The organism is Massilia orientalis (genome assembly GCF_030411975.2).
GTDB classification, from domain to species: Bacteria; Pseudomonadota; Gammaproteobacteria; order Burkholderiales; family Burkholderiaceae_D; genus Telluria; species Telluria orientalis.
On sequence record NZ_JASNRB020000007.1, the window covers coordinates 285,735 to 342,596 of the forward strand.

At 65.9% G+C, this 56,862-nt stretch carries 50 protein-coding genes and 3 tRNA genes (2 of these 53 running past the window's edge); 18 read left to right on the top strand and 35 right to left on the bottom strand.

Annotation, left to right across the window (positions count from 1 at the left end):
• The 9 genes from QPK29_RS13460 to QPK29_RS13500 form a co-directional block, all read right to left on the bottom strand.
• Positions 1 to 48: the beginning of a pectinesterase family protein gene (locus QPK29_RS13460; RefSeq protein ID WP_371769123.1), read on the bottom strand. The gene continues 3,501 nt to the left of window position 1, outside the view; only the first 48 of its 3,549 coding nucleotides appear in the window; its start codon is at positions 46 to 48; the stop codon falls past the left edge of the window.
• Positions 49 to 73: 25 nt separating this feature from the next.
• Complete coding sequence (locus QPK29_RS13465) at positions 74 to 619, bottom strand: PEP-CTERM sorting domain-containing protein (RefSeq protein ID WP_400189770.1); 546 nt, start codon at positions 617 to 619, stop codon at positions 74 to 76.
• Between the two features lie 237 nt (positions 620 to 856).
• Entirely contained in the window at positions 857 to 3,091 is a 2,235-nt protein-coding gene (locus QPK29_RS13470) for an NADP-dependent isocitrate dehydrogenase (RefSeq protein WP_371769125.1), read from the bottom strand.
• A 249-nt stretch (positions 3,092 to 3,340) separates the two neighbouring features.
• The gene (locus QPK29_RS13475; protein ID WP_056130723.1) at positions 3,341 to 4,096 is read right to left on the bottom strand and encodes a LytR/AlgR family response regulator transcription factor; all 756 of its coding nucleotides are present in this window, start codon (positions 4,094 to 4,096) and stop codon (positions 3,341 to 3,343) included.
• Between the two features lie 62 nt (positions 4,097 to 4,158).
• A complete protein-coding gene (locus QPK29_RS13480) occupies positions 4,159 to 5,268 on the bottom strand; it encodes a sensor histidine kinase (RefSeq protein WP_160409172.1) in 1,110 nt (369 codons plus the stop codon).
• Between the two features lie 12 nt (positions 5,269 to 5,280).
• Positions 5,281 to 6,774, bottom strand: coding sequence for a carotenoid oxygenase family protein (locus tag QPK29_RS13485; RefSeq protein WP_371769126.1), 1,494 nt, complete (start codon positions 6,772 to 6,774; stop codon positions 5,281 to 5,283).
• A 9-nt stretch (positions 6,775 to 6,783) separates the two neighbouring features.
• On the bottom strand, positions 6,784 to 7,191 hold the full coding sequence (locus QPK29_RS13490) for a DUF2141 domain-containing protein (protein WP_371763987.1): 408 nt from the start codon (positions 7,189 to 7,191) through the stop codon (positions 6,784 to 6,786).
• A 175-nt stretch (positions 7,192 to 7,366) separates the two neighbouring features.
• Entirely contained in the window at positions 7,367 to 7,552 is a 186-nt protein-coding gene (locus QPK29_RS13495; RefSeq protein WP_056130735.1) for a hypothetical protein, read from the bottom strand.
• Between the two features lie 134 nt (positions 7,553 to 7,686).
• A complete protein-coding gene (locus QPK29_RS13500) occupies positions 7,687 to 8,340 on the bottom strand; it encodes a TetR/AcrR family transcriptional regulator (protein WP_371769127.1) in 654 nt (217 codons plus the stop codon).
• Between the two features lie 124 nt (positions 8,341 to 8,464).
• On the opposite strand from QPK29_RS13500, the gene QPK29_RS13505 reads away from it, so the two are divergent.
• The 5 genes from QPK29_RS13505 (at position 8,465) to QPK29_RS13525 (ending at position 16,444) form a co-directional block, all read left to right on the top strand.
• Positions 8,465 to 9,589, top strand: coding sequence for an HlyD family secretion protein (locus QPK29_RS13505; protein ID WP_056130738.1), 1,125 nt, complete (start codon positions 8,465 to 8,467; stop codon positions 9,587 to 9,589).
• A gap of 13 nt (positions 9,590 to 9,602) precedes the next feature.
• Entirely contained in the window at positions 9,603 to 11,213 is a 1,611-nt protein-coding gene (locus tag QPK29_RS13510) for a DHA2 family efflux MFS transporter permease subunit (RefSeq protein WP_371769128.1), read from the top strand.
• 22 nt (positions 11,214 to 11,235) lie between these two features.
• Positions 11,236 to 12,702 carry an efflux transporter outer membrane subunit gene (locus QPK29_RS13515; RefSeq protein WP_371769129.1) on the top strand — a complete coding sequence of 489 codons (1,467 nt, stop codon included), beginning with the start codon at positions 11,236 to 11,238 and terminating at the stop codon, positions 12,700 to 12,702.
• A 156-nt stretch (positions 12,703 to 12,858) separates the two neighbouring features.
• Complete coding sequence (locus QPK29_RS13520; RefSeq protein ID WP_371769130.1) at positions 12,859 to 14,571, top strand: dipeptidyl-peptidase 3 family protein; 1,713 nt, start codon at positions 12,859 to 12,861, stop codon at positions 14,569 to 14,571.
• Positions 14,572 to 14,803: 232 nt separating this feature from the next.
• Positions 14,804 to 16,444, top strand: coding sequence for a methyl-accepting chemotaxis protein (locus QPK29_RS13525; RefSeq protein WP_371769131.1), 1,641 nt, complete (start codon positions 14,804 to 14,806; stop codon positions 16,442 to 16,444).
• On the opposite strand, the gene QPK29_RS13530 is transcribed toward QPK29_RS13525, so the two are convergent.
• Entirely contained in the window at positions 16,445 to 17,452 is a 1,008-nt protein-coding gene (locus QPK29_RS13530; protein WP_371769132.1) for an NADP-dependent oxidoreductase, read from the bottom strand. It abuts the gene before it with no gap.
• Between the two features lie 10 nt (positions 17,453 to 17,462).
• On the bottom strand, positions 17,463 to 18,680 hold the full coding sequence (locus QPK29_RS13535; RefSeq protein WP_371769133.1) for an MFS transporter: 1,218 nt from the start codon (positions 18,678 to 18,680) through the stop codon (positions 17,463 to 17,465).
• Positions 18,681 to 18,758: 78 nt separating this feature from the next.
• Here QPK29_RS13535 and QPK29_RS13540 point away from each other — a divergent pair, with 78 nt between their 5' ends.
• From QPK29_RS13540 to QPK29_RS13555, 4 genes are all read left to right on the top strand, one after another.
• On the top strand, positions 18,759 to 19,718 hold the full coding sequence (locus tag QPK29_RS13540) for an AraC family transcriptional regulator (RefSeq protein ID WP_371769134.1): 960 nt from the start codon (positions 18,759 to 18,761) through the stop codon (positions 19,716 to 19,718).
• Between the two features lie 106 nt (positions 19,719 to 19,824).
• Positions 19,825 to 20,514: an NUDIX hydrolase gene (locus tag QPK29_RS13545; protein ID WP_056130761.1), complete on the top strand. Its 690-nt coding sequence runs from the start codon at positions 19,825 to 19,827 to the stop codon at positions 20,512 to 20,514.
• A gap of 84 nt (positions 20,515 to 20,598) precedes the next feature.
• Positions 20,599 to 21,630 carry a BON domain-containing protein gene (locus tag QPK29_RS13550; protein WP_371769135.1) on the top strand — a complete coding sequence of 344 codons (1,032 nt, stop codon included), beginning with the start codon at positions 20,599 to 20,601 and terminating at the stop codon, positions 21,628 to 21,630.
• A 129-nt stretch (positions 21,631 to 21,759) separates the two neighbouring features.
• Positions 21,760 to 22,596, top strand: coding sequence for an HDOD domain-containing protein (locus QPK29_RS13555; protein WP_371769136.1), 837 nt, complete (start codon positions 21,760 to 21,762; stop codon positions 22,594 to 22,596).
• A gap of 6 nt (positions 22,597 to 22,602) precedes the next feature.
• On the opposite strand, the gene QPK29_RS13560 is transcribed toward QPK29_RS13555, so the two are convergent.
• The 6 genes from QPK29_RS13560 to QPK29_RS13585 all read right to left on the bottom strand — a co-directional run bounded on the left by QPK29_RS13560 (position 22,603) and on the right by QPK29_RS13585 (position 28,068).
• The gene (locus QPK29_RS13560; RefSeq protein ID WP_371769137.1) at positions 22,603 to 23,409 is read right to left on the bottom strand and encodes a helix-turn-helix domain-containing protein; all 807 of its coding nucleotides are present in this window, start codon (positions 23,407 to 23,409) and stop codon (positions 22,603 to 22,605) included.
• Between the two features lie 48 nt (positions 23,410 to 23,457).
• On the bottom strand, positions 23,458 to 24,180 hold the full coding sequence (locus tag QPK29_RS13565; protein WP_371769138.1) for a DUF4198 domain-containing protein: 723 nt from the start codon (positions 24,178 to 24,180) through the stop codon (positions 23,458 to 23,460).
• A gap of 32 nt (positions 24,181 to 24,212) precedes the next feature.
• Entirely contained in the window at positions 24,213 to 25,355 is a 1,143-nt protein-coding gene (locus QPK29_RS13570; RefSeq protein ID WP_371769139.1) for a DUF4331 family protein, read from the bottom strand.
• Entirely contained in the window at positions 25,352 to 26,116 is a 765-nt protein-coding gene (locus QPK29_RS13575; protein WP_371769140.1) for an isocitrate lyase/PEP mutase family protein, read from the bottom strand. The genes QPK29_RS13570 and QPK29_RS13575 overlap by 4 nt, the downstream gene beginning before the upstream one ends.
• A gap of 111 nt (positions 26,117 to 26,227) precedes the next feature.
• Entirely contained in the window at positions 26,228 to 27,001 is a 774-nt protein-coding gene (locus QPK29_RS13580; RefSeq protein WP_056328365.1) for a LytR/AlgR family response regulator transcription factor, read from the bottom strand.
• The gene (locus QPK29_RS13585) at positions 26,998 to 28,068 is read right to left on the bottom strand and encodes a sensor histidine kinase (RefSeq protein WP_371769141.1); all 1,071 of its coding nucleotides are present in this window, start codon (positions 28,066 to 28,068) and stop codon (positions 26,998 to 27,000) included. The genes QPK29_RS13580 and QPK29_RS13585 overlap by 4 nt, the downstream gene beginning before the upstream one ends.
• A 133-nt stretch (positions 28,069 to 28,201) precedes the next feature.
• On the opposite strand from QPK29_RS13585, the gene QPK29_RS13590 reads away from it, so the two are divergent.
• On the top strand, positions 28,202 to 29,041 hold the full coding sequence (locus tag QPK29_RS13590) for a DUF2306 domain-containing protein (RefSeq protein ID WP_371769142.1): 840 nt from the start codon (positions 28,202 to 28,204) through the stop codon (positions 29,039 to 29,041).
• 21 nt (positions 29,042 to 29,062) lie between these two features.
• On the opposite strand, the gene QPK29_RS13595 is transcribed toward QPK29_RS13590, so the two are convergent.
• Positions 29,063 to 29,971: a LysR family transcriptional regulator gene (locus QPK29_RS13595; protein WP_371769143.1), complete on the bottom strand. Its 909-nt coding sequence runs from the start codon at positions 29,969 to 29,971 to the stop codon at positions 29,063 to 29,065.
• A 103-nt stretch (positions 29,972 to 30,074) separates the two neighbouring features.
• Here QPK29_RS13595 and QPK29_RS13600 point away from each other — a divergent pair, with 103 nt between their 5' ends.
• Both QPK29_RS13600 and QPK29_RS13605 read left to right on the top strand, forming a co-directional pair.
• The gene (locus QPK29_RS13600; protein WP_371769144.1) at positions 30,075 to 30,629 is read left to right on the top strand and encodes a cysteine hydrolase family protein; all 555 of its coding nucleotides are present in this window, start codon (positions 30,075 to 30,077) and stop codon (positions 30,627 to 30,629) included.
• Positions 30,630 to 30,702: 73 nt separating this feature from the next.
• Positions 30,703 to 31,650: a choice-of-anchor A family protein gene (locus tag QPK29_RS13605; protein ID WP_371769145.1), complete on the top strand. Its 948-nt coding sequence runs from the start codon at positions 30,703 to 30,705 to the stop codon at positions 31,648 to 31,650.
• A 12-nt stretch (positions 31,651 to 31,662) separates the two neighbouring features.
• Here the strand turns inward: QPK29_RS13605 and QPK29_RS13610 are convergent, their stop codons facing one another.
• Entirely contained in the window at positions 31,663 to 32,832 is a 1,170-nt protein-coding gene (locus QPK29_RS13610; protein WP_371769146.1) for an MFS transporter, read from the bottom strand.
• A 103-nt stretch (positions 32,833 to 32,935) separates the two neighbouring features.
• Complete coding sequence (locus QPK29_RS13615; RefSeq protein ID WP_371769147.1) at positions 32,936 to 33,550, bottom strand: IMPACT family protein; 615 nt, start codon at positions 33,548 to 33,550, stop codon at positions 32,936 to 32,938.
• Positions 33,551 to 33,677: 127 nt separating this feature from the next.
• On the opposite strand from QPK29_RS13615, the gene QPK29_RS13620 reads away from it, so the two are divergent.
• Positions 33,678 to 35,519 (top strand): glycoside hydrolase family 13 protein, encoded by a 1,842-nt coding sequence (locus QPK29_RS13620; RefSeq protein WP_371769148.1) that lies wholly within the window; start codon positions 33,678 to 33,680, stop codon positions 35,517 to 35,519.
• A gap of 7 nt (positions 35,520 to 35,526) precedes the next feature.
• On the opposite strand, the gene QPK29_RS13625 is transcribed toward QPK29_RS13620, so the two are convergent.
• The 4 genes from QPK29_RS13625 to QPK29_RS13640 form a co-directional block, all read right to left on the bottom strand.
• Complete coding sequence (locus tag QPK29_RS13625; RefSeq protein ID WP_371769149.1) at positions 35,527 to 37,599, bottom strand: putative bifunctional diguanylate cyclase/phosphodiesterase; 2,073 nt, start codon at positions 37,597 to 37,599, stop codon at positions 35,527 to 35,529.
• Between the two features lie 15 nt (positions 37,600 to 37,614).
• On the bottom strand, positions 37,615 to 38,130 hold the full coding sequence (locus tag QPK29_RS13630; RefSeq protein ID WP_371769150.1) for a YfiR family protein: 516 nt from the start codon (positions 38,128 to 38,130) through the stop codon (positions 37,615 to 37,617).
• Positions 38,131 to 38,132: 2 nt separating this feature from the next.
• Positions 38,133 to 40,157, bottom strand: a complete 2,025-nt coding sequence (locus tag QPK29_RS13635; RefSeq protein WP_371769151.1) for a TonB-dependent receptor plug domain-containing protein — start codon at positions 40,155 to 40,157, stop codon at positions 38,133 to 38,135.
• 194 nt (positions 40,158 to 40,351) lie between these two features.
• Positions 40,352 to 40,427: transfer RNA gene (locus QPK29_RS13640), tRNA-Lys, on the bottom strand.
• 160 nt (positions 40,428 to 40,587) lie between these two features.
• Between QPK29_RS13640 and QPK29_RS13645 the strand changes: the two genes are divergently transcribed.
• Positions 40,588 to 41,562: a diguanylate cyclase gene (locus QPK29_RS13645; protein WP_371769152.1), complete on the top strand. Its 975-nt coding sequence runs from the start codon at positions 40,588 to 40,590 to the stop codon at positions 41,560 to 41,562.
• Positions 41,563 to 41,810: 248 nt separating this feature from the next.
• The gene (locus QPK29_RS13650; protein WP_371769153.1) at positions 41,811 to 42,248 is read left to right on the top strand and encodes a hypothetical protein; all 438 of its coding nucleotides are present in this window, start codon (positions 41,811 to 41,813) and stop codon (positions 42,246 to 42,248) included.
• A gap of 12 nt (positions 42,249 to 42,260) precedes the next feature.
• Here the strand turns inward: QPK29_RS13650 and QPK29_RS13655 are convergent, their stop codons facing one another.
• A complete protein-coding gene (locus QPK29_RS13655) occupies positions 42,261 to 42,740 on the bottom strand; it encodes a MarR family winged helix-turn-helix transcriptional regulator (protein WP_307168428.1) in 480 nt (159 codons plus the stop codon).
• 70 nt (positions 42,741 to 42,810) lie between these two features.
• Between QPK29_RS13655 and QPK29_RS13660 the strand changes: the two genes are divergently transcribed.
• Positions 42,811 to 44,307, top strand: coding sequence for an FAD-dependent oxidoreductase (locus QPK29_RS13660; RefSeq protein ID WP_371769154.1), 1,497 nt, complete (start codon positions 42,811 to 42,813; stop codon positions 44,305 to 44,307).
• On the opposite strand, the gene QPK29_RS13665 is transcribed toward QPK29_RS13660, so the two are convergent.
• The 8 genes from QPK29_RS13665 to QPK29_RS13700 form a co-directional block, all read right to left on the bottom strand.
• Positions 44,280 to 45,665: a hypothetical protein gene (locus QPK29_RS13665; protein WP_371769155.1), complete on the bottom strand. Its 1,386-nt coding sequence runs from the start codon at positions 45,663 to 45,665 to the stop codon at positions 44,280 to 44,282. The genes QPK29_RS13660 and QPK29_RS13665 overlap by 28 nt on opposite strands.
• Positions 45,662 to 46,234, bottom strand: a complete 573-nt coding sequence (locus tag QPK29_RS13670) for a TetR/AcrR family transcriptional regulator (RefSeq protein ID WP_056130846.1) — start codon at positions 46,232 to 46,234, stop codon at positions 45,662 to 45,664. The genes QPK29_RS13665 and QPK29_RS13670 overlap by 4 nt, the downstream gene beginning before the upstream one ends.
• Before the next feature lie 46 nt (positions 46,235 to 46,280).
• The gene (locus tag QPK29_RS13675) at positions 46,281 to 46,973 is read right to left on the bottom strand and encodes an energy transducer TonB (protein ID WP_371769156.1); all 693 of its coding nucleotides are present in this window, start codon (positions 46,971 to 46,973) and stop codon (positions 46,281 to 46,283) included.
• 138 nt (positions 46,974 to 47,111) lie between these two features.
• Positions 47,112 to 47,187: transfer RNA gene (locus tag QPK29_RS13680), tRNA-Lys, on the bottom strand.
• 674 nt (positions 47,188 to 47,861) lie between these two features.
• The gene (locus QPK29_RS13685; RefSeq protein WP_371769157.1) at positions 47,862 to 48,140 is read right to left on the bottom strand and encodes a PAAR domain-containing protein; all 279 of its coding nucleotides are present in this window, start codon (positions 48,138 to 48,140) and stop codon (positions 47,862 to 47,864) included.
• Positions 48,141 to 48,146: 6 nt separating this feature from the next.
• Complete coding sequence (locus QPK29_RS13690) at positions 48,147 to 48,797, bottom strand: hypothetical protein (RefSeq protein ID WP_371769158.1); 651 nt, start codon at positions 48,795 to 48,797, stop codon at positions 48,147 to 48,149.
• 23 nt (positions 48,798 to 48,820) lie between these two features.
• Positions 48,821 to 50,983 carry a glycoside hydrolase family 19 protein gene (locus QPK29_RS13695; protein WP_371769159.1) on the bottom strand — a complete coding sequence of 721 codons (2,163 nt, stop codon included), beginning with the start codon at positions 50,981 to 50,983 and terminating at the stop codon, positions 48,821 to 48,823.
• 18 nt (positions 50,984 to 51,001) lie between these two features.
• Complete coding sequence (locus QPK29_RS13700) at positions 51,002 to 53,491, bottom strand: type VI secretion system Vgr family protein (protein WP_371769160.1); 2,490 nt, start codon at positions 53,489 to 53,491, stop codon at positions 51,002 to 51,004.
• Positions 53,492 to 54,029: 538 nt separating this feature from the next.
• On the opposite strand from QPK29_RS13700, the gene QPK29_RS13705 reads away from it, so the two are divergent.
• Together QPK29_RS13705 and QPK29_RS13710 are read left to right on the top strand one after the other, a co-directional pair.
• Positions 54,030 to 54,548, top strand: a complete 519-nt coding sequence (locus tag QPK29_RS13705) for a hypothetical protein (protein WP_371769161.1) — start codon at positions 54,030 to 54,032, stop codon at positions 54,546 to 54,548.
• Complete coding sequence (locus QPK29_RS13710) at positions 54,533 to 54,928, top strand: hypothetical protein (RefSeq protein ID WP_371769162.1); 396 nt, start codon at positions 54,533 to 54,535, stop codon at positions 54,926 to 54,928. The genes QPK29_RS13705 and QPK29_RS13710 overlap by 16 nt, the downstream gene beginning before the upstream one ends.
• Positions 54,929 to 55,245: 317 nt before the next feature.
• Here the strand turns inward: QPK29_RS13710 and QPK29_RS13715 are convergent.
• Together QPK29_RS13715 and QPK29_RS13720 are read right to left on the bottom strand one after the other, a co-directional pair.
• A tRNA-Lys gene (locus tag QPK29_RS13715) sits at positions 55,246 to 55,321 on the bottom strand.
• Positions 55,322 to 55,376: 55 nt separating this feature from the next.
• On the bottom strand, positions 55,377 to 56,862 hold the 3' portion of the coding sequence (locus tag QPK29_RS13720) for a GspE/PulE family protein (protein WP_371769163.1). 287 nt of this gene lie beyond the right edge of the window; only the last 1,486 of its 1,773 coding nucleotides appear in the window; its start codon lies off the right edge, out of view; the stop codon is at positions 55,377 to 55,379.

A 56,862-nucleotide genomic window follows, 5' to 3' on the forward strand; every position in this document is an offset into this window, starting at 1 on the left:
GCAGAGCGCGGCGAGCGCGAGCGCCGCCCCGATACGTGCGTATCTCATGGATGTCTCCTTGGCAGAGGGCGGCTCAGGCGCGGCGGCGGCTGAATGCGAGACCGGCGGCGCCGGCCAGCAGCAGGGCGGGAACCGCGGGTTCGGGGACGTCCGCGGCGCCGATCCGCGCCGTGATCGAACCGTAGTCGCCATGCCACGCGAGCCCGCCCAGGTCGACGGCGATGGTGTGCCCGTCGAGGATGCTTAAACCGGGCACGCCGTCGACCGCGCTGCCGTCCAGCAGCGTGAAGCGCGTGATGGCGGCGGGGAGCGTCGCGCCGAAGTCGAAGGTCAGCTTGTAGTCGCCGGTGGGGACGGGCATGTTCTCGTAGATCGTGAGCATGCCGTCCTTGGCGAAATCGAAGCCGAACAGGAAGTCGGCCGTGAGGAATTCGACGCCGCCGTCGGTCGGGTCGAGCGTGCTGGTGTTGCTGCCGGGTTCCTGGGCGAACAGGTGGTCGAGTCCGAGGACGTCGGCCGCGCTGCCGTTGTAGGTGGCGGTAATGTGGGCGTCTTGCAGGGAAAGCGGTGCTGCCTGTGCCTGGCCGCTGGCAAGGGCTGCCAGGACCAGGGTCTCCAAGATTGTAGTCGTTTTCATTGTTATTCCCGATGAGCCATGGCGGTGCCTGGCCGGATGCCGGGCCGCCAGGTCGGGAAATGTTAGCACGAGGTTATCTAAATTGGTCGGACCAGTTGAAATATTTTTAGACCAGAATTGAAAGTGGCTTGACCAATTAAAAAGCCGGAAAAAACAAAACCCCGGCCCGCAGGATGCGGAACCGGGGTTTTTCAGAGGACTACCGGGTGCAGGACGCTATCAGGCGCCGACGCTTTCCAGTGCCTTGTTGAAGGTCGCGCTCGGACGCATCACGGCCTTGACCTTGGCATTGTCCGGCTTGTAGTAGCCGCCGATGTCGACCGGCTTGCCCTGGATCTCGATCAGTTCGGACACGATCTTCTGCTCGTTCTCGGCCAGTTGCTTGGCCAGCGGCGCGAAGTACGCGGCCAGTTCGGCGTCTTCCGTCTGCTGTGCCAGTTCCTGGGCCCAGAACATCGACAGGTAGAACTGGCTGCCGCGGTTGTCGAGTTCACCGGTCTTCGGCGACGGCGACTTGCGGTTGTCCAGCAGCTTGCCGGTGGCGGCGTCCAGGGTCTTGGCCAGCAGCTTGGCTTTCGCGTTGCCGGTCTTGAGGCCCAGGTCTTCGAAGCTCACGGCCAGCGCGAGGAATTCGCCCAGCGAGTCCCAGCGCAGGTGGTTTTCTTCGGTCAGCTGCTGCACGTGCTTCGGTGCCGAACCGCCGGCGCCCGTTTCGTACATGCCGCCGCCGGCCATCAGCGGGACGATCGACAGCATCTTGGCGCTGGTGCCCAGTTCCAGGATCGGGAACAGGTCGGTCAGGTAGTCGCGCAGGATGTTGCCGGTCACCGAGATGGTGTCCAGGCCGCGGAACGCGCGCTCCAGCGTGAAGCGCATCGCGCGCACCTGCGACATGATCTGGATGTCCAGGCCTTCCGTGTCGTGATCCTTCAGGTACGTCTTGACCTTCTTGATCAGTTCATTCTCGTGCGGACGGTACGGGTCCAGCCAGAACACGGCCGGCATGCCGGAGTTGCGGGCGCGGGTGACGGCCAGCTTGACCCAGTCGCGGATCGGTGCGTCCTTCACCTGGCACATGCGCCAGATGTCGCCCTTCTCGACGTTCTGCGACAGCAGCACTTCGCCCGTTGCCAGGTCGGTGATGTTGGCGACGCCGTCTTCCTGCACTTCGAAGGTCTTGTCGTGCGAGCCGTATTCCTCGGCCTGCTGGGCCATCAGGCCGACGTTCGGGACGGTGCCCATCGTGCGCGGGTCGAAGGCGCCATGCCATTTGCAGAAGTTGATGATCTCCTGGTAGATGCGGGCGAACGTCGATTCCGGGATCACGGCCTTGACTTCCTTCAGGCGGCCGTCGGCGCCGTACATCTTGCCGCCGGCGCGGATCATCGCCGGCATCGATGCATCGACGATCACGTCGTTCGGCGAGTGGAAGTTGGTGATGCCCTTGGCCGAGTCGACCATCGCCAGCGCCGGGCGGTGTTCCTGGCAGGCGTGGATGTCGCGGATGATTTCTTCGCGCTGCGAATCCGGCAGCTTGGCGATCTTGTTGTACAGGTCGGCCATGCCGTTGTTGACGTTCACGCCCAGGCTGTTCAGCAGTTCGCCGTGCTTCTCGAAGGCTTCCTTGTAGAAGGTGCGGACCGCGTGGCCGAACACGATCGGGTGCGACACCTTCATCATGGTCGCCTTCACGTGCAGCGAGAACATCACGCCGGTCTTGTGCGCGTCTTCGATCTGCTGTTCGTAGAACTCGAGCAGGGCCTTGCGGCTCATGAACATCGAGTCGATGATCTCGCCGTCCAGCAGGGAGACCTTCGGCTTCAGCACGATGGTCTCGCCGCTCCTGGTGATCAGTTCCATCTTGACGTCGCGCGCGCGGTCGAGCGTCATCGACTTTTCGCCGTGGTAGAAGTCACCGTGGGTCATGTGCGACACGTGCGTGCGCGATGCCTGCGACCATTCGCCCATCGAGTGGGGGTTCTTGCGGGCGTATTCCTTGACGGCCTTCGGCGCGCGGCGGTCCGAGTTACCTTCGCGCAGGACCGGGTTCACGGACGAGCCGATGCACTTGCCGTAGCGGGCCTTGATCTCTTTTTCTTCGTCCGTCTTCGGATCGGCCGGGTAGTCCGGGAGGTTGTAGCCCTTGCCCTGGAGTTCCTTGATGGCTGCCTGCAGCTGGCCCACCGATGCCGAGATGTTCGGCAGCTTGATGATGTTGGCGTCCGGCTGCAGCGTCTTCTTGCCGAGTTCCGACAGCGTGTCCGGCACGCGCTGGTCCGGCGACAGGCGGTCGGCGAAGACCGCCAGGATACGCGCCGCGACGGAGATGTCGCTCTCTTCGATGCGGATGCCGGCGGGTTTGGCAAACGTCTCGACGACGGGCAGGAAGGCGTGGGTGGCCAGCAGGGGCGCCTCGTCGGTTAGGGTATAGATGATGGTCTGATCACTGCTCATACGCTGGTTCCTCGATGTGCGGGAGGGTTTGGAGTTCTAATACTAAAAAAACATCGGCTGTCCGGGCCACGCGCCAATGGTGGTGAACAGATCGAGGATCATACTCCGTCAAACATCGATCCGGCGGCCACAAACGTCGTATGTTGCCTTACGACTAAGTCTTATATAAGACATAGGACAGCCGCTATTATGCACGACCTTTTCGCAAAGGCGAAGCAGATCGTGAAAGGCCTTTTCGCAATGTGGGATTTACATCTGGCGGAACAGGTCGGCGTAGTTGCGGCTGACGACCAGTTGTTCGTCGCGGCCCTTCAGTTTGACCAGTAGCCGGCCGCGGAAGTCCGTGCGCGTGCCGGCCACGTGGCGCGCGGCGACGATCACGCCGCGGTGGATCTGCCAGAACTGCTGCGGGTCGAGCTGGTCGCGCAGCTGGCGCATTGGCGTGCGGATCAGGTGCTCGCCGTCGGCCACGAACACGCTCGTGTACTTGTCGTTGCTCTGGAAGTAGATGACTTCGTCGATGGCGATCAGCCGCGTCTCCTGGCCTTGCGCGGCGCGGATCCACTGCAGCGGCGCGGCCTGCGCCGGCGCGGCTGCGGGCGCGGCGGGCGCCATGCCGAGCTGGCGCAGCAGGCCGGCCAGCATGTCGGCGGACGGCGCCGCGGGCGCGGGGGCGGACAGCGTTTCCTTCAACCGTACGACCGTCCGCTGCAGCCGCTCCAGGCGAATGGGTTTCAGCAGGTAGTCGAACGCGGCGTGCTCGAACGCCTGCAGCGCGTACGCCTCGTGCGCGGTCGTGAACACGACGCGCGGCGCATTCTTCTCATCGACGAGGCGGGCAGCGAGATCGAGGCCGTTCAGGCCGGGCATCTGGATGTCGAGGAACAGGATGTCGGGCGTCAGCTCGTCGACGAGGCGCAGCGCTTCGATGCCGTTGCCGGCGCGGCCGACGATGCGCAGTTCCGGCCAGGCGGTGGCCAGTTGTTCTTCGAGGTAGGCCAGCAGGTGCGGTTCGTCGTCGGCAAGCAGGGCGCGGATGGGGTCGATGATGGCACCTCGGTAAAACGTTATGCGGGCAGGATCAGACGCGAGGTGACGCCTCCGTCTTGATTTTCGAGCAATTGTATCTTAGCAAGATTTCCATGCAAGGTGCGCAGGCGCTCGCGCAGGTTCGACAGGCCGACGCCGCCGCCCGGGCGCGGCGCAGTGGTCGTCAAGCCCGCCCCGTCGTCGGCCACTTCCACGCACAAACCCGCCTCCGTCCGGCGCGCCCGCACGACGATCGTGCCGCCATCCACTTTCGGCTCGATGCCGTGCATGACGGCGTTTTCGACCAGCGGCTGGATCAGCATGGGCGCGATGGCGGCGGCGCGGCAGGCGTCGTCCACGTCGATGCGGTAGCGCAGCCGGGCGCCCATGCGGACCGTCAGCAGGTCGAGATAGGCGCGCGCGAGGTCGATCTCGGCGCCGAGCGTGGCGTGTTCCGCACGGCTGGCCGACAGGCTCGCGCGCAGGAAATCGATCAGGCGCTCGAGCATGTGGCGGGCCCGGACCGGGTCGGAACCGATCAGGCTCACGACGTTGGCCAGCGTGTTGTACAGGAAGTGCGGTTCGATCTGCGCCTGCAGGGTGCGCAGCTGCGCTTCCGCGAGCAGGCGCGCGGCCTCGGCGATCTGCTCCTGCTGGCGCGCCGCCTCGATCTCGCGCGCGACGCGGCGCTCGCCGGCCGTGAGCACGCCGGCCATCAGCAGCGCGACCACGATGGCGCCCGGCAGGTAGCGCGCCATCAGGCCCGTGTGCAGCAGCGCGTCGAAGGTGCTGCGGCCACCGAGGACGGCGTCCGTGACGGCCAGACCGAGCAGGGCGCAACACGCGGTCAGCAGCACCCTGGCGGCCCGCATCGCCGCGCTGTCGCGTCCGGGCGCGATGCGGCGCAGCAGGTGCACCACGCCGTGGATGAGGAAGCCGATCACGTTCGACGCGAACAGCATTTCCGTCAGCAGCGTGGCGACCGGCGCGCGGCTGCCGAACAGGAGCGCCACGCACGCCAGCGCGACGCCGATGATGCCGTTCCATACGAACGTGTAGACGAGGTTGCGCAGCGGCGAAGGGCGCCAGCGTCGGAAGGGCGCGAACGATTCCAGCGGGTGCATCGAGGGCGTGGCGGGTGTGGTCATGGTGTTCCTGTCTCAAACAGCCAGAAAGTTACCATGGAAGCAATGCGGTGTGCGATAGGGCAGCCGGGCCAGCGCCACCGGCCCCTCGGCCACGCGCGCCGCGTCGAACACGCTCAAGGCGCTCGTGGCCGTGTTCGTGTCCTGCGCGACGCCCACGAGCCAGCCATCCGTTTCGGACCGATCGCCCTGGCGCGGCACGAGCACGTGCTCCTCGGCACGCCAGCCGGCAGCGAAGCGCCAGCTGTCCGTGCGGCCACGCTCCACGTCGACGACGTTCACCGTGTCCAGCATCAGCGACGTGTTCCGCGCATCGCTGGACAGCATGGCGAGACGGCCGTGGCGCCGCGCGACGACCTGCGGCATCACGCGCGGGAATTCGGCGCCGTCGAGCAGGCGGGTCGCCGCCACCTTGCCGCCGGCGTGATCGAGGCGGATGCGCATGGCGGCGTGCAGGGCGGGCCGGTTCGGTTCGCGTTCGCCTTCCATCACGCGGCTTGTCGCTTTCAGAAAGTCGCCGTCGTGCAGGACGAGGTCGACCTGCGTGACGTTGCCGCCGGCCTCGTCCCACGCATTCCCGAAGTGGAACGCCATGCGCGGCGGCAGGTCGTAGACGCGGCGGATCGTGAGCGTGTCCTTGGCGACCACGACGATGCGGGCGCCGCGTTTTTCCCCCGCCCACACGTGGCGGTCGGCCAGGCTCAGGGTGGCATCATCCGAGATGTCGTACGGCGGCACGACGAACACGAGGTGGCGCGCGCTGACGGCGAAATCGTGCTGCAGCGCGAGCTTCGGCACCTCGACCGCGCCCGCCTGCAGCACCTTGCCGTCGGCACCGATGCGGTACAGGGCGAGCCTGTCGCCGCCTGGCAGGGCGCCGAAGTTCCACAGGGTGCCGTCCGGCTCGATCTTCGGATGCGCGGAGAACGGCATCGCGGCGAGGTCGTCGCGCCACGTGTGGATGCCGATGGTGGCGAGGGTCGCGGGATCGAGCTCCGTCGCGGAACCGCCTTCCCACAGTGCGTACAGGCGATCGTTGAACGGCAGCAGGTTCGTATTGGCCGTGTTCAGGCTGTCGTTGTCGCGAAAGCCGCGCCGCGCGATGTCCGTGCCGAAGGCGGGATACAGGAACTGGCCGGCGGCGGATTCGTCGAGGAATTTACGGGTCTCGACGAAGCGGCCCTGGTGCGTCACCGTGCCGCCTTCGATGCGCCAGGCCTGGGCGTAGCCGTCGCCGTCGAACCAGTGGTGGTAACGCTCGCCGCCCAGTTCGAAGCGGCCTGGACCGTTGCGGAAGAACGTGCCTTGCAACTCGTCCGGGATCCGGCCTTCGACGTGGGCGTGGCCCTGCTGGCTGCCTTCCAGGTTCGCGTACACCGTCAACTCGGCATCGCGGGCGAGGGCGGCGTGGAAGCGCTGGTACGTCGTGCGGGCGTCGGCGCGGGCGAAGCCGGTGATGCCGAGGGCGGCGACACCGAGGCCGGCTTTGAGGAAGTGGCGGCGTTGCATGGCGGCCTCTCAGCGCAGGGTCACGGCGGTGTCCAGGCCGGCGGCCGGCACGGCCAGCTTGACGGCGGCGAAGTCCGGCGGGCCCATGCGGCCCTGGGCGTTGTTGCTGAACGCGATCGGCTCGGTCGGGATGCCCATCAGGTTGCGGTCCATGCGGCCGTTGTCATTGATATCCTGAAACACCGCGAAACCATAGTCGCCCGGTGCGACGTCGTGGAACACGAGCGTCGTGCCGGCCTTGTCGGCCTTCGCCTTTTCCGCGCGGACCGGGTGCTTGAGGAAGGCGTCGGCGTTGTCGTACAGGGCGACCATGACCTGGCCCGACGTCGATTTGACGTTGTCGACGTGGACGACGAGATCGGCGGCGGTTGCGAGCGGGGTCGTGAAAGCCAGGGCGAGGAGGGCGGTGCGGATCATCGGAAGCTCCATCTGTGTCGTTGTGATGGAGGCAATGTATCCGGGTGCGTTAGCGCGATGGGCGCGATGCGACGAGATGCAGTAGAGCGGTGTGAAATGCGGTGGCGTGTCGTGAAATGGAGGGTGGGGCATTTCAAGCCAGGGGCTTGAAATGCGAGCCCACCAGGCGTTCAACTCAACTGTAAGCAGTCCAGGCCTGCGGAATCTCGATACTGCCGCTCTGTGCGGCATCCGCATACGCCCGCATCTCGGCGACGACGGCCTCGAGCTGTTCATTGCTCGGGTTGGCGAGGAAGCCCTTCATGCGTTCGTGCAGCGCGGCCTGCTGGTCGCGCCATTCATAACGGGACGACTTGCTCATGCACCCTCCTTGCGGCGAACTGCCGTCCTGGTATTTGTATTGTTGTTCATGACATCCTCCTTCAAAGACCTCAGGCTAAGGCGTTCCCACCGATCAGGTCGGTGCGATGACGCACATTGTGTTTGCCAAAAGAATTAAGTGCTTGGCGGCAGGATGCTGTAATAGAACAATTCGAGCCGGCCTTCGAGGTCGCGCTTTGCCTTTTCCGGGTCGATGGCGCGATGCGGACGCATGAGGTTCATGGCCAGTTCCCCCGTGATTGTGCTCATCAGGTGGCAGGGCAGCAGGTCGAGCGGCAGGCCGGGGCGCAGTTGGCCGCGGATGTCCGGGCGGGCGAAGAAGCGGGCCAGCATCTCGCGCGTCATGCGCGGACCGCTGTTCCAGAATGCCTCGGCCAGTTCCGGATTCGTCGGCGCCTCGGCCAGCACGATGCGCTGCAGGTCGATCGCTTCCTGCGACGTGATCAGTGCGTACATCTGGTGCGCGAAGTCGTCGATGATGTCGCGCAGCGGACGGGTGTCCGTCTCCATCGGCTGGCTGCGGAAGAAGCGGTGGCGCTTGGCGGCCAGCACCGCGGCCAGCAGGCCTTCCTTGCCGCCGAATTTCACATAGATCGTGCGCACCGCGACGTGCGCCGCGCGGGCGATCGATTCGAGGCTCGTCTTCGTATAGCCGTTCTTGAGAAACAGGGTGCCCGCGATATGCAGCAACTCCTGCGTGCGTGCCTCGACGTCGGCGGCCTTGGGCCGGCCCGCGCCCTTGCCGGGGCATTCGGATGCGTCATGCATATGTTTGTCCATGGGCTCCATGCTAGTGGAATCTCTAATGAAATGCAACCGTTTCATTTCTTGACTTTGGCAAAAACTTGTCGAATAATGCGATGGACTAATTTCATTTCTTTCGGAGTTACACATGCCTGATACGCAAACCACGGTCGACCACAAGCCGGCCGCAGCCGTCCCGCCGGCCGCACCAGCCACTGCCGCCAAGGGGCCTCCGAAGCGCGTGCTGATCGTGGTGGGCCTGATCGCCGCCGCCGCGCTGGCCGCCGGTGGCCGCATGTGGTACCGCAGCCATAACTTCGTCGAGACCGAAAATGCCTACGTCACGGGCCACGTGCACCCCGTGTCGTCGCGCATCCCGGGCGTCGTGACCAAGGTGCTGTTCGAGGATAACCAGGTCATCAAGGCCGGCGACGTGCTGGCCGAGCTGGACCCGGCCGACCAGGGCGTGAAGGTCGAGCAGATCCAGGCCCAGATCGCCAGCGTGCAGCAACAGGTCGTGCAGGCCGACGCCGCGATCCAGCAGGCCAGGGCGCAGGCCTCGGCCGCGCAGGCGCAGGTGGTGCAGGCCCAGGCCAACCTCGTGCGCGCCAGGCAGGACGCCGAGCGCTACGGCCAGCTGTACAACACGCAGATGAAGGCCGTCTCGAAAGCCGAAGTCGATGCCGCCACGGCCGCCCGTGCGGGCGCCACGGCCGACGTCACGGCCCGCCGCGACAACGCCAGCGCCGCCCAGGCCCAGATCGCCGCCGCAACGTCGGCGCGCGAGGTGCTCAAGGCGCAGGTGAAAGTGCTGGAGGCGCAGTTGAAGGACGCCCAGCAGCAGCTCGGCTACAACCGCATCGTGTCGCCGGTATCCGGCCGCATCGGCAAGCGCAGCGTGGAAGTCGGCGCGCGCGTGCAGCCGGGCCAGCAGCTGGCCGCCATCGTGCAGGACGACGTGTGGGTCGTGGCCAACTTCAAGGAAACGCAGCTGCCGGGCATCGTGCCGGGCCAGCAGGTCAGCATCGAAGTGGACGCGCTGCCGAAGCACGAACTGGTCGGCCGCGTGGACAGCTTCGCACCGGCGTCGGGCAACCAGTTCGCGCTGCTGCCGGCCGATAACGCGACCGGCAACTTCACCAAGATCGTCCAGCGCGTGCCCGTGAAGATCACGTTCGCGCCGGAAGACCTCAAGAAGTACGCGGGCCGCCTCGTGCCGGGCATGTCGACCGTGGTCGAGATCGACCTGCGCCAGAAGTCCGCCGCCAAATAACCGAGGAACCGTGATGTCCACGACGATCACCAAACCGATGGCGCACAACGCGCCCGCGGGGGCCCCGGCGAACGGTGCGCACATCGACGCGCGCACCTGGATCGCGGTGCTGGCCGGCATGCTCGGCGCCTTCATGGCGGTGCTCGACATCCAGATCACCAACTCTTCGCTGCGCGACATCCTCGGCTCCCTGTCGGCCACGCAGGAAGAGGGTTCGTGGATCTCGACCGCCTACCTGTGCGCCGAGATCGTGGTGATCCCGATGACGGCGCTGTTCGTGCGCGCCCTCGGCCAGCGCCGCTACCTGATGCTCACGACGGCGCTGTTCCTCGGGTTCTCCACGCTGTGCGGCGCGGCCTGGAGCCTGTCCAGCATGATCGTGTTCCGCATGATGCAGGGCTTTACGGGCGGCGCGCTGATCCCGATGGCGATGACCCTCGTGATGACGCGCCTGCCCCCGGCCAAGCGCGCCGTCGGCATGGCCATGTTCGGCCTGACCGCCACGCTGGCGCCCGCGATGGGCCCGACCCTGGGCGGCTACCTGACCGAGTTGTACGGCTGGCCGTCGATCTTCTACATCAACTGGGTGCCGGGCGTGCTCCTGATCGCCGGCATGTACTGGGGCATCGATCGCGAGCCCATGGACCTGAAGGCGCTGGTCAAGGCCGACTGGCTCGGCATCGCGTTCATGGCGGTGGGCCTCGCGAGCCTGACGATCTTCCTGGAAGAGGGCAATTCGAAGGACTGGTTCGAGTCCGGCTTCATCATCACGTTCGCCTCGCTGGCGCTGGTCGGCATCCTCGGCTGGATCGTGATCGGCTTTTCGCGGCCGGAGCCGTTCGTCAACCTGCGCCTGTACGGCCAGCGCAACTTCCTCGTCGCGACGGTGCTGTCGGCCGTCATCGGCATGGGCCTGTATGGCTCGTCGTTCCTGCTGCCGCTGTTCCTGGGACAGATCGCCGGCTACTCGCCGATGCAGATCGGTGAAGTGATCGCGTGGGTCGGCCTGCCGCAGCTGTTCGTGATGCCGTTCGTCGCGCGCCTGTCGCAGAAGATCGACAACCGCATCCTGTGCTCCTTCGGCCTCGGGCTGTTCGGCGTGTCGTGCCTGATGAACGCGTACATGGATGCGACCACCGGCTACGACCAGCTGATGCTGTCGCAGATCATCCGCGCGCTGGGCCAGCCGTTCGTGATGCTGACGCTGTCGAACTTCGCCATGGCCGGGATCCCGCCGAAGGACATGACGTCGGCATCGAGCCTGTTCAACATGACCCGCAACCTGGGCGGCTCGGTCGGCATCGCCCTGCTGGCGACGGCCCTCACGAACCGCGAGCACTTCCACTCGGAGCGCCTGGGCGAGTCGGTGTCGCTCGTCTCCGCCGCCACGCAGGCCCGCCTCGACGCGCTGACGCAATCGTTCCTCGCCAAGGGTTTCGACCCGGCGACGGCGGCCCAGCAGGCCATCGGCGCGATCGACCGCATCGTGCGGCGCGAGTCGTTCGTGATGGCCTACAACGACGGCTTCTTCATCGTCGGCATGATCCTGCTCGTGGCGATCATTCCGCTGTGGTTCTCGGACAAGCTCAAGTCGCCCAGCGGCGGCGGTGGCGGTGGCCACTGAACCAAGGATAATTGGATAAAGTATGAAAACTGTTTATATCAAATCTGCGGTCGCGCTGGCCGCCGCATTGACCGTCCCTGCGCTGCTGTCCGCCTGCGGCACCGTGGGCAGCGATTTCGTCGCGCCGAAAGGCATCGATACGCCGGCCTTCCGTCACGCCGCGGCCGAGCCGCAAGACCAGGCGGCACGCCTGCCGGCTGCATGGTGGACCGTGTTCGGCGATGCGACCCTGAGCCAGCTGGAAGAGCGCGCCCTGCGCGACAACCCGAACGTGCGCGCCGCCGCGCAGCGCCTCGTGCAGGCGCAGGCGCAGCTGGGCGTGACGCGCGCCAGCCAGTTGCCCACCGTCGGCGTCTCCGCCGGCGTATCGAACTCGCGCACGTCGGCCGAAACGCCGATGGGCGTGACGTTCGGCGGCCGTTCGATCAAGGGTAACGAGTTTTCGGTCGGTGCCAATTTCTCGTACGAGCTCGATCTGTGGGGCCGCGTGCGCCGCGCCGTGGAAGCGGCCGACGCCCAGGCGCTGGCCGCGCAGGACGACCGCGACGGCGTCATGCTGATGCTGTCCGGCCAGGTCGCGACGACGTACTGGCAGCTGCGCGGCCTCGATGCCGATATCGCCATCCTGAACGATGCGCTGGCCACGCGCCGCGAATCGCAGCAGCTGATCGAGGCGCGCTTCAACGCGGGCCTGTCGAACGAGCTCGATGTCTCGCGCACCCGCATCGAGCGCGCGAACGCCGAGGCGGACATCCAGGAAGCCCAGCGCCAGCGCAACACGCTGGAACACGCGCTGGCCGTGCTGGTGGGCGCATCGCCGAGCGAGGCTATCGTGGCCCCGGCCGCGGGCACCGCGCTGCCGCAGCCGCCCGCGATCCCCGTCGGCCTGCCGGCGAGCCTGCTGGGCCAGCGGCCGGACCTCGCCGCGAGCGTCGCCACCCTGAAGGCGTTCAATGCGCAGGTGGGCGTGGCCGAAGTCGCGTACTACCCGAGCCTGTCGCTGACGGGGAATTTCGGCTATGCGTCCGAGACGCTGAGCAACCTGGCCAAGGGCAGCGCGCGCCAGTTCTCGTTCGGACCGCTCGCGCTGTCGCTGCCGGTGTTCGAGGGCGGCCGCATCGAGGCCAACGTGAAGCTGGCCAGGGCGCGCTACGACGAGGCCGTCGCGAACCACGAAGGCCGCCTGCTGACGGCGCTGCGCGACGTGGAAGATGCGCTGTCGGACGTGCAGCAGCGCCAGAAGCAGGGCGACGTGCAGGTGCAGGCGCAGCAGGCCGCCGCGCGCGCCGTGCTGGTGGCGCAGGCGCGCTTCGACCGCGGCGTGTCGACGTACCTGGACGTTACCGATGCCCAGCGTTCCGCGCTGGCTGCGGACCGTGCGGCCGCGCAGATCCGTACGCAGCGCTTGCTGGCGGCGGTGTCGGTGGCGCGGGCGCTGGGTGGCGGGTGGACGCAGGGTAAGGCTGAAGCTACGGTAGCGGCTCGCTAACAACTTGGGCCCCCGCCTGCGCGGGGGCGACGATTCATACGCAACGTATAAATTCGTCGTCCCTGCGAAGGCGGGCTAGGGCCCCCGGCACTAGCCCCCCAATTTCCCTTGAACAGGATTACAATCCCCCGATTGCCAACCTCACAAGGGACCCCGATGAAGCACCTCCTCGCCCCCCTGGCCCTGGCCGCAGCGACCCTGTGCGCCACTGTCCATGCCGCCCCCGCCACCGCCCCGCAACTGCAGACGATGGCCAGGCGCTTCGCCCCCGTCGACCTGACGGCCGACACGGCCAGACTGTCGGCCGGCGACCGCGTCGCCATCGCCAAGCTGATCGAAGCGGCGAAAATCGTCGACACGCTGCAGCTGCGCCAGCGCTGGTCCGGCAACGAGGCGCTGTGGGCCGCGCTGCACAAGGACGCCACGCCGCTGGGCAAGGCCCGCCGCGACTACTTCTGGCTGAACAAGGGCCCGTGGTCTATCATCGACGGCAACGAATCCTTCATGCCCGCCGAATACGCCGGCATCAAGATCCCCGCCGAGAAGCCGGCCGGCGCGAACTTTTATCCGGAAGGCGCGAGCAAGCAGGAACTCGAGACGTGGATGAACGGCCTGCCGGCCGCCGACAAGGAACAGGCGCAGTGGTTCTTCACCGTGATCCGCAAGGACAAGGCCGGCAAATTCACGATCGTAAAATACTCGGACGAGTACCGCACCGAGCTGCAGAAGCTGTCCAGGCTGCTGAAGGAGGCCGCGAACGCCACCGATAACGCGTCGCTGAAAAAATTCCTTGACCTGCGCGCCGACGCCTTCCTGTCGAACGACTACCTCGCCTCCGACTTCGCGTGGATGGACCTGGATTCCCCGGTCGACGTCACCATCGGCCCGTACGAGACGTACAACGACGAACTGTTCGGCTACAAGGCCGCGTTCGAAGCGTATGTGAACGTGCGCGACCAGAAGGAGACGGAGAAGCTGAACTTCTTCGGCAAGCACATGCAGGAGCTGGAAAACAACCTGCCGCTCGATGCCAGATACCGCAATCCGAAGGTCGGGGCGATCGCGCCGATGGTCGTCGTGAACCAGGTCTACGGCGCCGGCGATGGCAACATGGGCGTGCAGACGGCCGCCTACAACCTGCCGAACGACGAGCGCATCATCCGCCAGCGCGGCTCCAAGCGCGTGATGCTGAAAAACGTCCAGGAAGCCAAGTTCGAGGCGACCCTGACGCCGATCTCGAAGCTCGTGCTGCGTCCGGCCGACCAGAAAGATCTCGATTTCGACTCGTTCTTCACGCACATCCTCGCGCACGAGATCATGCACGGCCTGGGCCCGCACGCGACGACGCAGAACGGCCAGCCGTCCACGCCGCGCCAGGACCTGAAGGATGCCTACTCGACCATCGAGGAAGCGAAGGCCGACGTCACCGGCCTGTGGGCGCTCACCTATATGATGGACAAGGGCCAGCTGAAGGCGTCGCTGGGGCAGGGCACGGTGGCCGAGCGCAAGCTGTACAACACCTACCTCGCATCGGCATTCCGCACCCTGCACTTCGGCCTGACGGATTCGCACGCGCGCGGCATGGCCATCCAGATGAACTACCTGCTCGACAAGGGCGGCTTCGTGTCGCACGGCGACGGCACGTTCTCCGTCGACTTCGCGAAGATCAAGGGCGCGGTGGCGGATCTCGACCGCGAGTTCCTGACGATCGAAGCCACCGGCGATTATGCCCGCGCGCAGGATCTGATGAAGCGCTACGTCGTCATTCGTCCGGACGTGCAGAAGGCGCTGGACAAGATGAAGGCCGTCCCGAACGATATCCGGCCGGCGTTCGCGACGGCGGCGAAGCTGGTGCCCGCGCACCGCTGATTACACCGTCATACCGTCATCCTCGCGCAAGCGGGGATCCATGTTGAGCCGAACAGGATACTCAGTATGGGTTCCCGCCTTCGCGGGAACGACGTCGCTATTTTCGGCAATAAAACCCTGCCAAAGGGCAGGTATTGGACCTGCCCCAACATCAAATTTGGCATTTGTGTGCTATATTTGGAATCGTTTCCTATTGGAAATATTTATTCCGATCCCATCACGCGAGCACACAATGACAACTACTGGACTCACGATCGGCAAACGACTGGCTTATGGTTTCGGCAGCGTCCTCGCCCTCATGGCGGTGCTGGCCGGCCTCGCCATCCACCGTGTCGGCCAGATCGACGACATCCTCATCCGCATCAACGACGTCAACAGCGTCAAGCAACGTTATGCGATCAATTTCCGCGGCAGCGTGCACGACCGCTCGATCGCCATCCGCGACGTCGTGCTGGCTTCCACGGCCCCGACGGCCCAGCGCCACGCCGACCTGATCAAGAAACTGGACGACGACTACCAGCGCTCGGCCGCGCCGCTCGACCGGCTGTTCGCCGCGCGCAGCGACATCCTGCCGGAAGAAAAACAGGCGCTGGCCGCGATCAAGGACGTCGAAGCCCGCACGCAGCCGCTGATCGCGCAACTCATCGCCCTGCGCCAGGCCGACAACACGGCGGAGGCGACGGCATTGCTGGACAAGCAGGCCGGCCCCGCCTTCGTCGACTGGCTCGCCAGCGTCAACCGCCTCATCGACCTGGAAGAAAAGCTGAACAACGACGCGGCCGCGCAGGCGCGCGCGCTGTCGCACAGCTTCTTTGCCTGGATGCTCGCGATCCTCGCCGTCGCCGCCGCCGCCGGCGCGGCCGCGGCCTGGTTCATCAGCCACGGCCTGCTGCGCCAGCTGGGCGGCCAGCCGGACTACGCCGTCGGGATCGCGGGCGCCATCGCGGCCGGCGACCTGTCTGTCCCGATCGAGACGCGGGCCGAGGATCGTTCCAGCCTGCTGTACGCGATGAAGGGCATGCGCGACAGCCTCGTGAACATCGTCAGCCAGGTGCGCGCGGGTACGCTCACGATCGCGAATGCGTCGACGGAAATCGCGGCCGGCAACCAGGACCTGTCCGAGCGCAGCGAGCGCCAGGCCGGCACCCTGGAAGAGACGGCGTCGTCGATGGAAGAATTGACGGGCACCGTGCGCCAGAACGCGGACAACGCGCGCCAGGCGAACGCCCTCGCCGAGTCGGCATCGAGCGTGGCCCGGCGCGGCGGCGCCGTCGTGGCGCAGGTCGTGCAGACGATGGCGTCGATCAACGACTCGTCGAAGCAGATCGCCGAGATCATCAGCGTCATCGACGGCATCGCGTTCCAGACCAATATCCTCGCGCTGAACGCTGCCGTCGAGGCGGCCCGTGCGGGCGAGCAGGGACGGGGCTTCGCCGTCGTCGCGGGCGAGGTGCGCAGCCTGGCGCAACGTTCGGCCGCGGCCGCGAAGGAAATCAAGACGCTGATCAGCGATTCGGTCGCCAAGGTCGACGACGGCGCCAAGCTCGTCGACGAGGCGGGCAGCACGATGGAAGAGATCGTCACGAGCGTCAAGCGCGTGACGGACATCATGGCCGAGATCAGCCATGCGAGCCAGGAGCAGAGCGCCGGCATCGAACAGGTCAACCGCGCCATCGGCCAGATGGACGAAGCGACGCAGCAGAACGCGGCGCTCGTCGAGCAGGCCGGCGCGGCGGCGTCCGCGCTGCAGGACGAAGCCGCGAACCTCGCGCGCCTCGTCAGCATTTTCAAACTGGATACGCAGGCGGCGCGGCCGTCCGCAAGCCTCGCCGTCGTGCCGGTCGCGCGCCAGGAGCGTATCGCCGCCGCGTGATCAAAGCCGTACCACGAGCTTGCCGAAGTTCCGCCCCTGCAGCAGGCCGATGAACGCGGCGGGGGCGTTTTCCAGGCCGTCGACGACGTCTTCCTTCACCTTGATCCTGCCGGCCGCGAGCCAGCCGGCCATGTCGTCGCGGAAGGCGTCGAAGCGCGTCCCGTAGTGGTCCAGGATGATGAAACCCTGCATGCGGATGCGTTTCGACAGCAGGGTCGCCATCCACGTCGCAAGACGGTCCGGGCCTTCGGCAACGCCGCCGTTGTAGTGCGAGATGAAGCCGCACACGGGCACGCGCGCGTTCACGTTCAACAGCGGCTGCACGGCATCGAACACGGCGCCGCCCACGTTCTCGAAATACACGTCGATGCCGTCCGGGCACGCGGCCGCCAGCAGCCCGGCGAAGCGCGGATCGCGATGGTCCACGCACGCATCGAATCCCAGTTCTTCCACCGCGTACCGGCATTTGTCCGGACTACCGGCGATGCCGACGACGCGCGCGCCCTTGATCTGCGCGATCTGGCCCACCACCGAGCCGACGGCGCCGGTGGCCGCCGCGACGACCACCGTCTCGCCGGGCTTCGGCATGCCGATGTCGAGCAGCCCGACGTACGCCGTGAAGCCCGGCATGCCGAGCGTGCCCAGCGCCAGCGACGGCCGCGCCAGATCGCCCACGGGCATCAGGCCGCTGGCGTCCGACAGCGCGTACTCCTGCCAACCGGCGGCGCCGACGACGAGGTCGCCCGCCCGGAAACCTGGATGGCGCGACTCGACCACGCGGCTGATCGTGCCCCCAACCATCGTCGCGCCCAGCGGCACGGGATCGGCGTAGCCGGGGCCGACCTGTTCCATCAGGTTGCGCATGTACGGGTCGAGCGACAGCCATTCGGTGCGCAGCAGCACCTGGCCGTCCTGCGGCACCGGGACCGGCGTGTCCTCGAGACGGAAATCCGTCGGGGTCGGAACGCCTTGCGGATGGGCGGCAAGGACGATACGGCGATTCGTCATGGTGGTCTCCTTAACGGGATGCGGGACGCGGGCCGTAGCGCACGACGAGCAGTGCGCCGAGCGTGAGCGCGACGGTGGCGAAGATGGGGCCGCCCGGCGCGCCGATCCGGTCGACGAGGATGCCGCCGCCGACGGCGCCGCTGGCGATGGCGATCTGGAATGCCGCGACGAGCAGCCCGCCCGCGCCCTCGGCCTGGTCCGGCGCGGCGCGCACGATCCAGGTCTGGAAGCCGATCGGGAAGGCGCCGAACGCGAAGCCCCACGCCGCGATCGCCGCGATGGTCACGGGGACCGACGTGCCGGCGACCCACAGCGTGGCGGCCAGCAGCGCGATCAGGGCGGCGCCCGCGACGATGGCGAGGCGCTCGCTGCGTTCGGCCAGGAAGCCGCCGGCGATATTGCCGAAGAAGCCTGCGATGCCGTAGGCCAGCAGGGCGGCGGAGATCGTGCTGACCGACAGGTGCGTGACCTGTTCCATGAACGGGCGGATGTAGGTGAAGCCGGCGAAGTGCCCGGAAATCACGAGCAGCACGGCGAGCAGGGCGACGCGCACGTTGGTCCGGCCCAGCAGTTCGAACAGGACTTTGACGTTCGGGTTGTCCTTCGGCGGCAGCGCGGGAACGGTGAGGCATTGCGCGCCCAGGGTGACGACGCTGACGACGCCGGCGGCCACGAACGCGCTGCGCCAGCCCCACAAGTCGCCCATGTACGCGCCGATCGGCGCCGCGCACACGGTGGCGACGGACACGCCGGTGAGGATGAGCGACATGGCCCGTGCAAACAAATGCTCCGGGACGAGGCGCATCGCGAGCGCGGCGGCCATCGACCAGAAGCCGCCGAGGCCAATGCCCAGCAGCGCCCGCGCCGCGATCAGTACCGGCAGGCTGTGCGCCGTCGCGGCGAGCACGTTGGACAGCACCAGCAGCGACGTCAGCGCGAGGATCACCCGCTTGCGGTCGAGATTCCGCGTGAGGACGGGGATGGTCAGCGCGGCCGCGGCGCCCACCGCCGCGGTGGCGGTGACGGCCTGGCCGGCGGCGCCGTCCGAGACGCCGAGGTCGGCGGCCATCGCCGTCAGCAGGCTGGCCGGCAGGAACTCGGCCGTCACGAGGCCGAACACGCCCAGCGCCAGGCTGGCGATACCGCCCCAGTTCGCGTCTTGCGCCTGGGCCGTGATGCGCGGCGGTGTGACATGTGCGTCTGCGTCGATGCAGGTGGATTCGTTCATCGGATACCTCGGGATGTTGTGGAGATGGCAGTGTAGGGTTAAGATTCTGGACTTTCCATGCCATTCAATCCGAATCTCATGACCATTCGTCCAAACAGGGATCCGAAGACCGGCCAGGACGCCCTGACCGAAATCCTCCTCGGGCTACGCCTCGACGGCGTCGAATACGGCCGCTGCGTGATGCGCGAACCGTGGGCCGTCGCGTTCCCCGCCAAGCGGGAGGCAAGCTTCCACTTCGTCGCGCAGGGCAGCTGCTGGATGCACACGGCCACGAAGGGATGGCTGCAGCTGAATCCCGGCGACGCCGTGCTGCTGCCGCATGGCACGGCGCACGTGATGGCCAGCAGTCCGGACCTGCCGGCGGTGGAGATCGACTCGCTGGCGCGCAAGGCCGTGTCGGAGAACTTGTACCTCGTGAGCGGCGCCGGTCCGCAGGACGCGGCGGCGGAGCAGGTCCTGTTCTGCGGGGCGATGCGCTTCAATCTCGACCCGCTGCACCCGCTGCTGGCGATGATGCCGGAGGCGATGCGCGCCGCCGACCTGGGCCAGCGCGACCCGGCCGTGCATGCGATGCTGGAAGCGATGGAGCGCGAAGTCGCCCTCGACCGCATCGGCGCCTGCGGCATCCTGGCGCGGCTGGCGGACGTGCTGGCCGCCAGCATCATCCGCGCGTGGGTCGAATGCGCGTGCAGCGATGCGAGCGGATGGATCGCGGCCGTGCGTTGTCCGCAGATCGGGCGCGTGCTGGCGGCGATCCACCGCCAGCCGGAGCGCGACTGGTCGGTGAGCGAACTGGCCGGCGTGATGGGCGCGTCGCGGTCGAGCTTCATCGACAAGTTTTCCAGCGCCGTCGGCGAGACGCCCGCGAAGTACGTGGCCAAGGTCAAGATGTTCCAGGCGCGCCACTGGATCGCGCGCGACGGCATGCGCGTGGCGACCGTCGCGAACCGGCTCGGCTACGACTCCGAGGCGTCGTTCAGCCGTGCTTTCAAACGCGTCATCGGGCATCCGCCCAGCGAGGCGCGCGTGGCCGGATAGGCAAGATTACGCTTTTAAACAGGCGCAAAAATATTGCTGAAAAAGGGGCTTCAACCGGATTTAAAATTGCCGTTAGGCATTTTAAATATCCAACGGGAAGTCCTCCATGTCCAAAGCCGTCCTCGCCGCAGCGCTGCTGTGCGCAACCCTTCCCGCCGCCGCCGCCGACCTCACGCCGCTGGAGCAGCGCTGGCTCGGCGCCGCGCTCCCCGTCCTCGCGTACTCGCGCAGCCTGAGCCTGCCCATCGATGTCGTCGTCCAGCCGCAGGCCGGTCCGAACGACGTGCCGATGGCGATGGGATTCGCGGGCGGCCGCTGCAAGCTCGTGCTGTCGCTGCGCGGCAATCCGGATGCCGAGCGCCAGCTGGAAGGCGTGCCGGCGGCCGAGCAGGGCGAATTGATCGAGGCGATGGCGGCCCACGAGATCGGCCATTGCTGGCGCTATGCGCAGGGCGCGTGGCATGCGCTGCCGGCCGGCTTCGTCGAGGTGAACGAGGAGACGGCGGACGATCCGTCGCTGCTGGCGGCGTCGAAGGCGATGCGCGAAACCCGCCGCGAGGAAGGCTATGCCGACCTGGTGGCGCTGGCCTGGACGCACGATCGCCACCCCGGCGACTACGGCCGCATCTACGCGTGGCTGGAAAAGCTCAGGCACGACCAGCCGGTCGCGCGCAACGGCCACGACACCCGCGCGTGGGTGCGCCTCGCGCGCGACGGCGCCCGCTTCGGCAGTGCCGGCAAGCCGTTCGAGGACGCGGCGCCGTTGTGGCGCGAGGGGCTGCTGAGCGACGATTGAGACTAGCGTTCGTTGCCGCACAGAGGTCCCTGGCGTGCGGGCGTTAAATCTGGCTGTCACAACAAACAACACAGGGACAAGACCATGAAAACGCTGATTGCGACCTTGCTCGCGACGGCTGCAGGCGCGAGCTTCGCCGCGGCACCGACTGCGGCACTCAACCACGACCCGGCGACCTACCGCAATCTCACCCAGAAAGCGGAGTCGGAATACCGGGCGGCGGCAGCGAAATGCGACGCCAGGAGCGGCAACGACAAGGACATCTGCATGGCCGACGCCCGGCTGGCGCGCACCCGCACCGAGGCCGATGCACTGTCCAAGTACAACAACACGGCAGCCGGCCGCGCCCGCACGCGCACCAACGTCGCCGACGCCGAGTACGACCTGGCCAAGGCCAAGTGCGACGCGAAGAGCGGCGCCGACAAGGACAGCTGCATGGATAACGCGAAATCCGTGCACACGGCCGCGCTGGCCGACGCCAAGGCCGACCGCGCAGGCACGATGAGCAGCGGCGCCAGCGGCGGCGGCAGCCAGGCTTCCGGCGGTGGCCTCGTGACCAGCACCGACACGCGCGACCCGGCCAAGGCGGCCGCCGTCGACAAGTGCGCGCAGATGGGCGCCGATGCGAAGACGGGTTGCCTCGTTGAAACGAAACCGTCGGCCGTGCGCGAGAATGCCGCCGATGCGGCATCAAAGACGCGCGACACTGCCGCGACCGCGGGCGACAAAGTGAAGGCCGCGGCCGTGACCGTTGCTGAAAAGACGAAGGAAGTGGCGCACTCGGCCGTCGAGAAGACGAAGGAGGCCGGTTCGGCCGTCGCCCGGAAGACCGACAACGCGATGGACCGTGCGGGCGACACCACCGCCGACAAGACCCGCGACACCGCCGGCAAGACCCGCGTGGCCGCCTCCGATACCGCCATCACCACCAAGGTGAAGGCCGGCCTCGTCAAGGAACCGAACCTCGATTCGCTCGGCATCCATGTCGAGACGGAAAAGGGCGTCGTGATGCTCAGCGGCTTCGTGAATTCGAAGGACGAGGCCGACAAAGCCGTGAAAGTCGCGAAGGGCGTCGACGGCGTATCCAGCGTCAAGAGCGCCATCAAGGTCAAATAAGCCATCCGCTGTCCGCCCCCTGCGGCCCGCCGAAGTTGGCGGGCTGTTTTTTTTGCTGATCTACCACAAGTTGTCACGAAGCCGCCGGAAACGCATTTACGTTGGATACGGCACGGTATAATCGCGGCCGTGAACAGACTCGAAGCTTTTGGAACCATCGCCGCCCAGGCGGCGCGCGGTGAGATTTCCTTCCCGACCAGCGTGAACGCGGTGCTGCGCCTGCAGCACGCGCTCAACGACCCCGATTGCCACCTGGAGGACGCGATCCGCCTCGTGCTGGGCGAGCCGCAGCTGGCGGCGCGCACGGTGGCGCTGGCCAATTCCTCGACGTTCAACACGAGCGGGCGTCCCGTCACCAACGTGCGCTCGGCCGTGACGCGGGTCGGCTACCGCAACCTGCAGATGCTCGTCGCGAGCCTCGTCGTGCGCCAGTTCGGCGCCCGCATCGAGGATCCGGACCTGCGCGCCAAGGCCGAGCAGCTGTGGGAACACACGGTGCAGGTGGCCGCGCTGGCCCATGTGTTCGCGCGTCACGTCACCTTCGTCAATCCGGACACGGCGATGTTCGCCGGCATCGTCCACGAGGTCGGCGGCTTTTACCTGCTGTCGCGCGCCGACGGCTTCCCGGGCCTGCTGGACGACGATCCGGAAAAATGGGCCGAGCTGTGCGAGGACGTCGTCACGCGCGAAGTGGCGCGCAAGCTGGCGCTGCCCGATCCGGTCGCCGAGGCGATCTTCGAGCTGCGCGGCGCCTGGCTGCACATGCCGCCCGCTTCGCTGCTCGACACGCTGCTGCTGGCGAACATGTACGCCAGCGTGCCGTCGCCGCTCGGCACCGCGCGCGCGCCCTTGCCCGAACACAGCGAGAGCGCGCTCGACTACCTGCTGGACGAGGAGACCCTCCAGCGCATGATCGAGGAAGCGTCGGAGATCGCCGCGTCGATGGGCGGCGCGCTGCTCGTCTGACGGACTTCAGCCGCCGAGCTGGCGGCAGAACTGCGCCGTCGCCTCGTCCATCGGAAAGCACGATTCGATGTGCAGCCCGTCGATGGTGACGTCGCGCGGCGTGCCGAACGTCGTGATCGTCGAAAAGAAGCTCAGCGTCACCCCGCGGTGACGGAATTCCGTCGTCAGCAGCGGCGCCGGCGGCGTATCGAGGTCGCGCAGCCGCCAGCGCGACGGCACGTTCGGATACGCGAGGATCTCGTCCAGCAGCGCCCGCGCCTTCGTATCCGTCGGCGACCCCGCGACCAGTGCGTGCAGGTGGCCGATCAGCGTGCCGCCCACGTCGTCCCAGTTCGCCAGCGCGCCCCGCAGGTCGTCCGGATCGAACACGGCGCGCAGCATGTTCGCGTGCCTGCTCGCCCGCCCGTCGAGCACGAAACCGTTCACGCGCTGCGCCGCCTGGTTCGTCGCGAGGATGTCCCAGTGCCGGTTCATGAGGAACGCGGGATACGGTTCCTGCTGGCGCAGGATGAAATCGATCGCCTGGTTGATGCGGCCCATGGCCGGCGTGTCGAGCCCCGTCTCCGGATAGCTCGGCGCATAACCGCCCGCGCGCAGCAGCGCGTTACGTTCGCGCAGCGGCATGTCCAGCACGTCGGCCAGGCGCATCAGCAGCGTCCTGCTGGGCTGCGCCTTGCCCGTTTCGATGCAGCTGAGGTGGCGGGCGGAGATGTTCGCGTCCAGCGACAGGTCGAGCTGGCTCAGGCGCCGCGCCGCGCGCCATTCGCGCAGGAGCAGGCCGACGGGGACGGGGGCGAGGTCGAGAGGCGTCATCCGCCGATGATAACCCGGCCGCGCGGCGCCGGGCCATGACGTCCGAGGTCATGGGTCGATCCCGAAGGACAGGCTCGAAAAGATCGTGTCGTAGTCGATGCCTTCGTCACCGCCCAGCGGCGTGGTCCACACGACGTTCAGCAGCCAGTGGCCCGGCGGCGGACGATGCAGCCGCACGAGGCCTTCGCCATCCGTGACCTGCGCGGCGACGGGCTGCGCGTCGTGGTCGAGGTCCGTCAGTTTTACTAGTGCGCGCCGCAACGGACAGCCTTTGAACATGACTTGCGCCGCCAGCATGCCGCCGTCCGACGGCGATGTCATCAACACGATTTCCAGCGGCAGGCCGAGGCGCTTCATGGCCAGGTCCTGGCTGCCTTCGCCGGGCGCGCCGGCCTGCACGAGCGCCTTCGCCACGCGCCGGTAACGTTCGAAGACATCGCGTCCGCGCGCGGCCGCCGCGGGCCACAAGCCTTCTTCCCGCACGTAGGCGTCGAACCGGTCGGCCGGCAGATGGCTCAGCGCGTCCGCGTCCGTTTCCAGTACCAGCAGATGCAGGCCCGGCTCCGCGGGCGCGAGCCTGCCGTCGTTGCGCAGGTCGATGATCTCGCCGGCCGGCGTCCATGCGGCGAAGCGCTGGATGCGGCGCGACGGGATCATCGACGTGCGGCGCGCGTCGCCGTGGCCGACCTGCATGCTGAGGGCGGTGCTGGCGCCCACCGACACGACGAAGCTGTCCGGATTGACCCAGAAGTCGTGTGCGCGGGCATGCATGCACAGGCACAGGATGAGGAACAGGCACACCCTCACAGGAACGGGAACACCGTGTCCGAGTGCGGCTGGTCGTCCGCGCGCACGCCGTCCGTGACCGCATCGTTCGTCCCGCCGGCGAGCAGCGAGCGGTACACGTTCACCGCGTCGTAATGGAGTGTCCGGCCGCCGCAGTCGTGCAGCCCGAGCTCCACGCCGAACAACTGCGTGCACGTGGCGACCGCGCTGTCGACCCACAGCCGGTCGTCGGCCAGCAACCGGGCCAGCGGCAGGTAGCGCTGCCCGGGCGGCGCGGCGGCGTCGATCATGAGCTGGTTGCCGCAGCGGCCGTCGTAGCCGTCGTACAGCGCGAGCGACTTTGCGATGACGGGCACGAATTCGGCCGCCGTCTCCGGTGTCGCCGCGTTGTAGCGGAGCTTGTAGGCGTCGGCGTCCTCGTCGCTGCCCAGGTGCGCGAGCAGGCCGTTGCCCGTCAGCGGCCGGCCCATGCGGTCGATGCGGACGTCGTCGACGCGCGTATCGGCCCACACCGCCAGCACGGGGCCGCCACGGTTGACGAGGCCCAGGTCGACCTCGAGCACGATCGCCATCGGCGTCCAGCCCGCAAGAAAATTGCGGGCGGGGCCGCCGTCCGTGTGGCGCCACTGGTCGAGGATCGCGGCCGTCTGCGCCGGCGTGTACGCGGGACAGCCCGCCGCATCGCGCGCCACGCGAGGGAGCGCCGCCGCGGCCAGGTCGAACGCGGCGCGCGAACCCTTCACGTTGTTGAAGAACGGGTCGTCGCGCAGGCCCGCGAACAGCCGGCTGCGGCCGCTCGCGCTCGCGAGTCCCGCAAGCCGGCCCGGGTCGCCCTGGATGGTTTCGTCGCGGCCGATCAGGCAGTCCGCCTGCGTCTTCGACGCGAAGCGGCACACGATGTCGGTGCGGGCCGTCGTGTCGGGAAAGCGCGGGCCGCTGTCGATGTGGAACGCGTATTCCGCATTCCTGTCGAGCGCGTGGCCGACGACGGTCATCACGAGATTCAGCCGGCGGCCGTCGGCCGAGGTCCACGCGTAGATGTCGCCGATATCCACGCGCGGGTCCGCGATGACCTTCGGCGAATCCAGGTGGTCGGATGCCGACGTGAATGCGGAGGGCAGCATGAGCGCCGCCGCGAGCGCGAGCCGGGCCGGCATCATGCGGCGCCGCCGCGCGCGGCGTCTTCCAGTGCGCGCATCGCCTGCAGGTACGGGCCGGGGCCGTGGCTCAGGCGCGCGACGCCGAGGGCGCGCAACGTGGCCAGGGGTGGCGTGCCGGCGGCGGCCATCAGGTTGACGGGCAGGGGCGATGCCTGCACGAGCCGTTCGATCAGCGCCGCATCGACGAGGCCCGGCACGAACAGGCCATCGGCCCCGTGCGCGGCGTACACGCGGGCGCGCGCCAGGGTGGCGTCGAGCAGGACGTCGTCGTGATCGCCCGGTGCCGCGAGCAGGAAGCCGTCCGTGCGGGCGTTGATGAAGAGCGGGACGTCGAACCCGTCGGCGGCGTCGCGTGCCGCTTGCAGGCGCGCGGCCTGTTCGCCGGGATCGCGCAAGCCGCCGGCCGCGCTGCCGTCTTCGAGGTTGCAGCCGACGGCGCCGGCGCGGATCGCTTGCGCGACGGTGTCGGCGACCCCGGTCGGCGTGGCGCCGTAGCCGCGCTCCAGGTCGACGGTCACGGGCAAGGTGACGGCGCGGGCGATGCGTGCGATGTTGGCGATGGCCAGGTCAAGGGGCAGCTGTTCGCCGTCGTCATACCCGTTGGCGGCGGCGACGGCCCAGCTGGCCGTGGCGATCGCCCGCGCGCCGGCGGCGGCGACGGCTTGCGCGCTGCCGGCATCCCAGCAGTTGAAGAGAACGAGCGGCGCGCCCGGCGTGTGCAGTGCGCGCAGCGCGCGGGCTTTGAGGATCTGGTCGGACATGGTGGTCTCCCTGGTAATCGGAGACCACAGTGTGGCGGGTGGGCGCATCGCGCTCAATCACGTGCGAGGTCATGCCGGCATGACCTCGGAGGTCATGGCAGCCGTTCGCGCCTACATTTGCCGGAAGTGGTACAGGTAATGACGGCTGACGGGCAAGACCTCGCTGCTGCCGCGGATGTGCAGGTCGGCCGTCTCGTTCACGCCCCTGACGACCTCGCTCACGCATCCGAGGTTGACGATCACGGACCGGTGCGTCTGCACGAAACGCGCGGGGTCCAGCTGCTCCGCCAGTTCGCGGATGCTCTTGCGGATCAGCGCCTCGCCTTCTTCCCATACGACGCGCGTGTACTTGTCGTCGGCTCGCAGGAAGCGTACCTGGTCCACCGGGATCAGCCGCAAGCTGTTGCCGACCGACGCCTTGATCCATTGTAGCCAGGGCAAGGATGGTGTCATGCGCTGTCCCAGCCTGCCGGCGAGCTGGTCGAGCATGGCCTCCAGTGCGGCATCCGGCTGGAGCGGCAGGGCCAGTTGACGTTGCAGGCGTTCGACGGTATCGGCCAGGCGCGCCCGGTCGATCGGCTTGACGACGTAGTCGATGGCGCCCTGCTGGAACGCCTGCACGGCGTACTGCTCGTACGCCGTAACGAATACGAGATGGGCGCGGCGTGCAAGCTGGCGCGCGACGTCGATGCCGTTCTGGCCGGGCATGTGGATGTCGAGGAAGACGACGTCGGGCCGGTGCAGGTCGAACAGGTCGAGCGCCTCGGGGCCGTTGCGCGCGTCGTCGAGCAGCTCCAGCGCGGGCCACAACACGGCGAGATGGGTGCGCAGGCGTTCCCGCAGCAGCGGCTCGTCGTCGGCGATGAGCCCGGTGTACCGCTTCATGCTTTCCCTCCAGCGTAAAAGTGCAGTTCGACGCGCAGGCCATGCGGCTCCACCTCATGCAGGTCGACGCGTGTGCCGTCGCCGTAGAACGCGTGCAGGCGGGTGCGCAGGTTCGACAGCCCGGTGCCGGGCTGCGCGGTTTCGGACATTCCCTTGCCGGTATCGTGGACCCACAAAACCAGCTTTCCGGCCGTGTCGTCGAGGCGGCCGCCCACGTCGATGCGTCCGCCATCGATGTTCGGGTCGATACCGTGACGGATCGCGTTCTCGACCAGCGTGAGGAGCGCCATGGCGGGAAAGCGCAGCGTTCCCGCGCCGGCGGGAGCCGACACCGTGAATCGAAGACGGTCCGGCATGCGGAGCTGCATCAGCTCCAGGTAGGAACGGACCAGTTGCAGTTCCGTCTCCAGGGTGGCATCCGCATCGTTCAGGCGCGGCATGGCCGCCCGCAGGTAGGCGATGAGGTGCCGCAGGACCGGGCCCGCGTTGGGGGAGCCGGCCGCGACCAGGGCCTCGACATTGGAAAGTGTATTGAACAGGAAATGCGGTTCGATTTGCGCATGCAGCATGCGCAAACGGGCATCCAGCAGTTCGCGCTCGAGCCGGTTCTTTTCCAGTTCGATCCCGAGCTGGTCGGCGCGCTCGCGGGCCTTGCGCTCGTTGCGCATCGCGACCAGGGAAAACAGCACGCCGAAAAAGATCGACAGGACCACCATGAGAACGTGTCCGACCAGCGTCTGGGTATCCCCGAGGTAGGCGAGAAAACGGCCCCGTTGCGTTGCCAGCGCCGTGACCAGGGCCGCCACGGGCGCCGTCAGGACGACCGCCGCGAGGCGGGCGGGGCCCGCCCCCATCCAGCGCGGATGGACGCCTCCGGCAATCGAGTATGCCATCAGCAGGGCCGCGCCGATGAAGCCGATCCGGCCGAAGACGCCGAGATACGGAGTGCCGCTCAGCACGTGCAGCAGCCAGGACAGCGATAGCGTGAAGATGGCGACGACGGCGCACTGGCGTGCCGTCGGCAGGAGGTTCGTGGCCGGGCGTGGAAGAGGTGTCGTCGCAGACATCGAACCACGATACCTGCAACGCGACCGCCATTCAAGCCCCCGAAACCGTCATTGGTCGCATGGTTGCGCCGGCCGCCTTGGCCGGGAGCGTGGGCGCGGCTACCTTGCGGCATCGATCACTCCATGGAGAAGCATGATGGTACCCAGTAGTGCATTCCTCGCGGTACGGGGCGCAGGCACCTCGCACGCATCGGCTGCCCGCGCGTTGCGGTGGGCGACGACGCTGTGGTTCCTGGTCACGGTGGCCGGACAGCTCGTGTTCGCGGCGTATATCGTGGCGCTGTATGGCGGCGCGCTGCTGCGCGGGCACAGCGGGCAATGGAACACGGTGATGACGCACGGGCACGTGGACGGCGACCCCGCCGGCAACGCCGCCACCATTGCCCACGTGCTGGTGGCCGCCCTCGTCATGTGCAGCGGCGCGCTGCAACTGGTTCCCCGGCTGCGTGCCCGCATGCCCGCGTTCCACCGCTGGAACGGCAGGTTCTATCTCGGCGCCGCCGTCGTCGCGGGCGTCACGGGCATCTACATGGTCTGGTGGCGTGGCGCCGTGGGCGACGTCGTCCAGCACCTGGGTACGAGCCTCAACGGTGTCGTCGTCGTGGCCTGCGCGGCGCTGGCGCTGCAGCGGATCGTCGCGGGCGACGTCGCGGCGCACCGCCGCTGGGCGGTGCGCCTGTTTCTTGCGGTCGGCGGTGTCTGGTTCTTCCGGGTCGGACTGATGTTCTGGCTGGCGCTGAACCGCGGACCCGCCGGGTTCGACGCCGACACGTTTCGTGGTCCGTTCCTCAGCTTCCTCGCGTTCGCGCAGTTCCTGCTGCCGCTGGCCGTCCTTGAACTGTACCTGTATTGCCGTGCGCGCGGCGGCGCGCTCCGGCAATGGGGCATGGCGTTCGTCATGTCCGGGCTGGCGCTGGCGACGGGTGCGGGCGTCGTCGTGGCGACGGCCGGCATGTGGCTGCCGCACATGTAATCGGGCACGCTGCGCAGCGTGTCATGTCCAGCGCAGGATGCCTGCCTGGCCGGCGCGCGTGGCCGCCAGCACCCGGCGGTCGCGCAGCACGTCCAGCACGGCTTTTACATGCCTGCTACGCATCGTGTCGCGCGCTCCCGCCAGCGCGAACTGGCGCCGGGCGGGGATCGGCAGGGGCAGCACGCGCACCTCGTCCGGCTCGGGATACGTCGCGAGGCGCGGCAGGATCGACCAGCCCATGCCCCGCGCCACCATCGCCGCGATGCTCGTGTCGTTGCCCAGCGTGCGCTCGGCCGTGGCGGCGAGGCCGGCCGCGCGGCAGCGGGCGAGGATCGCGTCCGCGCCCGAGCAGCCGAGGCGGATGAACGGCAGGCCGTCCAGCTGGTCCCACGTCACGGGCAGCGTGAACGCGCGCGCGGCCGGGACGACCAGCACGTAGTCGTCGGCCACGTACGGATGGACGACGAAGCCGTCTTCCACGGGCAACTGGGCGATGCCGACGTCCGCGCGGCCGGCGCGCAGCGCGGCGACGACTTCCAGGCGGTCGTTGCAGCCGTCGTCGATGTCGAGCACGAGCTGCGGATGGCGGGCCGCCAGCGCTTCGGCGACATACGGCAGCAGGTGCGTGCCGATGCTGCGGAAGCACGCGATGCGCACCCGGCCTTCGATGGCGTCGTCGTCACGCACGCTGGCGCGGAGGGCGTCTTCGAGCCGCAGCATCGCGCGCGCCTTGTCCAGCACGCGCAGGCCGGCCTCGGTGGGCAGCGAGCCGTCACGTGCGCGCGCAAGCAGGCGCGTGTCCAGTTCGCGTTCGAGTTCCGCGATCGCATGGCTGATGCGCGACTGCGTGCACCCGAGTTCCGCCGCGGCGGCGCTGAAGCTGCCGTGGTCCGCCACCGCGACGAGCATGTGAAGTTGGCTGAGCTTCATGAGCCATCGAAATCTGTCATGGATGAACCGGCAATTATCCGGCATTTCGGTAGCGTCATGGCGGTGCGGCGGCGACCATGTGGTTTTTCATGAAAGGATACCCATGCACACCTTCGCCAATGCCGCCCTGGTCATCATCGACGTCCAGCAGGGCTTCCTCGACCCGCGCTGGGGCCGACGCAATCACCCCCAGGCCGAGCAAAACATCGCCGCGTTGCTGGCCGCCTGGAGAAAAGCGGGACGGCCGCTGTTCCACGTCCAGCATGGCTCGCGCAGCGACAAGGGCGCGTTCCATCCGGGCACGCCGGGCCACGCGTTCAAGCCGGAAGCGCAGCCGCTGCCGGGCGAGATCGTCATTCCGAAGGATGTGAACAGTGCCTTCATCGGCACGGACCTGGAGGCGCGGTTGCGCGCGGGCGGCATCGAGACGGTCGTGCTGTGCGGCCTGACGACGGACCACTGCGTGTCGACGACGGCGCGCATGGCCGGCAATCTAGGCTTTCAAACGTTCCTCGTCGAGGATGCCTGCGCCACGCATGAGCGCACGGGGCCGGATGGCACGTGGTTCAGCGCGGAGCAGATGCATGCGACGGCGGTCGCGAGCCTGCATGGCGAATTTGCCACGGTGACGAGCACGGCGGCCATGCAGGGGGAATAAGAGGAAAAATTCTAGCGAAATTGCCGGAAACGATGATACTGTAGAGAATCATACATTTCTATTGAGAAATATCATGCGTATTGCCCCGCTTGCCCTCGCCATCGCCGTCCTCGGTTCCGGTTCCGCCCACGCGACCGTACTGGATTTGATGGCGCCGGTCGGCGGCGCGAACCTGTACGCGATCCACGACTTCACGGCGCCGTCCAGCGACGTTGAAGGCGCGGTCGTGGCGGGCGGCAATGTGACGGTGTCCAGCTATTCGATCAACCATAACGGCAAGAACGCATTCGGCAAGGACGGCTATGCGCTGGTCGCGGGCGGCAACCTGTCGTTGACGGGCGGTTCGATCGAGAACGGCAAAGCGTATGTCGGCGGCACCACCGGGCTGACGTGGGCCGCGACGCCGCAGATGGCCGCCACCAATCCGGTCGACTTCAACGGGGCGACGAGCTACTACAAGGGCGTCGCCGACGCACTGTCCGCCCTCGATCCGACGGGCGCCGTCACGCGTTTGTGGAGCGGCGTGCAGGTGACGGGCAGCGGCCGCGGCGGCGTCGACATCTTCAACGTGTCGTCCGACCTGTTCGCCACTTCCAGCAGCTGGACGCTGGACAAGCTGGTGCCGGGCGAGACGCTCGTCTTCAATGTGAGCGGCAACGCGGGCACCTTCAACAATGGCGGCATCAGCTTCGAGCCGCTCGCCGGCTACAACGTGCTGTTTAATTTTTACGAAGCGAAGACCATCGACGTGCGCGGCGTGATCGGCAGCGTGCTGGCGCCGTATGCGACGCAGTCGGCGAACTGGGGCGTCATCAACGGGAACGTGGTCGTCGATACCTGGTCGTCCACGGTGCAGGTGAATTCGAACCACTACTTCAATCCGGTCGATATCGCCGGATTGAAGCTCGAGAAGGGCACCGACGCGGCGTCGGCGCAAGTGCCGGAACCGGGCAGCATCGCGCTGGTGCTGGCCGGGCTCGCGGCGGCGGGTGTGGCGAGACGGAAGCGCCGCCGCGCCTGATCCGTCGGTGTTTCAAGCAGGCAGCGCCACCGCGACGCGGCGGCCATGCGCCCGCATCGCGAGCGCCAGCACCACGCCGGACAGCGCGAGGCTCGCCGCCACCCATTGCGGCGACGCATACGAATAGCCCAGCGTCAGCGGAATCCCGCCGAGGAACGCACCCAGCGCATTGCCGATATTGAAGCCGGACTGGCCCAGCGACGAGCCCAGCATCTCCGCTTCGCGCGAGTGCTCGATCAGCAGCATCTGGATCGGCGGGCCCAGCGCCAGCGCGTTCGCGCCGACGGCGAACGCCAGCACCATCATCGCCGGCTGCGACGACGCCAGCAGCGCGTTCATGCACAGCAGCGCGACCATCGTGATCAGGAGGATGATGATCGCGGTCAGCGGCGGCACGCGGTCCGCCAGCTTGCCGCCCACGTTCACGCCGACCGTCATGCCGACGCCGACCGCCGTCATGATCAGCGGGATCGTATTCGCGTGGAAGTGCGTCACGTCCGTCAGCAGCGGGGCGATGTAGCTGAGCCAGGCGAAGAAGCCGCCCGTGCCGATCGACGTGATGCCCAGCGCGAGCCACAGGTTCGGCTTGCGGAAGATCTTCAGGTCCTGGCGCAGGCCCGCACCCGGCGTCGCCTCGAAATACGGGATCAGCTTGTGCAGCATGATCATCGTCGCGAGGCCGATCACGGCCACGATCAGGAACACGAAGCGCCAGCTCATGTTGTGGCCGAGCCAGGTGCCGGCCGGTACGCCCAGCACGTTCGCGATGGTCAGGCCGGAGAACATGCTGGCGAGCGCGGCCGCCTCCTTGCCCTTGTCCGCGAGACGCGTGGCGACGACGGCGCCCACGCCGAAGAAGGCGCCGTGCGGCAGGCCGGCCAGGAAGCGGAACAGCAGCATCGTGTGGAAGTTCGGTGCGAAGGCCGAGAGCGCGTTGAATGCCGTGAACATCAGCATGAACCAGATCAGCACGCTGCGCGCCGGGCGGTGCGACAGCATGCTGACGAGCGTCGGCGCGCCGACGACCACGCCGACCGCATACGCCGAAATCAGATAGCCCGCTTGGGGAATGGAAATGTCGAGGCCGGTCGCGATATCGGGCAGGATGCCCATCATGACGAATTCCGTCATGCCGATACCGAAACCGCCCAGGGCCAGGGGCGCCAGGCTTTTCTTGATCATGTGTGTAGTCTTTGCTGGAGGAAGCCGGACATTATGGCGGCTCGCGTCAGGCGAGTCCGCTTTTGAGTCGTGATGTCCGGTATAGCCTCACATGATAGCGGTATCAGGCCGAGTCTGCTTGCGGGTCGTCGTTTTCCGCGCGCCAATGGATGCGGCCATTGCCGGCCTCGCTCAGCCGGGCGATCAGCGCCGCGGCCTTGTCGTCCGGCAGGTGGAAGGCGAACGAGACGGCGTCCGCATGCTGGACGGCATCGAGCGTGGCGCCGGCGGTGTCCAGTTCGCGGCGAATGAGACCTTCGAGCGGGTAGGGCGCGTCGCAGCGCAGGTGGCGCTGGCGGATGATGGCGATTTTCTGCGCACCCAGCAGCGCCTGGGCGACGCTGTCCGTGTAGGCGCGCACGAGGCCCCCCGCACCCAGCTTGACGCCGCCGAAATAGCGCACGACGGTCGCCAGTACACCTTCCAGGTCCTGGTGGCGCAGCACGTCCAGCATGGGCCGGCCGGCCGTGCCGCTGGGCTCCCCATCGTCGACGGCGGCCGATTGCCCGCCCGCCAGCAGCGCCCAGCACACGTGCGCGGCGCCGGGATGCGCAGCCTTGAGCCCGGCGACGATCTTCTGCGCGCCGGCCCGGTCGGGCATCGGCTGGATGCAGGCGATGAAGCGGCTTTTCTTGATGATCAGTTCGTGGTGGACGGGGGTGAGGATGGTCTGCGGCATGGGGGGTACAGCTTACTGTATTTCCGCCTGGATCGCTTAACGAAGTAAAACTACAAAAAATACCCGATATGGTTTGAATTACTATCTATGATCATGTTACTTTACTACAAATTACTATGGAGATAACATGAAGAAGCTCGTCCTGGCCATCTCGGCCATGCTGCCCGCGCTGTGGGCCGGCGCCGCGCCGTACGCCATCCAGCACGTGGAACCGATGAACTGGTGGGTCGGCATGAAGTCGTCCGACCTGCAGGTGATGGTGCATGGCGAAAAGATCGCCGAACTGGAGCCGGCGCTGGCTTACCCAGGCGTGCGCATCGCCAGCGTGGAGCGTACGGACAATCCGAACTTCCTGTTCGTGAACCTGAAGATCGGCGCGACGACGAAGCCCGGTGAACTGAAACTGCAGTTCAAGCGCGGCAAGGACGTGGTGACGACCGTCCCGTATCGCCTCGACGCGCGCCGCAAGGATTCGGCGGCACGGCGCGGCTTCGATTCCGGCGACGCCGTCTACCTGATCGTGCCCGACCGCTTTGCGAACGGGAACCCGGCCAACGACGATGCGGGCATGCGCGAAAAGAGCGACCGCGGCAATCCGGACGGGCGCCACGGCGGCGACCTGGCGGGCATGCAGGCGCAGCTCGATTACATCCGCAACCTCGGGTTCACGATGGTCTGGCCCACGCCGCTGCTGGAAAACAACCAGCAGGCGTACTCGTACCACGGCTATGCGCTGACCGATTACTACAAGATCGATCCGCGCTTCGGCAGCAACGAGGACTACCGCAACTACGTGGCGGCGGCGAATGCGCGCGGCATCGGCGTCATCCACGACGTCGTGGTGAACCATATCGGCACGGGCCACTGGTGGATGCACGACATGCCGTCGTCCGACTGGATCAACCATGGCACGCGGTTCGTCAAGACCAACAACCAGCACACGGTGGCCCAGGACATCCACGCGGCGCCGGAAGACAAGGCCGGCTTCGTCGACGGCTGGTTCGATACGACGATGCCGGACGTGAACCAGAAGAACAAGCTGGTGGCCCGCTACCTGATCCAGAATACGCTGTGGTGGATCGAGTACGCGAACCTGTCCGGCATCCGCGAAGACACGTATTCGTACGCCGACCCGGCCTTCCTGAACGACTGGAACCGCGCCGTGCGCGCGGAGTATCCGCACCTGAACGTCGTCGGCGAGGAGATGGACGACCGCCCGTACATGGTCGCGTACTGGCAGAAGGGCGTGGTCAACCGCGACGGCTTCCGTTCCGAGCTGCCGTCCGTGATGGACTTCCCGCTCGTCGACGCGGCCCCGAAAGCGCTGACGGCGCCGGAAGACAGCGGCCAGGGACTCATCAGGATCTACGAAACCATCGCGGCCGACTACCTGTACGCGGATCCGCTGAAGCTGATGGTCTTCCCGGACAACCACGACCGCCCGCGGGCGCTGGCGCAGGTGGACGGCAACGTCGACCTGTTGAAGACGGACCTGATCCTGATGGCGACGACGCGCGGCATCCCGCAGGTGTTCTACGGGACCGAGATGCTGATCCAGGGACCGAAGCAGCGTACCGACGGCGTGCTGCGCGCGGACATGCCGGGCGGCTGGGCGGGCGACACCGTGAACGCGTTCACGGGCACGGGCCTGACGGACGCCCAGCGCGACATGCAGCACCTCGTGCGCACGCTGTTCAACTGGCGCAAGACCAGTTCCGCCGTCAAGACCGGCAAGCTGACGCACTACATGCCCAGCGACGGCCACTACGTCTATTTCCGCCACGACGGCAGGCAGACGGTGATGGTCGTGTTGAACAAGAATCCGCAGGCCACGCAGCTGGACCTGGCGCGCTTCGCCGGCATGGTCAAGCAGGCGCGCCAGGGCCGCAACGTGCTGACCGGCGCCGCCGTCGACCTGCGCGCGCCGCTGGCGCTGCCGGCCATGACGTCCGTCGTGGTCGAGTGGTGATCGGGTCTCAGTCGACGGCGCAGATGCCCGCGCCCGAGCGCGCGAGCAACTGCCCGATCTGCGCGGCCGGGCACGGCCGGCCGTACAGGTAGCCCTGCGATTTGTCGCAGCCGTGCGCGCGCAGGAAGTCGTGCTGTTCCTGCGTCTCGATGCCCTCGGCCACGATCTCCATCCTGAGACTCCTGGCCATCGCGATGATGGCGCGCGTGATGGCCGCGTCTTCCGGATCCTGCGGCAGGCCGCGCACGAAGCTGCGGTCTACCTTCAGTGCGCGCACGGGGAAGGTCTTCAGGTAGCTCATCGACGAATAGCCCGTGCCGAAGTCGTCGATCGCGAGCTGGATGCCGGCGTCCGTCAGGGCGTGCAGGCGGTCGACGATGTCGGTGGACGCGTCCATCAGCATGCTCTCCGTCAGTTCCAGTTCGAGCCAGCACGGGTCGACGTCGGCCTCGCGCAAGGTCGCCAGCACGGCCGCGACGAGGTTGTTTTCCTTGAGCTGGCGGCCGGACAGGTTGACGGCCATGCGGAGCAGGTGGTTTTCCGCGTGCCAGCGCTTCAGGTCGCGGCACGCTTCGCGCAGTACCCATTCGCCGATCGGCACGATGAGGCCCGTGTCCTCCGCGACGGGGATGAAGTCGTTGGGGCTGACCATGCCCAGCTGCGGATGGATCCAGCGGATCAGCGCTTCGACGCCGACGATGTCGCCCGTCTTGAGGTCGACCTGCGGCTGGTAGTGCAGCACGAACTCGTCGCGTTCCAGCGCGCGCCGCAGGTTGTTGTCCAGCTTGAAGCGTTTATGGGCGTCGTCGCGCATGCTGGGCGTGAACATGCGCCACGCGTTCTTGCCGCCGTTCTTCGCGTAGTACATCGCGGTGTCCGCGTATTTCAGCAGCGCGTGCATGTCGGTCGCGTCGTCCGGGTACACGCTGATGCCGATCGACGCGCCGATGTGGATGTCGTGGCCGTGGATGTGGATCGGGTCGGCCAGCTTGAGCAGGCATTTTTCCGCGATCAGCGACGCGACGCCGACCTGGCTCACGTTCTCGAGGATGATCCCGAATTCGTCGCCGCCGATGCGCGACAGCACGTCGCCGAAGCGCAGCGTCTCCGACAGCCGGCGCGACACGAGGCGCAGCAGCTCGTCGCCGATGTCGTGGCCGAGCGTGTCGTTGACGGTCTTGAAGTTGTCCAGGTCGATGAACATCAGGATCGTGCGCTCGTCGAACTTGCGGGCGCGCGCGAGGACCGATTCCAGCCGCTCGTTGAAGAAGTGCCGGTTGTTGAGCTGCGTGACGGGATCGTAGTGCGCCAGCCGGTCCAGCTTGACCTCGATGCGCTTGCGTTCGTTGATCTCCGCTTCCAGTTCCAGTTCGCGCTTCTGGATGCGGTCCAGCATGCCGTTGAACGTGCGCGCCAGCAGGCCGATGTCCGCCGCCTGCGACACCTCGGCGCGCAGCGAATAATCGCCCTGGCGCGAGATCTGCTCGCTCACCGCCGACAGCGCCCGGATCGGGGCCGTGAAATAGCGCTGCAGGCGCGACAGCGCGTAGTACGAGAGGCTGAGCAGGGCCAGCGTCATCGGCAGCGCCAGCGCGAGGTACAGCGCGAGCTGGCGGTACACGCTCGTCACGCTGCTGCGCACGACCACGGTGCCGAGCAGGCGGCTGCCGACCTGGATGCGGCGCGTGACGCTGACGCCGCGGACATCCACCTCCGTCTCGCGCGCACGCGGGTCGTGCGCGGCGGGCGGCGACTGCGGATCGCGCACGAAGGTGACGAACGCCTTGCCTTTCGCGTCATAGGCGACGGCCGATTGCACGTCCGGCGCCACGCGCAGCGCGGACAGGATGTCGCCGGCCGCCTCGGCATCGGCGAAGGCCATGGCGGCCGTCAGGTTCTCGCCCGCCATCGTCGCCTGCGATTGCGTCTGGCGCACCAGCGCGGCCGTGAAGAAGTACAGCTGGATGCCGATCAGGAACAGCGTCGACAGCAGCATCACGCCGCCGCTCGTGACGAGGTAGGTCCATTTGAGCTTGGTGCTCAGTGCCTGCCGGTTGATCCATTCGATGAGTTGTTCCATGCGGGCCTTCCGGGTCTAATAGATGGCGCGCGCCAGCCGCAGCACCTTGGAGCTGAGCACGACGCCGGCACCGCGCGCCGCGGCGCCGTTGAATTCGAAGGCGATGCGCCGGTCGTCCAGCACCAGTTCGAGCATCACGCCCTTGCGCGCGGCGCCCCGCGTATCGGCGATCGTCAGCACGCCGGCCGCGCGGGCGCTGTCGGCGAGCGCCGTCATGTCGTCGGACTCCGACGCGCTGATGTACAGGATGTGGCATTGCATCAGCGCCTCCGGACCCGAGTGCGGATACACGATGGACAGGCGCGCATTCCCGAGCGGCTTGCCTTCGAGCGTGGCGAGCGCGCTGCCGAACGGATCGCGCCCCAGCACGCACAGGCGCACGACGCCGTTCATGTTCGGCAGGGTGCTGAACTGCGCGATGTTGTAGATGAACGCCGCCTTGGCCGCGTATTCGTCGGCCGCCTGGGCATGGGCAACCGCCGGCAGCAGGCAGCACAGGAGCAGGAGGCGTGCGAGGCTGGGCCGCATCATCGTCAGAACCTGACAGTCGCCATGAAACGCAGCGTGCGCCCGTCCTGTCCGATCGCGCCGAGGTGGCGCGGCGGCGTGCCGTTGTCGTAGTGTTCCTCGCTGGCGGAATCGGCATGGCGTTTGGCGAAGACGTTGAGCACGCCCGCGGACAGCTCCACGTGCGAGCCCAGGGTGCCGACGAGATTCAGGTCGACGAGACCGAAGCCGCCCACCTCGCCGCCGCGCACCGTGCGGCGCCGGCTCGTGTAGCGGTACTCGGCATGCGCGCGCAGGTGGTCGCCAAGCGGCGGCAGCGCGACATTCAGCTTGAACAGCCGGCGCGGCGAATTGGGCAGCCATGCGCCACCGGCGTCGTTGCGCGCCGACTGCACGTTCGCGCTGCCCTTGACGGCGCTGCCGTCCTCGCGCAGCCATTCCGCTTCCACTTCGATGCCCGTGGCGCGGGCGGCCTCGATGTTCGAGAAGACCAGCATGCCGTTGACCGGATCGGTGGCCAGCGCCAGCATGTCGCGCATGCGGTACTGGAAGACGGAGGCGGTGGCGCGGAAGCGGTCGGTCGGAAAATATTCCGCGATCAGTTCATAGGTCTTGATGTGCTCCGAGCGCAGCGCCGGATTCGCCCGGAAGTCGAACGTGTAATAGCGTTCGTAGGCGTTGGCGGAGCGGAAGGCCGTGCCGTACAAGGCCTTGAGCGTCACCTGGCTCGCCGTCTTGTAGAGCAGGGCCACGCGCGGATTCGTCGTGGCGCCGCCTTCGGAATCGTAGTCGTGGCGCACGCCCGTGTTCAGGATGAGCTTCTCGCCGAGCCGCATCTCGTCCTGCAGGTAGACGGCGGCCTGCCGCTTGGGATGGGCGACGTCGAGGTTGAGCAGGTACGGATCGACGTCGTAGTTCGCCATCTGCCGCTTGCTGTCGCGCGTGTATTCCGCGCCGGCGATGAGCTTGTGGCCGCGCAGCGCGCTGCTGGTCACGCGCACCTCCGCACCGCTGCTGAGGCTCTCGGCCGTATCGATGCTGGGCGTCGGCCCCTCGCTTGCGGACCCGGTCACGTTGAGGGTCTTGTAGCGGTAGCGCGCGACGCTCACGCCGGCGAACAGGTCGAGCGTCTCCGAGACGGCGCGGTGCCAGGACAGGGCGGCGCCCGCGTATTCGTCCAGCGACCAGCTGCGCGGATCGTTGAACTGCTGGCCGTACGACGCCGTCGGAATGCCTTTCGTGCGGCTGCCGAAATAGGCCTCGGCCACGACGCCGCCCGCGCTCAGTTTCGCGAACAGCCGGCGATAGCGGTCGTAGTCGATCCCGGTGGCGACGCCGTGGTTGCTGGCCGCGTCGTCGTATTCGGGAAAGTACACGTCGCGCCCCGGACTGTCGTACACCGACGCGCCCAGCAGCAGCTCGGTGCCGCCCGGCGTCCCGCTGCCGTACGTGTTGCGCACTTCGCGGCCGCGGCCCGTGAACCGGCCCACGCTGACGGTCTGCCCGTTGAGGGCCCCACCGCTTTTCGTGAGCACGTTCACCACGCCGAAGAACGCGCTGCTGCCGTAGATGGCGGAACCGGGACCCGGCACGAACTCGACGCGGTCGATGAGGGCCAGGTCGATCGGGAACTCGGTGCCGATGGCGCCCTGGTCGTAGACGACGTCGTTCAGGCGCCGGCCGTCGATCAGGACCAGCAGCCGCGTGTTCAGGTCGCCCGGATTGCCCAGGCCGCGGATGTTCGCGTAGTTGTAGTTGCGGTCGTAGGACACCGTCATGCCGGGCACGCTCTGCAGCACCTCCGTGAGCGTGCGATAGCCGCGCTGGCGGATGTCCTCGGCCGTGATCACGGTGACGGACGACGGTGCCTCGCTGATCTTCTGCGGAATCTTCGACGCCGTGACGACCTCGAGGTTGAGCAATTGTTCGAGGGGCAGGGCGTTCAAATCGGGACCTTGCTGCGCCAGTGCGCCGGCCTGGACGCCAGCCGCCAGGAGGCCGATCGCACGCGACAGGTGACGGGATGGAGACGTTTCCTTGTTCGGCAACATGGCAGGTCCTTGAGGGAATGCTTGGCAGAGCGCCCGAGCGGCCCAGTGTAAAGACGTGCAATACTGAATTTGTTGACTAGAACCAATTAATTGGCCGGTGCAACTAATTCCGAGAGGAGGGATAGGAAGAATCTGACAGAGAGCGGAAAAGCAAAAAGCCCACGAACCGAAGTTCATGGGCTTTCTGGTGTTCGTGGTAGGCCGTGCTGGGCTCGAACCAGCGACCAACGGATTAAAAGTCCGCTGCTCTACCAACTGAGCTAACGACCCGACGGGCAGCATTATAGCGGCTCATCGGGACACGGCCAAGTGCTTTCGTGAAAATTGGCAACAATTGCTGAGGTGCCCAAGCAAATGTCGGCCTTCCAAAGTGCCGCATAGACATTGATTTCCGGTATGATCAGTTGATTTTCAGATATTAATTTGTGCCGTGATCCCGACCGACTCCGATACCGCCACCGACTTCTCCCTGCGCGCCCTGAATCTCGTCAACAGCGGGATCATCGTGCTGGACGCCCACCACAAGATCGTGCTCTGGAACGGCTGGATGGTGCCGCGTTCCGCGCGCGCCGCCGCGCGCGTGCGCGAGCGCTCGCTGTTCGAGGTGTTCCCCGAACTGCGCGGGTCGCGCGTCGAAGCGGCCGTGCTGGCCGCATTGTCGCCATCGGCCGATGGCGCGAGCACGACCATCCCGCAATCGGAAAGCCGGGCCCCATTTCCCCTGCGCGAGACTGGCAGCTTCGACGGGCCGCGCATCGACCAGGCCGTGACGGTGACGCCGTTCCGCGATGGCGAGCAGCGCTATTGCATGATCGAGATCCGCGACGTCAGCGGTGCCGTGGAACGCGAAAAGCGTCTCCTCGACCACGCGGAATCGCTGCGCGCCCGGTCCTACGTCGACGGCCTGACCGGCATCGCCAACCGCCGCTACTTCGACGTCGCGCTGGACCGCGAACTGCGTCGCGCGCAACGCGCGAAGGGCGAGCTGTCGCTGCTGCTGATCGACATCGATTCCTTCAAGGCCTACAACGACCACTTCGGCCACCAGCAGGGCGACGCCTGCCTGTCCACCGTGGCGCAAGCCCTCGCTGCCAAACTCAAGCGCCCGGCCGACGTGGCGGCACGCTATGGTGGCGAGGAATTCGCGGCGATCCTGCCGGACACGTCGCTCGAGCAGGCCAGGCTGCACGCCAACGCGATCCGCGACCACGTGGCCGGACTGGCGCTGCCGCACGCGCCCGCGGCCCACTGGCCGATGGTCACGCTGAGCATCGGTGTCGCAAGCTTTGATCGTGAACGCCTGCATGAGGTTCCCGCATTGATCGAGGCCGCGGACAAGGCCTTGTATGCGGCAAAGCGTGGTGGCCGCAACCGTGTCGTGGTAGACGGCGACGCATCCGCTTGACGGGTCATTCAGCACGCCGCGATGACGTGCATATCCGATCGCGCAGCCGCGCATAGCGATACGGGATTCCGCCCGTCGCCGGCGCATGCGTGTCATTTCTCATCGATCTGATTTAGCGTAAATACAGACTGTTTCGTGATGCGGCCCTCGCCGTCCTTGTGGCTGCCAACCGGCGCCCTAGACTGAATTGCCGCCGCCGGCAAAGACCCGGACCGCGGCATTGTCCACCACGATCCGAAGGAGACATCATGCGTCCGCTTCCCTTGGCACTTTCCGCATCCCTGCTGTTGTTCGCGCCCGGTGCCGGCGCGCAGTCCGGGAATTATCCGATCAATGACGACACGCCGATCTCGCGCGTCGAGGTGACCGCGCAGCCGCGTCCGGCATTCCGCATCTGGGACTACCAGGCCGAGGACGTCAGCGGCGCGTACGCGTTGTCGAACGGCTGGCGCCTGAAGGTGAAGCCGGCGCGCGACGGCATCGTCGCCCAGATCGACAAGCAGCGTCCGATGCGCCTCATCGCGCAATCGCCCGACCGCTTCGTTTCGCGCGACGGCAACGTGATCATGGAATTCAACAAGGGCGACACCCGCGACGACATGATGATGAGCTATGTGCCGAGCGACGTTACCGATCCGCGCCTCGCGCAGATCATCGTGGTGACGGCGAAGATGGCGCAGCGCTGAGGCGCCGGCCGGTCAGCCCGCATCGCCGGGCGGGGCCGGCGGCTGGTCGATCGCGTCGGCCAGCCGGCGCATCAGCCGCACCAGGTTGTCGAAATCCTCCTTGTCCCACGACGCGAAGACGGCGCGGGCCATCTTGTCGCGCGCGGCGTCGAGCGCGTCCGTCATGGCCTTGCCCTTGGGGGTGATCGAGGCCAGGCGGACCCGCGCATCCGCGTCGGAAGCGCGCCGTTCCACGAGGCCCAGGCTGTTCAGCTTGGCCACCTGGCGGCTGACGGTGGTGTAGTCGCGTCCCGACCGTTCGGCCAGCTCGACGACGCCGATCGGCCCCAGCCGCTCGATCCCGACCAGCAGCGGAAACAGTGCCCGGTCCAGGCGGACGCCGGCCTGGCGGATAAGCTCCTCGTCGCGTTGCGGCCGGTTCATCGCGCTGACGATGCCGATCAGCGACGTGTGCAATTCACGCAGCCGCGCCGATATATGTGTATCTTGCACATTATTTTTCGTTGCCATATACTCCTCTCCAGTTATGTGCATTTTACACATAAGACACTGGGAGAGCGACATGGACTTCGATACCGATGTACTGATTTGCGGCGCGGGTGCCGCCGGCCTGACCCTGGCCCTTGACCTGGCGCGGCGGAACGTCCAGTTCCGCCTGGTCGAGCGGCAGGACACGCCATTCCACGGCTCGCGCGGCAAGGGCATCCAGCCCCGCACGCTCGAAGTCTTCGAGGACCTCGGCATCGTCGACCGGGCGGTGGCGCTGGGTGGGCCGTATCCGCCCCAGCGCATCCACGCCGCGGACGGCAGCCATGCCGATGCCCCGACCGCCGCGGCGCAGGCGGCGACGCCGGCGGAGCCCTACGCCACGCCGCTGATGCTGTCGCAATCCCTGACCGAGCAAGTGATGCGCGAACGCCTGCTGGAGCTGGGACAGCGGGTCGAATTCGGCCTTGCGCTCACGGGCCTGGAGCAGGACGCGGATGGCGTCACGGTCACGCTCGCGGGCCGCGGCGGCGAGTCGCGCCTGCGCGCGCGCTACGTCATCGGCACGGACGGCGGGCGCAGCACGGTACGCCATCTGCTCGGCGTCGGCTTCCCCGGCAAGACGCTGGGCGTGCGGGCACTGGTGGCGGACGCCGCCCTGACGGGCCTTGATCGCGACGCCTGGCATCGCTTCAACGGGGACGACATGGCGCGCCGGCTCGAGGTGTGTCCGCTCGCGGGCACGGACCTGTTCCAGATCCAGGCGCCGGTTCCGCCCGAGGGCGACGTCGACCTGTCGGCGCAGGCTCTCGACGCGTTGGTCACGGACCGGACCGGCCGCGACGACGTGCACGTGGACAGCGTGTCCTGGGCCTCGGCGTACACGATGAACGCACGCCTGGCCGACCGCTATCGCGTGGGACGCGTCTTCCTTGCCGGCGACGCCGCCCACACGCATCCGCCCACGGGCGGGCAGGGATTGAACACCAGCGTGCAGGACGCGTACAACCTCGGCTGGAAGCTGGCGGCCGTGCTCGCGGGCGCGCCGGACGATCTGCTGGACACGTACGAGGCGGAGCGCCGCCCCGTCGCCGCCGCGATGCTGCAGCTGTCCACGGCGCTGCTGGACGCCGCGCGCCGCGGCGGAGAAATGCGCCGCGGGCGCGAGACGCGGCAGCTCGACCTGGCGTACCCCGATTCGCCCCTGGCGTTCGCGCAGCCGGCGCGTGCACACGGTGTGCAGGCCGGCGAGCGGGCGCCGGATGCCGTCGTGCTGGGTGCGGGCGGGCAATCCACCCGGCTCTTCACGCTGTTCGCGGGGCCGCATTGGACCCTGCTGGGGCGGGACGTGCCGCCCGGCGTCGCGGAGGCGTTGCGGCGCGCGGGCCTGCGCGTGCACCTGTTCGGCGCGCGCGGCGACGTGGTGGACGTGCATGGCCAGGCCGAGGCGGCCTATGGATTGCAGCCCGGGGAACTCGTGCTGGTGCGTCCGGACGGCTACGTCGGCGCCATCGCCGGCTCCGCCCACGTCGACGCGCTCGATATCTACATGCGGCGTGCCGGCCTGTCCTGAACACGCCGCCAGCGCCAGGCCAGCAGGGCCAGCAACACCAGCCAGGCCGCCACGGCAACCTGGGCGAACACGTCGCCGATGCGGCTGTAGACCGTGCCGCCGCGCCCCGTCGGCAGGTCGCCGACGAGCATGCGGGGGGCGTGCGCCGTGCGGCGTTCGGCGACGATGCGGCCGTGCGCATCGCTCAGCGTCATCAGGCCCTGCGAGGCCGAGCGCGCGACGGCGAATCCGTTTTCGACGCCGCGCACGACGGCCATGCGGCCGTGCAGGTAGGCGTCGCGGTCGAAGTCCCACGCGGGCACCAGCATCAGGCCGACGTCGCGCCGGCCGTACAGGCGCAGGTCCTGGGCGAAATCCATGTCCTTGCAGATCGCGATGCCGGCATGCACGTCGCCGAGCCGCGTCACCAGTTCGCCGGTGCCCCGCACGTAGTCCGCTTCGTAGCCCGGCACCATGCGCTTCTTCAGGTAGGTGTCGACAGGCGCGCCGGGCCGGTACAGCGCGGCGATGTTCAGCCGGCCGCCCTGGGGCGCGGGCCCGTCGAGACCGGCGACGACGACGCTGCCCGCCGGCGGCGCGAGGACCGTGCCGGCCGCCAGGATTTTTTCCGGCACGACGATGGCCGCCGGCGCGTGCGCGGCCGCCGCGGCGACCTGGCGCGCGAACGCGGCCGCGACTTCCGGTGCCGCCTCGGGGTGATTGAACACGCGCCCGGCGTAACGGTCGTCGCTCAGCAGCGCGATGCGCACGGTTGGCCCGGCCGGCTGCGCCAGCTGCCACACGCCGTAGGCCAGCGCCGCAAGCACGGGCACCGACCATGCGAGGGTCCCGGACAGGTCGCGCGGCCTCACGTACAGGACGGCGAGCCCGGCGGGAATGACGGCCGCAAGGAAGGAGAGGCCGGCCACGCCGGCCAGCGCTGCCGTCTGCAGCAGCGGCACGACGTCGACCAGCGTGTAGCCGAGGGCGAAGAAGCTGCCGTTCGGCGACACGAGGCTGTGCAGGTAATCGATGGCGGCGAGCATCGCGGCGAATCCGAGCGGGGCCACGCCGGCCGGAAAGCGCCGATACAGGGCGCGCATGAACAGGGCCGCGAGCATGAACACGAGCGCCTGGGCGACCGCGAGGCCATAGACCATCGGCAGGAGCCGGCCATAGAACCACATGGGGCCCGCCTCGCCCATCCATGCGGGCACGAACAGCAGGAGGGCGACGTCCCGTGGGCGCGGCGCGCGCAGGGCCATCACCAGCAGCGGCACGAACGCCGCGAGCGCCAGCCAGCCGAACTGTCCCGTGTCGCGGCTGATTGCCAGCACGGCGCCGCACAGCAGCGCGGTAAGGATGTGCCATCGCGTCATTCTTGCTCTCCCTTCAGGTAGATGCGCGCCGCCGAGCGCAGGCACAGCGCCGTGAATTCGGTCCGCGACAGGTTGAACCGTCCGGAGCGGTGCAGGTCCACGAGTCCCTGCAGCACGCCCCACACGCCCATCGCCAGTTCCAGCGGCGGCCCGGCGCGCACGAGTCCCGCCGCCTGGCCCTCCGCGAGGCGCTGCGCGAAGCCGCCGATGACCGGAGAACGTCCCGCTTCGAAGTCTTCCGGGTAGATGCGTTCGGCGCGTGTCTTGAGCACGAAGGCGGCGTCGAACAGCGCCGGTTCGTCCAGCGCGAAATCGACGAAGGCCGTCGCGAGGGCGTCGAATCCGGCCAGCAGCGGCAGGCCGGCGAACATCTGGACACGGCGTTGCCACATCTCGAGCGCATGGGCGCCCACGGCCTGCAACAGGGCGGCCTTGTCCGCGAAGTGGCGGTACACGGCCATCGGCGTGATGCCGGCTTTCTGGCCGACGGCGCGCAGGCTTAGGCCGTCCAGTCCCTTTGCTTCGAGTTCGCTGATGGCGATTGCGAGAATGCGTTCTTTCGTGGTCATGTGTACACTGTATACATGTCTTTGCCGCAATGCAAGGGATAGGACGTCACCGGTTTACCCACGAAAAACGGAAAGGTTCCCACGACGGGACCGGGACCTTGTCGATCGTGGCCGCCACGAAATGGCATTTGCGCGCAGCGGCCAGCGCGGTCCGGTCGAGGATGGGTTCGCCGCTCGAGCGGGCGACGCGCGCATCCGTCACCCAGCCATCGACGTTGATCAGCACCGCCAGGATGACGTTGCCGGCGACCCGGCGCTCTTCGGCGAACCGCGGCAGCCGCGGGCGTTCGCAGTTATCGGGATTGACGACGGCCCGCACCTTGACGGGAACGCGGCCGCCAGCGCCGCCGCCCACTCCCTCGCCTTGGTCGCCCGCCCCGGCGGTGCCGGTGCCGTCAGGCTTGCCGCCGGCCAGTTCCACCTGCGTGGGAATAGCGACGATGGTGGCTGCCACTTCCGTGCGCGGCACGACCTCGATGTCGCGCGGCGGCGGCGCTGCGGTTTCACGCGCCGGCGGCCGGGGCTTGTTCTTGCGCCGCGGCGGCAGCGGGGGAGATGGAGGTGGCTCGGCGACCTGCGGCGCGACGTTGGACAGCAGCATGACGGTGTACGGCGTCTGCGGAAGCACGATGCGATCGGCGGTCACGAAAGCGAACAGGACCAGCGCGTGGAGGGCGGCGACGAAGGCAATCCGGGACAGCGTGCGCCTCGCGCGGTCGAATGCGGTGGACGTTGGCACGAAATCCCTCCCTGCGACGGCGGCTATCTATGTTATGGCAACAATGTCATATTGCCAATGCGCTGGGCATGGAGTGGATCTGAAAATCCTGGAAAACAAAAAGCCCACGGACCAGGCCGTGGGCTTTCTGAGTATTCGTGGTAGGCCGTGCTGGGCTCGAACCAGCGACCAACGGATTAAAAGTCCGCTGCTCTACCAACTGAGCTAACGACCCGAAGAGGCAGCATTATAGCGGCTCGGCCGCCGTCCGGCTAGCGTCCGCGTCGGTCCGCGCGTACCGGCGGCGTCGCGGCGGTGATCGCGAAGCTGCCCAGGACGAAGGCGGCGGCAAACGTGGCGGCAAGCAGGGTCGACAAGGTACGCATGATGGCTCCCGGCGGATGGCGGATACGATGTTCGGTTGTCGTATTGACGCTACCAAGTATAAGTAGCCGGGGATGCTAATTGGTTGCTGAAGGGCAACAAGATATTCTGAAGGGCAAAAACAAAAACGCCAGCTCATGAAAGCTGGCGTTTTCGTTGAATCTTGGTAGGCCGTGCTGGGCTCGAACCAGCGACCAACGGATTAAAAGTCGCTGGGTCGGTACGAATAACCTTTATTAATCAATGACTTGCAACGCTTGCCAGATGCGATAAGCAGTCACACTCAAGGGGAGGGATGGTACTTATCGGGAGTCACGTCACAAGTACGGCACATTGAAAAGCAGGGCCATCGGTTATTTTTGGTGCCGTAGGGAACGTGCTTGGAACCCCGCGCCGCAACTTATCAGAGCGCGGACGTTGAACCCATGATCAGGTCGCATGGTTGTTTACCTTGACGGATACGACGAACTTCCTGGTCTGCGCAATGACCGCCTTGCGTAAAACATCCTCGACCGCTGGAATCATTCAGCCCACACTGGCCCGGTGCGTGCCGATCAACTTGCATCCGCATTCAGTAATACAGTTTTCCACAGCTACGGCAACGCCCCCCACGGTCAAGGTGGGGTTGGCAGTGATGATTTTGTTGACCCCGTGCGGTTTACCGCCCGGGTAGAGCTGCGGGCACTCCACTTGGTCGCCAAGCCGCGCAATGGGCTTCCCGTCCACATCGTGCAGTGGCGAGCCGCTGATCACCTTACCGCCGTGATCAGTCGAGTCCCCAACTACAATAATCTTGAGCGACATGAAAATTCAATCCTCGGGTTGAATCAAATATTCTTTCTGGCAGAAAGATTGAGGTTGTATAAATTCAGGGAATAGGATTAAGTTTTTTCCGTCCATCCAAATTCGATACGAGCTATTTTTTAGGTAAAATTCGCACCGGCTGTCATAGCTTTTTAATGCCACTTTACTGTCGTTAATCAAGGACTCAACCATTTCCTCATCTAAATCTATTAACTCTTTGTTCTTCGAGACGCCGGTGGCGAGTTTCGCTGTTGGGAAGACTCGCTTGAATAAGGCTTTGGCTGGGACGAGATTGCCATTTGGGAGCGAAAATACACGAGCTTCTTTTTCTATGTCGGGAGATCCGGCGCAAACAGTTGACTTGGTGAAAACAACGCTCATATACCGTTCGGATAGCAAGACCTTTTCAAGAGCTGATTTGTATTCCCACGGGTGCCCCTGAGCAGCGACACCGCATTTCTTGGCCTCTCTGCCGAATGCGGCAGAAGCTGCTATCAAGGCAGCATTAACTCTTTTGACAGCGCCCTGGTCCATGCCGGCGATCTTGTCAAACGACACTGTTTGAACTGACGCTTCTTTGACTGGCTTGTTATCTTCGACCTTGTAGCTGAATGGCGCCGCCGACTGTGCTTGGGATGCCGACAATGAGATTGTCAAGCATACTGCTAAGACTGATATTCTCATAATAGGACCTTCCTCATCCGGTTGGTGAATTTCGTCCGTGCCTTAAGACCGTTTTCGCCCCCATTGATCGCCGTAGTAACTTTTGTGACATCGTCCAAATCCATAGCAGCCACTGTGCCATTTCGAAATACGGTAGCGTACCAACAGCCGGCGTCTATGCTATTGAAACTGTTTTCAATCAATCGCTCCGGCTTTTCTATCGGCGGGTAACGTTTCGTAGAATCATGCTCCCAACCAACATCGAAATCTTTGCCTTTTTTTAGCCAACCTCTAAAGCACCAGTATCCTGCATAGTTAAAGCGACCAGTCAGTTGCTTGAAGCCGCGCCCTTTGAAACGGGGGCCATCGCCTGGCTGGCAATTTCCAAGCACCTTACTGTTCTCGTATTTTGTGCCTGAATCGTTTTCTAGCATCTGGTTGAGGCTGAAACTTTCGACGGCACCTTGGCCGAAGAAGTGAGCTTGGCGCAGCCGTGAGTTGATGCCATAACGGTAGCAGCACTTGTTGATATCCAAACGGTATTTTTCTCGTACCTCGGATGGAGTACCGTGGCTAATCTCTTCGTCTGAGCCGACTTTTTCTGGATAAATTTGCTCCAGTTCATCTTTTGAAAGCCACATGCACTTCGCCAAGTGCTCAATAAACTTGACTGGATGTGCATGCCACAACATCGTGGCGGAGGGCAAGCCCGGCACTTGTTCCCAGAACGAGAGGCGTTCTATATGCGCAGTCAGCTTGGTGAACTGCTCAGGTGTCAATTTAGAGGCGCCGAAATCTTCCTGCGTGACTCGCCCGAAGCGTTTCGCAATGTCCTGTTTGCTCCACTCGGTCGGGTGGCGGGTGATCAGGTGCCGCAGTTTATCTTGGTCCCCGGACAGCGCACTGAGATTCTTGTCAGTGCGATTTTTTTCGTAAGCATCGAATAGCTTCCGGATACCATCGTCGTCAATAAAACCATCGCTGCTGAACAAGCCATGCTCTTCGACCTTGCAAAAACTTCGCCAGTCGGCGTCGCTGGTGTAATGGAGTGCGGATTTGTCGGCCCAGTACAAGTCGTTGGTGCCAGGTACGTACACCTGCACCCAGCTTTTGCCGTCCACTATTTCTTCGCGAAATTCACCGGCTCTCATCCATGGATCAGTCCAAGGCACGATCGAGATGCCCTTACCCAATGTCTTGCGGTTTTTGACCGGATTTTTCCTATAGCATCGCAATTCTGAAGTATTCGCATGGTGCTGCGTCTGTTTGACTGTCTGCTTCTTGTTCTTTGGGTCTGGCACATCAACGTCCACGCCGGTAATCTGGTCGTCGCTTACCCAATATGACTGCTTGCCAATAGTAATTTTTCTGAAACCACTTCCAGAATCCTCATGGGCTAGGGCCAGAGGCTTGGTGAGATCAACGGTGATCGCCTCCTTGGCCTGCAATTCCTCTAATACCTCCAGTTCGCTGGTAAGGATGCAGCGGCCCCACACCGTTTTCATCGCGTTGTCCACGAATGCAACATCGTCGAAGAAGATTTCGAAATGGATGCCACGCGACGGCGTGGTCACATTGTCGGGAATGCTGCCGCAGTAACCCAGGATATCGCCACGCTGTACGCGCCCGTAACCGTTGCCACCATGGCAGGTGCCATCGGCGGTTAGCGCAACGGATTCGACATAAGCTTTTACGACGGCCGGACGTTTGTGTTTGCCAAACACCGGACGGCCGTTCTTGTCAAGTTGCGCATGTTCCGCTACGGTTTTTCGAAGGAAGTTAACTGCTTGCACACCTTTCTGGTCCTTGACCTCGCCCCATGCACGCAAGTGCATGTAGAGCGAGTAAAAGGTCAGCTTAGCGGTGCCGAGAGTGGTCTGGCCGAGTTCAGCTTCATGCTTGAGCAGCACGAAGCTACGCGAGTACGGCACCTTGTCGAAATAGGCATCGGTGGAGTCGGCTTCGTCGTAGCGGTAGGCCACCAATTCGCCGTCGGCGATTGCTCGGATTGGCGTGGAGCGGTCACTCGGATGAATGTGCACCCCACCGTGCCAAAAGCGGTTCTTTCCCACCGGATAGGATCCGCTCAGGATTTCGCTGTTATTGAAAATAGAATCGGGCATTACCCGCTGCTGGCTTCCCTTGGTATAAGGAATATGGATGGGATAGGTAATGATCATCTTGATTGCGTCGTCCGTTTATGCCGAGAAGATAAAAGTGCCTTTCGGATCGTGACCGCCCTGACCAGGGATCACTACTTTGGCTTCCATGTTCTTGGCGTCAACGAAGCTGTGCGTTGCCGCATGCGCGACGAAGGTTCCATAGGTGCCGTGTTCAATTCCGCCGGCGGTGAACTTCGCATAGCTCCCCCCGCCATTGATCACTATTTCTTCCTTCGCAGTAATAGTGATCGTATTGGCGCCTTGCGTAATGTTTATCTTGGCTAGAAGGTTGATGCTGTCCGACAGCGCCTCCATGTCGATGTTTCCTGCCGAGGCAACCAGCTTCATGCCGGCCTTGTGAACGAACAGGCGGAAGGTCTGACGGATGCTGGCGAACAGGCTGTCACCGCTCGCAATCGACAGGCTACGGCCGGTGGTTAGTGCGGTATGCTCACCGCTGGCGATGTGTGTCGACTGGGCTGCGGAAGATGTGAGGCCGACTGGGCTGGACAACACCAAGTGCGGTTGGGCCAGTTCCGGGAACTTGGCGGCGCCGGCAGTGTTACCTCTGATGCCGTCATTTTGCTTTTTGATGATGTCGGCCACGGCACCCTGCTGCGCCGGTGAATCTTGCGTATTGTTCAGTCTGGCCGTTTCTGCCAAGTTCTCGTGAATATCGCTGGCTGCAGACAGGCGCTCGACGGTTTCGCCCATATCCTTGCTGTGTAGAGCGGCATTGTTGCGCGCTTCCGTGGTCAGCAGCATCCCTTTGCCGGCACGCGCCACGCCCCAAGCATTGGTGGCGATTTCCCAGCCTTCCCCGCGCTCATCCTTGCGTCCGCTAGTATCCTCGACACGGGTAATGTGCCCAAGCGACAGCTGGCTACATTGATGGTCGCTCTTCAACTGCGCCTGGATCTTGCCCGGGGTATCGTCCAGTACCAGGTGATTGCCACGTCCGCTCGCTGCGCCCGACTGCAGCTCGCGGCTGCGCAGGCCGCTCAAGGCCTGCTGCTCAGGCAACCGCCACGGCGGCATGTGGGTGTAGTTGTACAGCGCCCCAAGAATCAGCGGATGGTCGATGTTCCCGTTGACGAAGACCACGCCCACTTCCTCGCCCACCCGCGGGAGGCGGATATGCCCGAACTCGACGCCGGCGCCCGGCGACATCACGCGTACCCAGGCCGAGCTGTTCTCGTCGCGCTTGCCCAGCCGGTCCCAGTGGAACTGGACCTTGACCCGCCCGTAGCCATCGGTATGGATCTCGGCGCCGGCCGGGCCGGCCACGATGGCGCTCTGGATGCCGTGATAGACGCAGGGCTGGCTGTTGTAGTGGCGACCCGGGCGCCACTGGATGTCCTTGCGTACGCAGCGGAACGTGTTTTCGTAATGCGATGGCGCGCCCGGCCCGGCCTGGTAGTTGTTGCTGGCTTCGTGGTCGACGGACAGGATCAGGTAGTCGCGGTCGCGGATGCTGGGCTTGGCCGGCTCGCCGCGCTTGGGAACGCGCAGTTCGGCGCTGAAGTGACCGCCGAGCTTGAAGCACCGGCCCGGCTGGGCAGTGCGATCGTTGCCGCGCGCTTCGAAGGTTTGCGTGTTCGCATCAACCTCGCCCATGCGCTGATAGGCGAGCCGTTCGCCGTCGTTGTGGGTGCGAAAACCGTACGCGCCCGTGTTCTCGTAGATTTCATAGGGATAGACGTCGCCTTGATTGTTCAGGGACTCGGCAGTCGAGCGCTGCTCGACCGGGTTCTTGTAGTCGAAGCTGGCCAGGGTCATCTGGCCGGAGCCGAGGCGGCGCACCGGACTCCATTCGCGGATACCGTCATCCTCGAGAGAGCCGGCCTGGTCGCGGAATGGGATCTCGCCGGAGTCGTCGATCCCGGTCGGATCGATGGGCTGGGCGAGCGTGCTCCGGTCGCTGAGAAAGAGCGTGTGCCCGTCGGCCCGGTGCTCGTAGTAATAGTGCAGTCCGATCTCCTCCCAGCGCCGGTGCAGGTGGTTGTAATCGGTCTCGTTGTACTGGTTGGCGCAGGTCAGCCGCGGATACTCGCCAACGATGACCGGATTCCAGTCGTTCTGACGGTAATGGGCACAGGTGAGTTCGGTAATTTCGATGACGCTCTTGCCGAGGAACGAACGGTTGTCCTTGCGCAGCTTCGCGAATGCCAGCCAGGGCTCGAGCACCATGTGGTAGAACGCGAAGCCACCATCGGTGCGAAGGAAACGGAATTCGGTGACATAGCCGTTGAAGTAGCGCAGCGATCCGTCCTCGCGCACGAGCGAGATCGTGACCATCCTGGCCATCATCGCCTTCAGGGGAATCCGCGTGTCGTCCGACAGGAGTTCGACCTCGAAGCGGAAGCACCGCGAGACTTCCTCGTGCGCCTTGAGGCGGTTTGGCAGGAGGATGCGATCCGGACCGTCGTTGCGCGGGAAGTCCAGGCGCATCAGGCGGTCGTGCTGCGCATCGTGACCGAACGGCGATAGTGCAGCTCCCGCCGCGATCGCTTGGCTTCCGTCCATGTGTTGCCTCCGATGGTGTAAAGCTGTCAAATTTCCATCGGCTAAGGTAACCAAGCGCTTTCAGACGGCCTTGATAATAAGCAAGAACCGGGCTCTGCTGTTGTCCTGATGGGCAGCGGCAGTGCAGCGAACTTTCGCCATACGTGCTGATTTTGCTCAGCTTGATTGATCGCAATGTGAACTGACGGGCGGGTTCTACATTTTTCGTTTGATTGCCAGCAAGCAGCGCAAAACAAAGGGAGAGCATGCGCAAGCACGTATCCAACGGAAAAACTACGCGAATGGACATTGTTCTCAGGCCGGCAAAGAGCAGTTACCCGAATGCCGCGCTGTGGAGCGCTTCGAGGTCGGCCCGGCCTTGAAGAAGATCCGCGTCGGCAGACTACATGGCCGCCCGCATCCGGTCCAGTTCCGGAACTAAGGCGCATTCGACGCCTGGAAGCAGGCACTCGGCAGCGGTCCGGAAGGGACGCGGTGGGCGGGCCCGGAGGCGACGTGCTGGAGCATCCGCCAGGAGATCGAGCACCAGCTTAACGCCATGCGTGCAGGTAAACATGACAGCCTGGAAGCGGAAGCACGTGCCCAAGTCGACGCGCGCGTACCGGCCATATCGATCAGCGCAAACCTGAAGTACGGACTGCAGAAAGGGGCGATCATCGAGGCGACGCCGGCGCTCGAGACGCTGCTGCTCAATTCCGACATGGACCTGGACCTGCCCATGAAGATGGTTGCGCCTCCCTTTCCTGCGCAATATCTCAGGTTCGGTCCGGAGGCTGCCCGCCACCTGAAGGCACCGGACTCGGACTTGCCGGACCGTCTGTTCGACGGCGTGTTCTGCTTTTTCACGCCGCCATCGAACCGCTACGGCGATGGAATCAGTGGACGCTCGAGCTCATTTTCATCAGCCAGCGTCATGACTGCTTTAGCGGCCAGGTCACCCTGCTTGGCGATACTGAGCGTGACGACAAGCCTCTGGGCGAATGGCTCAACCGGGTTCTCGACACGGCGAAGAGGCGGTCGGTCGAGACCTTCTACAAGCCCATGTACGCAGCGGTGAGCTATGTGGTCAAGGTCTCCCTCTACATGGCGCTCAGGCAGGCTCGTAGCGTCGAGCATCGCGAATGCGATGAAGCGATGCGGCGCATCGCCGGACTCGGGGTCAAGAAGCGCGCCCGATTGCTTCAACGCGCTGAATCCCTGTACAACGGCATTCGGGTTGGCCCGGACGACCTGCCCCACGAGGGTACTGTCCATGTGGGGAGCAGTACCGTGGCGCCGCATTGGCGCCGCGGGCACTTCCGGATGCAGCCTTGCGGGCATGGGAAGCTCGAACGCAAGCTGATATTCGTAGCGCCCATGCTGATCCACGCGTCACAGCTGAAGGAAGACATTCCAGCCTCTAAGCCGTATCGTGCGGGCGGCAAACGGGGGATTTGAGCGTCCGATTGATTGTAGGTGAACCGATCACGGTCGAATCGCAGACGCTCGCGCAGCCCAATGCTGCTGTTTCTTCGGCTTTCTCCGCGTTGTCAGACGGCGAACAGAACGTATATCAGACTGGTAGGAAAGCCTTTGCCGCCTCGTCATTTAGTGGACGGATATGCAAGCGAACGCGCAAGTCGTTGGCCACGCCCGTAGTCGACAGGCTGCTGCGCGTCACAAGTACGGCACAGTAGTAGAAGAGGGAACTGCTGCAGACACAAAAAAAGGCGTCACGATTACTCGTAACGCCTTGATTTGATACCGCAAATTCGTGGTAGGCCGTGCTGGGCTCGAACCAGCGACCAACGGATTAAAAGTCCGCTGCTCTACCAACTGAGCTAACGACCCGAAGAAGGCACGCATTATAGCGGGCCGTTTTGATTTACGCCAGAGGTAACGTAAATCAGTGCGCCACGGTGGACTTCAGCACTTCCTCCGCCGTCGTCACGCCCTCGGCCACCTTGTAGGCTCCGGCGATGCGCAGCGGTTTCATGCCGTCGGCCACGCTTTGCTGGCGCAGCGCGGCCAGGTCCGTCTTTTCCTGCAGCAATTGCGAGAAATTTTCCGTCACGGTGACGAGTTCGTACAGGCCGGTGCGGCCGCGGTATCCCGTCTGACGGCATTCCGGGCAGCCGATCGGCCGGTACACGGTCGTCGGCTTCGGCAGGTTCCAGGTGCCACCCAGGGCCTGCCAGACGTCGTCCGACAGTTCGCCGTCGGCGGCCTTGCAGTGCGGGCATAGCGTGCGCACGAGGCGCTGGGCCATGATGCCGATCAAGGTCGCTTCCAGCAGATAGTAGGGCACGCCCAGTTCCAGCAAGCGCATGACGGCGGACGGCGCGTCGTTCGTGTGCAAGGTCGACAGCACCAGGTGGCCGGTCAGCGCGGCCTGGATCGCCATCTCGGCCGTCTCCAGGTCGCGGATCTCGCCGACCATGATGATGTCCGGGTCCTGCCGCATCAGCGCGCGCACGCCGTCGGCGAACGACAGGTCGATGCCCGGCTGCACCTGCATCTGGTTGAACGACGGCTCGACCATCTCGATCGGGTCCTCGACCGTGCACACGTTGACTTCGCTCGTGGCGAGCGCCTTCAGCGTGGTGTACAGCGTCGTCGTCTTGCCGGAGCCGGTGGGACCGGTGACGAGGATGATGCCGTGCGCACGCTTCGTCAGCGCATCCCAGCGTGCCGCGTCGTCGGGTGGGAAGCCCAGTTCCGGCAGCGTCTTGACGACGACTTCCGGGTCGAAGATGCGCATCACGAGTTTTTCGCCGAACGCCGTCGGCATCGTCGACAGGCGCAGCTCGACTTCCTGGCCGTCGTTCGTGCGCGTCTTGATGCGGCCGTCCTGCGGGCGGCGTTTTTCGATCACGTCCATGCGGCCCAGCAGCTTGATGCGGGCCGTCATGGCGATCATCACGACGGCCGGCACCTGGTACACCTGGTGCAGCACGCCGTCGATGCGGAAGCGGATCGCGCCGGCGTCGCGCTTCGGTTCCAGGTGGATGTCGGACGCGCGCTGTTCGAACGCGTAGCTCCACAGCCAGTCGACGATGTTGACGATGTGCTGGTCGTTCGCGTCGACCTGTTTATTCGTCTTGCCCAGTTCGACCAGCTGCTCGAAGTTGTTGCGCAGGGCGACGTCCTGGCCGCTGGACTTGTTCGCGTCGCGGATGGATTTCGCGAGGCTGAAGAATTGCGAGATGTATTGCGCGATGTCGAGCGGATTCGCGATCACGAGCTCGATGCGGCGGCGCGAGAGGCGCGCGATCTCGTCCTGCCATTCGGTGCGGAACGGATCGGCCGTCGCCACGACCAACGTGCCCGCTCCCAGTTCCACCGGCAGGATATTGAAACGCGCCGCATAGCTGGCCGACATCACGTCCGCG

What these genes read in the sequence shown, in the direction of transcription:
- QPK29_RS13705 (WP_371769161.1), top strand. Translation starts at nt 54,030, where the DNA reads ATGCGTGCAGGTAAACATGACAGCCTGGAAGCGGAAGCACGTGCCCAA.
- QPK29_RS13685 (WP_371769157.1), bottom strand. Translation starts at nt 48,140, where the DNA reads ATGTCGCTCAAGATTATTGTAGTTGGGGACTCGACTGATCACGGCGGT.
- QPK29_RS13630 (WP_371769150.1), bottom strand. Translation starts at nt 38,130, where the DNA reads ATGATGCGGCCCAGCCTCGCACGCCTCCTGCTCCTGTGCTGCCTGCTG.
- QPK29_RS13530 (WP_371769132.1), bottom strand. Translation starts at nt 17,452, where the DNA reads ATGACGAATCGCCGTATCGTCCTTGCCGCCCATCCGCAAGGCGTTCCG.
- QPK29_RS13540 (WP_371769134.1), top strand. Translation starts at nt 18,759, where the DNA reads ATGACCATTCGTCCAAACAGGGATCCGAAGACCGGCCAGGACGCCCTG.
- QPK29_RS13670 (WP_056130846.1), bottom strand. Translation starts at nt 46,234, where the DNA reads ATGACCACGAAAGAACGCATTCTCGCAATCGCCATCAGCGAACTCGAA.
- QPK29_RS13525 (WP_371769131.1), top strand. Translation starts at nt 14,804, where the DNA reads ATGACAACTACTGGACTCACGATCGGCAAACGACTGGCTTATGGTTTC.
- QPK29_RS13580 (WP_056328365.1), bottom strand. Translation starts at nt 27,001, where the DNA reads ATGAAGCGGTACACCGGGCTCATCGCCGACGACGAGCCGCTGCTGCGG.
- QPK29_RS13575 (WP_371769140.1), bottom strand. Translation starts at nt 26,116, where the DNA reads ATGTCCGACCAGATCCTCAAAGCCCGCGCGCTGCGCGCACTGCACACG.
- QPK29_RS13470 (WP_371769125.1), bottom strand. Translation starts at nt 3,091, where the DNA reads ATGAGCAGTGATCAGACCATCATCTATACCCTAACCGACGAGGCGCCC.
- QPK29_RS13515 (WP_371769129.1), top strand. Translation starts at nt 11,236, where the DNA reads ATGAAAACTGTTTATATCAAATCTGCGGTCGCGCTGGCCGCCGCATTG.
- QPK29_RS13605 (WP_371769145.1), top strand. Translation starts at nt 30,703, where the DNA reads ATGCGTATTGCCCCGCTTGCCCTCGCCATCGCCGTCCTCGGTTCCGGT.
- QPK29_RS13570 (WP_371769139.1), bottom strand. Translation starts at nt 25,355, where the DNA reads ATGATGCCGGCCCGGCTCGCGCTCGCGGCGGCGCTCATGCTGCCCTCC.
- QPK29_RS13660 (WP_371769154.1), top strand. Translation starts at nt 42,811, where the DNA reads ATGGACTTCGATACCGATGTACTGATTTGCGGCGCGGGTGCCGCCGGC.
- QPK29_RS13635 (WP_371769151.1), bottom strand. Translation starts at nt 40,157, where the DNA reads ATGTTGCCGAACAAGGAAACGTCTCCATCCCGTCACCTGTCGCGTGCG.
- QPK29_RS13615 (WP_371769147.1), bottom strand. Translation starts at nt 33,550, where the DNA reads ATGCCGCAGACCATCCTCACCCCCGTCCACCACGAACTGATCATCAAG.
- QPK29_RS13500 (WP_371769127.1), bottom strand. Translation starts at nt 8,340, where the DNA reads ATGCATGACGCATCCGAATGCCCCGGCAAGGGCGCGGGCCGGCCCAAG.
- QPK29_RS13700 (WP_371769160.1), bottom strand. Translation starts at nt 53,491, where the DNA reads ATGGACGGAAGCCAAGCGATCGCGGCGGGAGCTGCACTATCGCCGTTC.
- QPK29_RS13535 (WP_371769133.1), bottom strand. Translation starts at nt 18,680, where the DNA reads ATGAACGAATCCACCTGCATCGACGCAGACGCACATGTCACACCGCCG.
- QPK29_RS13710 (WP_371769162.1), top strand. Translation starts at nt 54,533, where the DNA reads ATGTACGCAGCGGTGAGCTATGTGGTCAAGGTCTCCCTCTACATGGCG.
- QPK29_RS13560 (WP_371769137.1), bottom strand. Translation starts at nt 23,409, where the DNA reads ATGACGCCTCTCGACCTCGCCCCCGTCCCCGTCGGCCTGCTCCTGCGC.
- QPK29_RS13625 (WP_371769149.1), bottom strand. Translation starts at nt 37,599, where the DNA reads ATGGAACAACTCATCGAATGGATCAACCGGCAGGCACTGAGCACCAAG.
- QPK29_RS13545 (WP_056130761.1), top strand. Translation starts at nt 19,825, where the DNA reads ATGTCCAAAGCCGTCCTCGCCGCAGCGCTGCTGTGCGCAACCCTTCCC.
- QPK29_RS13485 (WP_371769126.1), bottom strand. Translation starts at nt 6,774, where the DNA reads ATGCAACGCCGCCACTTCCTCAAAGCCGGCCTCGGTGTCGCCGCCCTC.
- QPK29_RS13590 (WP_371769142.1), top strand. Translation starts at nt 28,202, where the DNA reads ATGATGGTACCCAGTAGTGCATTCCTCGCGGTACGGGGCGCAGGCACC.
- QPK29_RS13495 (WP_056130735.1), bottom strand. Translation starts at nt 7,552, where the DNA reads ATGAGCAAGTCGTCCCGTTATGAATGGCGCGACCAGCAGGCCGCGCTG.
- QPK29_RS13490 (WP_371763987.1), bottom strand. Translation starts at nt 7,191, where the DNA reads ATGATCCGCACCGCCCTCCTCGCCCTGGCTTTCACGACCCCGCTCGCA.
- QPK29_RS13520 (WP_371769130.1), top strand. Translation starts at nt 12,859, where the DNA reads ATGAAGCACCTCCTCGCCCCCCTGGCCCTGGCCGCAGCGACCCTGTGC.
- QPK29_RS13480 (WP_160409172.1), bottom strand. Translation starts at nt 5,268, where the DNA reads ATGACCACACCCGCCACGCCCTCGATGCACCCGCTGGAATCGTTCGCG.
- QPK29_RS13610 (WP_371769146.1), bottom strand. Translation starts at nt 32,832, where the DNA reads ATGATCAAGAAAAGCCTGGCGCCCCTGGCCCTGGGCGGTTTCGGTATC.
- QPK29_RS13505 (WP_056130738.1), top strand. Translation starts at nt 8,465, where the DNA reads ATGCCTGATACGCAAACCACGGTCGACCACAAGCCGGCCGCAGCCGTC.
- QPK29_RS13650 (WP_371769153.1), top strand. Translation starts at nt 41,811, where the DNA reads ATGCGTCCGCTTCCCTTGGCACTTTCCGCATCCCTGCTGTTGTTCGCG.
- QPK29_RS13565 (WP_371769138.1), bottom strand. Translation starts at nt 24,180, where the DNA reads ATGCATGCCCGCGCACACGACTTCTGGGTCAATCCGGACAGCTTCGTC.
- QPK29_RS13585 (WP_371769141.1), bottom strand. Translation starts at nt 28,068, where the DNA reads ATGTCTGCGACGACACCTCTTCCACGCCCGGCCACGAACCTCCTGCCG.
- QPK29_RS13550 (WP_371769135.1), top strand. Translation starts at nt 20,599, where the DNA reads ATGAAAACGCTGATTGCGACCTTGCTCGCGACGGCTGCAGGCGCGAGC.
- QPK29_RS13695 (WP_371769159.1), bottom strand. Translation starts at nt 50,983, where the DNA reads ATGATCATTACCTATCCCATCCATATTCCTTATACCAAGGGAAGCCAG.
- QPK29_RS13600 (WP_371769144.1), top strand. Translation starts at nt 30,075, where the DNA reads ATGCACACCTTCGCCAATGCCGCCCTGGTCATCATCGACGTCCAGCAG.
- QPK29_RS13510 (WP_371769128.1), top strand. Translation starts at nt 9,603, where the DNA reads ATGTCCACGACGATCACCAAACCGATGGCGCACAACGCGCCCGCGGGG.
- QPK29_RS13620 (WP_371769148.1), top strand. Translation starts at nt 33,678, where the DNA reads ATGAAGAAGCTCGTCCTGGCCATCTCGGCCATGCTGCCCGCGCTGTGG.
- QPK29_RS13595 (WP_371769143.1), bottom strand. Translation starts at nt 29,971, where the DNA reads ATGAAGCTCAGCCAACTTCACATGCTCGTCGCGGTGGCGGACCACGGC.
- QPK29_RS13665 (WP_371769155.1), bottom strand. Translation starts at nt 45,665, where the DNA reads ATGACGCGATGGCACATCCTTACCGCGCTGCTGTGCGGCGCCGTGCTG.